Source organism: Enterobacter hormaechei ATCC 49162 (genome assembly GCF_001875655.1).
GTDB lineage: Bacteria > Pseudomonadota > Gammaproteobacteria > Enterobacterales > Enterobacteriaceae > Enterobacter > Enterobacter hormaechei.
The window spans coordinates 797,919-855,589 of sequence record NZ_MKEQ01000002.1; the positions used below are offsets into that span (position 1 = coordinate 797,919).

General features: G+C 57.9%; 44 protein-coding genes and 2 pseudogenes (2 of these 46 cut by a window edge). 19 read left to right on the forward strand and 27 right to left on the reverse strand.

Annotated features, from left to right (window positions below):
• Together nrdH and BH712_RS22930 are read right to left on the reverse strand one after the other, a co-directional pair.
• Positions 1 to 202 carry the 5' portion of a glutaredoxin-like protein NrdH gene (gene nrdH, locus BH712_RS22925; protein WP_032674020.1) on the reverse strand. It extends 38 nt beyond the left edge of the window, so 202 of the gene's 240 nt are visible here — the first part of the coding sequence; its start codon is at positions 200 to 202; its stop codon lies beyond the left edge, outside the window.
• A 243-nt stretch (positions 203 to 445) separates the two neighbouring features.
• The gene (locus tag BH712_RS22930; protein WP_032674019.1) at positions 446 to 772 is read right to left on the reverse strand and encodes an ElaB/YgaM/YqjD family protein; all 327 of its coding nucleotides are present in this window, start codon (positions 770 to 772) and stop codon (positions 446 to 448) included.
• Positions 773 to 930: 158 nt separating this feature from the next.
• Here BH712_RS22930 and BH712_RS22935 point away from each other — a divergent pair, with 158 nt between their 5' ends.
• Positions 931 to 1,275, forward strand: a complete 345-nt coding sequence (locus BH712_RS22935; protein ID WP_006811693.1) for a DUF2002 family protein — start codon at positions 931 to 933, stop codon at positions 1,273 to 1,275.
• 32 nt (positions 1,276 to 1,307) lie between these two features.
• Here BH712_RS22935 and alaE read toward each other — a convergent pair whose 3' ends face one another.
• A complete protein-coding gene (gene alaE / locus BH712_RS22940; RefSeq protein ID WP_006811692.1) occupies positions 1,308 to 1,757 on the reverse strand; it encodes an L-alanine exporter AlaE in 450 nt (149 codons plus the stop codon).
• 496 nt (positions 1,758 to 2,253) lie between these two features.
• On the opposite strand from alaE, the gene stpA reads away from it, so the two are divergent.
• Positions 2,254 to 2,658, forward strand: coding sequence for a DNA-binding protein StpA (gene stpA / locus BH712_RS22945; RefSeq protein ID WP_006811691.1), 405 nt, complete (start codon positions 2,254 to 2,256; stop codon positions 2,656 to 2,658).
• A gap of 37 nt (positions 2,659 to 2,695) precedes the next feature.
• Here stpA and BH712_RS22950 read toward each other — a convergent pair whose 3' ends face one another.
• Together BH712_RS22950 and BH712_RS22955 are read right to left on the reverse strand one after the other, a co-directional pair.
• Positions 2,696 to 2,875 (reverse strand): YodC family protein, encoded by a 180-nt coding sequence (locus BH712_RS22950; RefSeq protein ID WP_006811690.1) that lies wholly within the window; start codon positions 2,873 to 2,875, stop codon positions 2,696 to 2,698.
• Between the two features lie 82 nt (positions 2,876 to 2,957).
• Positions 2,958 to 3,476: a rhodanese family protein gene (locus BH712_RS22955; protein ID WP_006811689.1), complete on the reverse strand. Its 519-nt coding sequence runs from the start codon at positions 3,474 to 3,476 to the stop codon at positions 2,958 to 2,960.
• A gap of 178 nt (positions 3,477 to 3,654) precedes the next feature.
• On the opposite strand from BH712_RS22955, the gene BH712_RS22960 reads away from it, so the two are divergent.
• Positions 3,655 to 3,813 carry a YqaE/Pmp3 family membrane protein gene (locus BH712_RS22960; RefSeq protein WP_006811688.1) on the forward strand — a complete coding sequence of 53 codons (159 nt, stop codon included), beginning with the start codon at positions 3,655 to 3,657 and terminating at the stop codon, positions 3,811 to 3,813.
• On the opposite strand, the gene BH712_RS22965 is transcribed toward BH712_RS22960, so the two are convergent.
• On the reverse strand, positions 3,810 to 4,739 hold the full coding sequence (locus tag BH712_RS22965; RefSeq protein WP_032674018.1) for a LysR substrate-binding domain-containing protein: 930 nt from the start codon (positions 4,737 to 4,739) through the stop codon (positions 3,810 to 3,812). The two genes, BH712_RS22960 and BH712_RS22965, sit on opposite strands and share 4 nt — an antisense overlap.
• 320 nt (positions 4,740 to 5,059) lie before the next feature.
• Between BH712_RS22965 and BH712_RS22970 the strand changes: the two genes are divergently transcribed.
• The 6 genes from BH712_RS22970 to BH712_RS22995 all read left to right on the forward strand — a co-directional run bounded on the left by BH712_RS22970 (position 5,060) and on the right by BH712_RS22995 (position 12,745).
• Positions 5,060 to 5,665: an ankyrin repeat domain-containing protein gene (locus BH712_RS22970; protein WP_006811686.1), complete on the forward strand. Its 606-nt coding sequence runs from the start codon at positions 5,060 to 5,062 to the stop codon at positions 5,663 to 5,665.
• Between the two features lie 109 nt (positions 5,666 to 5,774).
• Positions 5,775 to 7,316 (forward strand): acyl-CoA synthetase FdrA, encoded by a 1,542-nt coding sequence (fdrA, locus tag BH712_RS22975; protein ID WP_006811685.1) that lies wholly within the window; start codon positions 5,775 to 5,777, stop codon positions 7,314 to 7,316.
• On the forward strand, positions 7,316 to 8,731 hold the full coding sequence (locus BH712_RS22980) for a YlbE family protein (RefSeq protein ID WP_006811684.1): 1,416 nt from the start codon (positions 7,316 to 7,318) through the stop codon (positions 8,729 to 8,731). The genes fdrA and BH712_RS22980 overlap by 1 nt, the downstream gene beginning before the upstream one ends.
• 11 nt (positions 8,732 to 8,742) lie before the next feature.
• Positions 8,743 to 10,287, forward strand: coding sequence for a hypothetical protein (locus tag BH712_RS22985; protein WP_006811683.1), 1,545 nt, complete (start codon positions 8,743 to 8,745; stop codon positions 10,285 to 10,287).
• 120 nt (positions 10,288 to 10,407) lie between these two features.
• Positions 10,408 to 11,364, forward strand: a complete 957-nt coding sequence (locus tag BH712_RS22990) for a carbamate kinase family protein (protein ID WP_006811682.1) — start codon at positions 10,408 to 10,410, stop codon at positions 11,362 to 11,364.
• A gap of 1 nt (position 11,365) precedes the next feature.
• Positions 11,366 to 12,745, forward strand: coding sequence for an amidohydrolase family protein (locus BH712_RS22995; protein WP_032674017.1), 1,380 nt, complete (start codon positions 11,366 to 11,368; stop codon positions 12,743 to 12,745).
• 111 nt (positions 12,746 to 12,856) lie between these two features.
• On the opposite strand, the gene BH712_RS23000 is transcribed toward BH712_RS22995, so the two are convergent.
• On the reverse strand, positions 12,857 to 13,459 hold the full coding sequence (locus BH712_RS23000) for a short chain dehydrogenase (RefSeq protein WP_006811680.1): 603 nt from the start codon (positions 13,457 to 13,459) through the stop codon (positions 12,857 to 12,859).
• 97 nt (positions 13,460 to 13,556) lie between these two features.
• On the opposite strand from BH712_RS23000, the gene BH712_RS23005 reads away from it, so the two are divergent.
• Together BH712_RS23005 and BH712_RS23010 are read left to right on the forward strand one after the other, a co-directional pair.
• Entirely contained in the window at positions 13,557 to 14,444 is an 888-nt protein-coding gene (locus tag BH712_RS23005) for a LysR substrate-binding domain-containing protein (protein ID WP_006811679.1), read from the forward strand.
• Positions 14,445 to 14,464: 20 nt separating this feature from the next.
• Positions 14,465 to 15,646 (forward strand): aminotransferase-like domain-containing protein, encoded by a 1,182-nt coding sequence (locus BH712_RS23010; protein WP_006811678.1) that lies wholly within the window; start codon positions 14,465 to 14,467, stop codon positions 15,644 to 15,646.
• A 66-nt stretch (positions 15,647 to 15,712) separates the two neighbouring features.
• Here the strand turns inward: BH712_RS23010 and BH712_RS23015 are convergent, their stop codons facing one another.
• From BH712_RS23015 to BH712_RS23060, 11 genes and pseudogenes are all read right to left on the reverse strand, one after another.
• On the reverse strand, positions 15,713 to 16,912 hold the full coding sequence (locus BH712_RS23015; protein ID WP_006811677.1) for a beta-barrel domain-containing protein: 1,200 nt from the start codon (positions 16,910 to 16,912) through the stop codon (positions 15,713 to 15,715).
• Positions 16,893 to 19,085: a type I secretion system permease/ATPase gene (locus BH712_RS23020; RefSeq protein WP_006811676.1), complete on the reverse strand. Its 2,193-nt coding sequence runs from the start codon at positions 19,083 to 19,085 to the stop codon at positions 16,893 to 16,895. Before BH712_RS23020 ends, BH712_RS23015 begins: the two co-directional genes overlap by 20 nt.
• Entirely contained in the window at positions 19,082 to 20,485 is a 1,404-nt protein-coding gene (locus BH712_RS23025) for a TolC family outer membrane protein (RefSeq protein WP_006811675.1), read from the reverse strand. The genes BH712_RS23020 and BH712_RS23025 overlap by 4 nt, the downstream gene beginning before the upstream one ends.
• Before the next feature lie 82 nt (positions 20,486 to 20,567).
• The gene (locus tag BH712_RS23030) at positions 20,568 to 30,041 is read right to left on the reverse strand and encodes a BapA/Bap/LapF family large adhesin (protein ID WP_481623434.1); all 9,474 of its coding nucleotides are present in this window, start codon (positions 30,039 to 30,041) and stop codon (positions 20,568 to 20,570) included.
• 113 nt (positions 30,042 to 30,154) lie between these two features.
• Positions 30,155 to 31,990, reverse strand: a pseudogene (locus BH712_RS25425) (Ig-like domain-containing protein); the annotation flags it as partial.
• Between the two features lie 866 nt (positions 31,991 to 32,856).
• On the reverse strand, positions 32,857 to 34,032 hold the full coding sequence (locus BH712_RS23035) for a cupin domain-containing protein (RefSeq protein WP_032674016.1): 1,176 nt from the start codon (positions 34,030 to 34,032) through the stop codon (positions 32,857 to 32,859).
• 11 nt (positions 34,033 to 34,043) lie between these two features.
• Complete coding sequence (locus BH712_RS23040; RefSeq protein ID WP_006811670.1) at positions 34,044 to 34,835, reverse strand: HpcH/HpaI aldolase family protein; 792 nt, start codon at positions 34,833 to 34,835, stop codon at positions 34,044 to 34,046.
• Positions 34,817 to 35,560 carry an alpha/beta fold hydrolase gene (locus tag BH712_RS23045; RefSeq protein ID WP_006811669.1) on the reverse strand — a complete coding sequence of 248 codons (744 nt, stop codon included), beginning with the start codon at positions 35,558 to 35,560 and terminating at the stop codon, positions 34,817 to 34,819. Before BH712_RS23045 ends, BH712_RS23040 begins: the two co-directional genes overlap by 19 nt.
• A gap of 8 nt (positions 35,561 to 35,568) precedes the next feature.
• A complete protein-coding gene (locus BH712_RS23050) occupies positions 35,569 to 36,333 on the reverse strand; it encodes an SDR family NAD(P)-dependent oxidoreductase (RefSeq protein WP_006811668.1) in 765 nt (254 codons plus the stop codon).
• Between the two features lie 3 nt (positions 36,334 to 36,336).
• Positions 36,337 to 37,659, reverse strand: a complete 1,323-nt coding sequence (gene hisD, locus BH712_RS23055) for a histidinol dehydrogenase (protein ID WP_006811667.1) — start codon at positions 37,657 to 37,659, stop codon at positions 36,337 to 36,339.
• Positions 37,660 to 37,734: 75 nt separating this feature from the next.
• Entirely contained in the window at positions 37,735 to 38,973 is a 1,239-nt protein-coding gene (locus BH712_RS23060; RefSeq protein WP_006811666.1) for an MFS transporter, read from the reverse strand.
• 308 nt (positions 38,974 to 39,281) lie between these two features.
• Here BH712_RS23060 and BH712_RS23065 point away from each other — a divergent pair, with 308 nt between their 5' ends.
• The 5 genes from BH712_RS23065 (at position 39,282) to BH712_RS23085 (ending at position 45,234) form a co-directional block, all read left to right on the forward strand.
• A complete protein-coding gene (locus BH712_RS23065; RefSeq protein WP_032674015.1) occupies positions 39,282 to 40,352 on the forward strand; it encodes a LacI family DNA-binding transcriptional regulator in 1,071 nt (356 codons plus the stop codon).
• A complete protein-coding gene (locus BH712_RS23070; protein WP_006811664.1) occupies positions 40,349 to 41,320 on the forward strand; it encodes a nuclear transport factor 2 family protein in 972 nt (323 codons plus the stop codon). The genes BH712_RS23065 and BH712_RS23070 overlap by 4 nt, the downstream gene beginning before the upstream one ends.
• 106 nt (positions 41,321 to 41,426) lie before the next feature.
• Positions 41,427 to 42,569 carry a nuclear transport factor 2 family protein gene (locus tag BH712_RS23075; protein WP_006811663.1) on the forward strand — a complete coding sequence of 381 codons (1,143 nt, stop codon included), beginning with the start codon at positions 41,427 to 41,429 and terminating at the stop codon, positions 42,567 to 42,569.
• The gene (gene hisD, locus BH712_RS23080; RefSeq protein ID WP_006811662.1) at positions 42,570 to 43,865 is read left to right on the forward strand and encodes a histidinol dehydrogenase; all 1,296 of its coding nucleotides are present in this window, start codon (positions 42,570 to 42,572) and stop codon (positions 43,863 to 43,865) included.
• Positions 43,866 to 43,917: 52 nt separating this feature from the next.
• Entirely contained in the window at positions 43,918 to 45,234 is a 1,317-nt protein-coding gene (locus tag BH712_RS23085; protein ID WP_006811661.1) for an amidase family protein, read from the forward strand.
• A 97-nt stretch (positions 45,235 to 45,331) separates the two neighbouring features.
• Here BH712_RS23085 and BH712_RS23090 read toward each other — a convergent pair whose 3' ends face one another.
• The 7 genes from BH712_RS23090 to rbsK all read right to left on the reverse strand — a co-directional run bounded on the left by BH712_RS23090 (position 45,332) and on the right by rbsK (position 52,194).
• Positions 45,332 to 46,387: an ABC transporter ATP-binding protein gene (locus BH712_RS23090; protein WP_006811660.1), complete on the reverse strand. Its 1,056-nt coding sequence runs from the start codon at positions 46,385 to 46,387 to the stop codon at positions 45,332 to 45,334.
• 1 nt (position 46,388) lies between these two features.
• Positions 46,389 to 47,600 carry an ADP-ribosylglycohydrolase family protein gene (locus BH712_RS23095; RefSeq protein ID WP_006811659.1) on the reverse strand — a complete coding sequence of 404 codons (1,212 nt, stop codon included), beginning with the start codon at positions 47,598 to 47,600 and terminating at the stop codon, positions 46,389 to 46,391.
• The gene (locus BH712_RS23100) at positions 47,597 to 48,571 is read right to left on the reverse strand and encodes an extracellular solute-binding protein (protein WP_006811658.1); all 975 of its coding nucleotides are present in this window, start codon (positions 48,569 to 48,571) and stop codon (positions 47,597 to 47,599) included. Before BH712_RS23100 ends, BH712_RS23095 begins: the two co-directional genes overlap by 4 nt.
• 72 nt (positions 48,572 to 48,643) lie before the next feature.
• Positions 48,644 to 48,997, reverse strand: a complete 354-nt coding sequence (locus tag BH712_RS25235) for a type 2 periplasmic-binding domain-containing protein (RefSeq protein WP_242431999.1) — start codon at positions 48,995 to 48,997, stop codon at positions 48,644 to 48,646.
• A 14-nt stretch (positions 48,998 to 49,011) separates the two neighbouring features.
• Complete coding sequence (locus tag BH712_RS23105) at positions 49,012 to 49,911, reverse strand: carbohydrate ABC transporter permease (RefSeq protein ID WP_006811656.1); 900 nt, start codon at positions 49,909 to 49,911, stop codon at positions 49,012 to 49,014.
• Positions 49,911 to 50,888, reverse strand: a complete 978-nt coding sequence (locus BH712_RS23110; protein WP_006811655.1) for an ABC transporter permease — start codon at positions 50,886 to 50,888, stop codon at positions 49,911 to 49,913. Before BH712_RS23110 ends, BH712_RS23105 begins: the two co-directional genes overlap by 1 nt.
• Positions 50,889 to 50,955: 67 nt before the next feature.
• The gene (gene rbsK, locus BH712_RS23115) at positions 50,956 to 52,194 is read right to left on the reverse strand and encodes a ribokinase (RefSeq protein ID WP_006811654.1); all 1,239 of its coding nucleotides are present in this window, start codon (positions 52,192 to 52,194) and stop codon (positions 50,956 to 50,958) included.
• Positions 52,195 to 52,971: 777 nt separating this feature from the next.
• Here rbsK and BH712_RS23120 point away from each other — a divergent pair.
• Complete coding sequence (locus BH712_RS23120; RefSeq protein WP_006811652.1) at positions 52,972 to 53,199, forward strand: DUF1272 domain-containing protein; 228 nt, start codon at positions 52,972 to 52,974, stop codon at positions 53,197 to 53,199.
• Between the two features lie 211 nt (positions 53,200 to 53,410).
• Positions 53,411 to 53,671: pseudogene (locus tag BH712_RS23125) on the forward strand (LEM-3-like GIY-YIG domain-containing protein); the annotation flags it as partial.
• A gap of 8 nt (positions 53,672 to 53,679) precedes the next feature.
• Here the strand turns inward: BH712_RS23125 and BH712_RS23130 are convergent.
• Together BH712_RS23130 and BH712_RS23145 are read right to left on the reverse strand one after the other, a co-directional pair.
• A protein-coding gene (locus tag BH712_RS23130; protein WP_108454466.1) for an IS3-like element ISEc52 family transposase occupies positions 53,680 to 54,848 on the reverse strand; the annotation gives its coding sequence in 2 pieces (ribosomal slippage) (positions 53,680 to 54,599 and positions 54,599 to 54,848; 1,170 coding nt in all).
• A 570-nt stretch (positions 54,849 to 55,418) separates the two neighbouring features.
• A complete protein-coding gene (locus tag BH712_RS23145) occupies positions 55,419 to 57,098 on the reverse strand; it encodes an SgrR family transcriptional regulator (protein ID WP_006811651.1) in 1,680 nt (559 codons plus the stop codon).
• Between the two features lie 221 nt (positions 57,099 to 57,319).
• On the opposite strand from BH712_RS23145, the gene ptsG reads away from it, so the two are divergent.
• Positions 57,320 to 57,671 carry the 5' portion of a glucose-specific PTS transporter subunit IIBC gene (ptsG, locus tag BH712_RS23150; RefSeq protein ID WP_006811650.1) on the forward strand. It continues 1,175 nt past the right edge of the window, so the window shows 352 of its 1,527 coding nt (coding positions 1-352); it begins with the start codon at positions 57,320 to 57,322; the stop codon falls past the right edge of the window.

Genomic DNA, 57,671 nt, shown 5'->3' on the forward strand with positions numbered 1-57,671 from the left:
TGTCCGGGCGAAAGCCCGACCAGCTGGTCTCACCGGCAACCACCACCGGAAGCTGACGGAAACCCTGCGCGCGCAGGAGGTCTGCCGCGTCGGGCACGTGATCAATATTGACCATCTCAAATGCCACGCCGCGGCTCTCCATCGCCCGTTTCGTGGCGTGGCACTGAACACAATCGTTACGAGTGTAAATAATAATGCTCATGATTCGTATTTCCATTTAGAATGAGGGAACGGCGCGAGTAAACGCGTCATGTTGTGTGTGTCTTGCTAAAGGGAATACTAGATGTAGTTGCGATAAGTTTCAACCACACAAGATATGGGAAATTCAGATTAATAAGGCCCCAATGATGAGCCTGGCGGGGCAAGGCGGGCTGTGCGGGTTTTTCAGGCTTTCAGGCAAAGAAAAGCCCCGGCGCCTGAGGCTACCGGGGCTGAGAACGTGTGCTTACTTACGCAGGCTAAGCAGGGCGCCGACAAAAATGCCGACCGCCGCGACCGTTCCCAGTGTACAGAGCGGTTTTTCACGCACGAAGGTGGTGGCGCAGCTGGCCATGTCGCAGGCCGCCTGAGTGGTACGTGAGCGCCCATTCATTCTTGCCCGCGTTTCACGCAGCAGAGACTGAGCCTTACGTTTCGCGGCATCTGCTTCGTCCTTCGCATCAGAGCCCCAGGATTTCAATACGGCTTCCAGCGTGTCCGCTAATTGGCTGACATCGTTACGAATATCCTGTGTGTCGTCATTCATATCGTTTCGGTTCGGTCTGTTAAACATACGATCCTCCATAATTTGCGTTCCCGTTTAGTTTAGTTCAGAAATGTAATATCTGAAGCGAGTCACGGCTTATCGGGCAGTTTATGGAATATTCTGAAAGCCCTGCTAATGCTGAATACTGTAAGGTTGCCGGGCAGGAATGATAATGAGGAAAAGATATGTATTTACGACCCGATGAGGTGGCGCGCGTTCTTGAAAAAGAAGGGTTCACCATGGATGAGGTAACATCAAAAGCGTACGGATATCGCCGTGGTGAGAATTATGTTTACGTCAACCGTGAAGCAAGAATGGGGCGTACGGCTCTCATTATTCACCCGACACTTAAAGACAGAAGCCTGTCATTTGCTGAGCCAGCCTCGGATATTAAAACCTGCGATCATTATCAGCAATTTCCGCTCTATTTAGGCGGCGAGACGCATGAGCATTATGGTATTCCGCACGGTTTCAGCTCGCGTATGGCGCTGGAGCGGTTCCTGAAAGGGCTGTTTGGCGACGTACAATAACTCCGCGACTGGCACAGGCCAGTCGCCTTACCTTACGCTTTTGCCTGAGCATAAGGACTGACTTTAAACAGGCGGCGGCAGTAGTCAAGAAAGTACCCATACACCGCACCCATCAGCATAGATACCACGATATTTGAACTTACCGCGGCGGCGATTTGATGCCAGTCTGCGCCCACCGTCAGCAAAATAACCACATACACCGGCGACTGGAATGTCACGTAGGCCAGCACATCCGCCAGGTTTTTTGCCCAACCCGCCGGGCTAATACGCCGTGCTACACGCATCACTGCATCGCGGTACAGTCCGTACGGCCAGGCAATCATGATATTCACCGGAATGGCCACCAGACGCGACGAGAGGGATTGCTCAAAGGACATTCCCGACAGGAAAATTTCAATCAGCATATTCACGACGGAACAGTAAACGACCATCGCGAACGTATCCGCTACCGCATGGCGCAGGCGAGACTGCGGTGAGAACATGTCTGAACTCCTCGAACAGGACAAAAAAGTGGCGTTTTACCTGCGGCCTTTAGTGCTTTAGGTTGGTTTGTTTTGAGTGTATAGCGTATCTCTCTGGCTTTTATCTAACAAGTAGTGATTAATTTTTATTTACAGGCGCTTTAGCCATAAAATTCTCTAAAGTTGTGTGGTTTTTGCGCGCTTCGTTATTTTCTCTCCCCGACGCTATTTTGTTAATAGAAATCAATCCATTAGTTAACCCGTGCGTGCGTGGATTGTCTGTTGCATGGGGGATTGGAGACTATTTCTTGAACAGTTTTAAACAGGGATTTTTGGCCAGGCAACGGGCGGTATATTACGCCTTAAAACAGGCAGATATTTCGGGGTTATATTAACGGGATATTCTAAAACATTTACAATAATGTCAAAACGACAGGGTGGGTAGATATCAGAACCAAAATCAATTATTCTGTTGCCTGATTCAGGTTATACACACGAAGAAAGGTTTTTCATTATTATGGCTTTAACGTTACAGAATCTTAATAATATTCGTACCCTCCGGGCGCTGGCTCGTGAATTATCCATGGACGTTCTGGAAGAAGTGCTGGAAAAATTCCGGATGGTCACTGAAGAAAAACGCAGCGAGCAGGCTGAATTAGAGCGTCAACGCGCTGAACAGCAGGATAAAATTAATGCTCTGCTGGAACTGATGAAAGCTGACGGTATTTCTCCGAGCGATCTGTTAGGTAGTGACCTGGCGCAGGCGGGTCAGCCGACGAAAAAACGTAAAGCGCGTGCGGCGAAGTATCGTTTTATTGACGCGAACGGTGAAGAGAAAACGTGGACCGGTCAGGGACGTACGCCAAAGCCAATTGCGACCGCACTGGCAAACGGTAAATCTCTGGATGATTTCCTGATCTGATGATTATTCGGGCGGTGTATTCCGCCCGATTATTGCCTTAGCAGACGCCAAAGTCACCTTCTTCGGAGTACAGCACCACGTCCGCCGCTTTCAGGTGATATTTCTCACCCTGCTCATTGCTGGCCTGTACAGCCACAATGTTTTCACCATTCACTTCGAGCACTTTCAGTTTCGGACCGCCCTGACGCGGTTGGACATAATCACCGACAGAAAACATAGCACCTCCTCATCGTTTTAACGATCTTCACCATAGCCCACGTCCGGAACGGGGTACAGCCTAATCTTTCAGATACTCCTTATCAGGTACGACGGTTCCACGGCATCACTTTCAGCAGTCGCGCCATACCGCAAAAGCCCGTCACACCGGCAAACACCAGCCCGGCGCCCACAAAACCGCTCAGCAGGAAAAAGCCGCTGGAGACGCTATAACCGAGCACCACGCCGCAAAGGATTAACAGCCCGGCGGCGATCTGCACCTGACGCATCAGCGGAAGCGGCTGCGATCGATCTTCCAAGGTCAGCAGCCCGGCCTGTTTCCAGCCCTGAATGCCTCCCTCCACCACGAAGGCGTGCGCAGGGGACGCCGCCTGCGCCAGACGCGCATCATTGTTTGAAGTTCGTGCGCCGGACTGACAGTGGAAAATCACCGTTTCTCCCGGCGCTGCGTTAAGCCCACCGGGTAACGAATCCAGCGGAATGGAGTGCGCCGCCGGAATATGTTCGCGGGCATACTCGTCGGGGTCGCGAATATCGATAAGTTTGGCGCCTTCAGCAATCAGCGCGTCTGCCTGTTGCGGCGAAATAAGAGGAAGAGACATTGTGTTTCCTTACGGTTATGTTCCGCACAGTAGAGCATTTAAGGCAGGGTTTAAGCCAGTGTAAAGAGGGTAAAGGCTGGTAAAAGCGCGAGAGAGGAATGGCAGTTACCCGTAAACTGGCTACGCTTAGAGAAGTGTCTTTTATAATTTTCAATTGGTTAGCTTGCACGGAGTCTTTATGGATTTTTGGCGTGTTGTCTTTACGATTATTCTCCCGCCGCTGGGCGTGCTGCTTGGCAAGGGGCTGGGCTGGGCATTTATCCTGAACATTCTTCTGACCATCCTGGGCTACTTCCCGGGTCTTATCCACGCGTTTTGGGTTCAGACGAAGAGCTAGGTACGCCACAGTAAGTCGCTGTAGATCCGGGTCAGCACGCCCTCAGGGCCAAACTGCTGTTTGATCCAGCGCGTGACCTGACCGGTCGCCGCATGCTGCGTGGCGAGCAGCATGCGCGAATCCTGACGCGGATTATTGATCCGCCGCGTTACCAACAGCCCGTCCTCTACCGCCTCACGCGTCATATATTCCGGTAAAAAGCCAATACCTTCCCCCAGGATCTGACACTGGCATTTCGTGTTGAAGTCCGGCACCAGAATCGCCTCCTGACCGTGAAGCAGCCAGCCGACTTTCTTGTTGATGGTATGCGCGGTGTCCTCCACCATGATATTGGGATACAGACGCAGCTGACTTTCTGAAATGGGCTGCGGGGCGAACGCCAGCGGATGGGTGGGTGCGATGGCAAAAACCCAGCGGATCGCGCCTATTTCGGTGTAATCGATGCCGCCGCCGTCCAGCAGCGTATCCGGCGCGCCAATGGCGATATTGGCCTGATTATTAATGATGGAATCCCAGACGCCGTTATACACCTCGGTCGTCACCGTGATCTGGCAGGTGGGAAACTGTTTTTTCAGCACCTGGAGCAAACGCGCGGTATGGCGTGGCGTATACAAAAGCTGATTTATGCAGATGCGCACCCGCGTCTCAATGCCCTGCGAAATGGTATCAATCCCGCGCTTGATGGCATGGAAGTCATTCAGCAGGTCGGTCGCTTTACGATAAAAATAAAAACCGGATTCGGTCAGCTCAATGCTGCGCGTGTTGCGCACAAACAGCACCACGTCCAGCCCGGTCTCCATGCGTTTGATGGTGTAACTGATGGCGGAGGTGGTCACGCCCAGCTCGGCAGCCGCTTTGCTAAAACTGCCAAAACGTGCCGCGGTGGTGAAGGCCAGCAAATTCTCTTCGGTAAAGATGGAATTCATATTACGCCTCCTGGCCATCATCAGTTTTGAACATATTTTAACAGCGACGTTACATCATAGTTGATGCCGATCACAGTTCTGTCTTTTTGCGTAGACCCGCGCTGTGCAAGGCTTTTTCAGCCATAAGGATAATGCAGCCTGAGGCGCGTAAAAGCGGTAAACCATAAGAAAAAGGTTGCACAGACGCACGTTTTTGCCGGACCGTTGAATTTAACTCAACAATCAATTGCGTGTCGATGAATCATTTTTAAGCGGATTCTTTTATGACCAGGCTGTTGCTATTCTCAGCTCATCAGAAGTGAAATAGAGGGAGTCTGAATATGTCTGCAACTGCACTGGTTACAGAATTTCTGCTGGCGGCAGAAGAGGGCAATATCGACGCGCTAAAAGCCTGCCTGGAGAAAGGCGTGGATATTAACGCGACCAACCGCCAGAAAAGAACCGCCATTATTATTGCCAGCCTGAAAAAGCATTACGCCTGTGTGGAATTTTTAATTGCCGCCGGGGCGGATATTGATAAACAGGACCAGACCTGTTTTAACCCCTTCCTGATCAGTTGCCTGACCAATGATTTAACCTTGCTGCGCATTGTCCTTCCGGCAAATCCAGATCTCGACCGCCTGACGCGCTTTGGTGGCGTGGGCATTACACCTGCCAGTGAAAAAGGGCACGTTGAAATCGTGCGTGAGCTGCTGGAAAAAACCGACATCAACGTCAACCACACCAATTTTGTCGGCTGGACGCCGCTGCTGGAAGCCATCGTATTAAACGACGGCGGCGCAACGCAGCAGGAAATTGTGAAGCTGCTACTGGATCACGGCGCGAACCCGCACATGACCGATAAATACGGCAAAACCCCGCTCGAACTGGCGCGGGAAAAAGGCTTCAACGCGATCGCAGACCTGCTGCTGGCGGCAGGCGCATAGCGCATTCGGCCAGCCTGCCCCTGGCTGGCCGTTAATCAAAAAACGCATTGTTACCGACGTGCATTTAGCACGACGGCGGCCCCCTTTTTATCGTAAACAGGTGAAAATAATGCCAACCAAAATCGTCATAAAAAAGAATACGTATTTCGATTCGGTTTCCTTAATGTCGGTTTCCACCAAAGCCAATAAATTGCCGGGCGTCGAGCAGGCATTTGTGGCGATGGCGACGGAAATGAACAAAGGCGTATTAAAAAATCTCGGGCTGCTTACGCCGGAATTAGCGGACGCGAAAAACGGCGACCTGATGATCGTGATTAAAGGCGACGCGGCGAATGAGGAAACCCTTGCCGCCATTGAAGCGTTATTCACGCGTAAAGAGCGCGCGGGGTCCCATGAAGCACGCTACGCGACGCTTGCCAGCGCCAAAGCCCATCGCCCGGACAGCAACCTTGCGGTGATATCCGTCAACGGCACTTTTGCCGCCCGGGAAGCGCGTCAGGCGCTGGAAAACGATCTAAACGTCATGCTCTTTTCCGATAACGTGTCGCTGGACGATGAACTGGCGCTGAAGCAGCTGGCGCATGAGAAAGGGTTGCTGATGATGGGGCCGGACTGCGGGACCGCCATCATCAACGGTGCGGGCTTGTGCTTCGCCAACGCGGTGCGTCGCGGGCCGATTGGCATCGTTGGCGCCTCCGGCACCGGCAGCCAGGAGCTGAGCGTGCGCATTCACGAGTTCGGCGGCGGCGTGTCGCAGCTGATTGGCACTGGCGGGCGCGATCTCAGCGAAAAGATTGGTGGCCTGATGATGCTCGATGCCATCGACATGCTGGAAGCGGACGACGCGACCCAGGTGATAGCGCTCATCTCCAAACCGCCTGCACCCGCGGTGGCAGAGAACGTGCTGGCCCGGGCGCGCGCCTGCCGCAAGCCTGTTGTCGTCTGTTTCCTGGGCCGCAACGAACCGCCTGCCGATGAAGACGGCTTGCAGTTTGCTCGCGGTACCAAAGAGGCGGCGCTGAAAGCGGTGCTGCTTACCGGCATTAAAAAAGAGTCGCTGGATTTGCACCCGCTCAACTGGCCGCTGATTGAAGAGGTGCGCGCCCGCCTGACGCCGCAGCAGAAGTACATTCGCGGCCTGTTCTGCGGCGGCACCCTATGCGACGAAGCGATGTTTGCCGCGCTGGAGAAGTTTGACGATGTTTACAGCAACATCCAGCCGGATCCGGCCAGGCGTCTGAAGGACATCAGCGTCAGCCAGGCCCACACCTTCCTTGATTTCGGTGACGACGATTTCACCAACGGCAAACCACACCCGATGATTGACCCAACCAACCGCATCAGCCGCCTGCTACAGGAAGCGCGCGACCCGCAGGTGGGCGTCATCGTCATGGACTTCGTGCTCGGCTTTGGCGCGCACGACGATCCGGTGGGAGTGATGATCGAGGCGATCAAAGAGGCGCAGGCCATCGCGAAGGCCGATAACCGTCCGCTGGAGATCCTCGGCTACGTGCTCGGCACCGACCTGGATCCGCAGTCGCTGGCGCAGCAATGCCAGTTGCTGACTGACGCAGGCGTCATCTGGGCCAGCAGCAGCACCAATACCGGATTACTGGCACGCGAATTTGTCTGCAAAGGGGAGAGAGCATAATGACCACCTTATTCAACCAGCCGCTGAACGTGATTAACGTCGGCATTGCGATGTTCAGCGACGACCTCAAAAAACAGCACGTTCCCGTGACCCAGCTCGACTGGACGCCGCCGGGGCAGGGCAATATGCAGGTGGTGGAGGCGCTCGACCAGCTGGCGGAAAAACCGCTGGCAGAGAAGATCGCTGCCGCCAACCAAATTGCCCTTGAGCGGATTATTCAGTCCCATCCGGTGCTGGTGGGCTATGACCAGGCCATTAACGTGGTGCCGGGCATGACCCGTACGACCATTCTGCATGCCGGTCCGCCGGTCACCTGGGAAAACATGTGCGGGGCGATGAAAGGCGCGGTGACTGGCGCGCTGGTGTTTGAAGGGCTGGCGACGGATCTGGAGGACGCGGCAAGGCTGGCGGCTTCCGGCGACATCACCTTCTCGCCGTGCCACGAGCACGACTGCGTCGGCTCCATGGCGGGCGTTACCTCTGCCTCAATGTTTATGCACATCGTTGAGAACAAAACGTACGGCAACCGCGCCTTCACCAACCTCAGCGAGCAGATGGCGAAGATCCTGCGCATGGGCGCGAACGACCAGAGCGTGATTGACCGTCTGAACTGGATGCGTGACGTGCTCGGCCCGATGCTGCGCGACGCCATGAACATCATCGGCGAAATCGACCTGCGCCTGATGCTGGCCCAGGCGCTGCATATGGGCGACGAGTGCCACAACCGCAACAACGCGGGCACCACGCTGCTGATCCAGGCGCTGACGCCGGGGCTGATCCAGGCGGGCTATCCGGTGGCGCAGCAGCGTGAGGTGTTCGAGTTTGTCGCCAGCAGCGACTACTTCTCCGGTCCGACGTGGATGGCGATGTGTAAGGCCGCGCTGGATGCCGCGCACGACATTGAGTACAGCACCGTGGTCACCACCATGGCGCGCAACGGCTACGAATTCGGCCTGCGCGTCTCCGGCCTGCCGGGGCAGTGGTTCACCGGCCCGGCGCAGCAGGTGATTGGTCCGATGTTCGCGGGCTATAAGCCGGAAGATTCCGGGCTGGATATTGGCGACAGCGCCATCACCGAAACCTACGGTATCGGCGGCTTTGCGATGGCGACGGCCCCGGCCATCGTTGCGCTGGTGGGCGGCACGGTGGAGGAAGCCATCGATTTTTCTCGCCAGATGCGCGAAATCACCCTCGGCGAAAACCCGAACGTCACCATTCCGCTGCTGTCGTTTATGGGCATCCCGACCGCGATCGACATCACCCGAGTGGCGGGCAGCGGCATCCTGCCAGTCATCAATACCGCCATTGCCCATAAAGATGCGGGCATCGGCATGATTGGGGCGGGCATCGTTCACCCGCCGTTTAGCTGTTTTGAAAAGGCGCTGTTGACCTTCCGCGATCGCTACTTTTTATAAGGCTTGCATCCATGAAAAACATGAAACTGGAGTGGAAAAGAGGTGACTGGGCGGCGTATTTCGGGTTGATGACCAACAACCTGACCAATTTGCTGACCATGATGGGGTTGCTCATTTTTGTCGTCGGCATCCCGAAGGAGATTGTTTATGGACGCATCGCGCCAGCCTTCGGGCTGGCGGTGCTGGTGGCGAGCGTATGCTACGCCTGGTTTGGCCTGCAAATGGCGCGCGCCACCGGACGAACGGACGTCACCGCGCTGCCGTCCGGCCCGAGCGCGCCGTCGATTTTTACCGTGACCTTCCTGGTCTTAATGCCCGTCTACCAGCAAACCGGCGATGCGGATTTCGCGATTCAGATTGGCCTGGTGTGGTGTTTTGTGGAAGCGATGATCCTCGCGGGCGGTTCCTTCCTCGGGGAGACCATCCGCAAGATGATCCCGCGCACCGTGCTGCTGTCGTGCCTGTCCGGTCTTGGCCTGCTATTGCTGGCGATGAACCCGATGTTGCAGGCGTTCGAAGCGCCCACCGTGTCGTTCATTGTTCTGCTGCTGATTTTTATCAACTGGTTCGGTAAAAAGCCGATTTTCGCCCGTATCCCGACCGGCCTGCTGCTGCTGATTGCCGGTACTCTGCTGGCCTGGATTTCCGGCCTGCAAAGCCCGGAGGCGATTAAAGCGTCCATGTCCTCCTTCGGCTTTAACCCGCCGGAAGTGCACGTGGACAGCTTTATGCAGGGGCTGCCGCACGCGCTGCCGTACCTGGCGTCCGCCGTTCCGCTGGGGCTGGCGAACTACATCTTTGACCTGGAGAACATCGAAAGCGCCCACGCGGCGGGGGATGAGTACCCGACCCGCAAGGTAATGCTGGCGAACGGTCTGGCCTCCATGCTCGGCTGTCTGATGGGCAATCCGTTCCCGGTCACGGTTTACGTGGGCCATCCCGGCTGGAAAGCGATGGGGGCCAGCATCGGCTACACGCTGGCGTCCGGCGTGACCATGTTCATCGTGCCGCTGTTCGGGCTGGGGGCCTTTATGCTCGCCATCATTCCGATGACCGCCATCGTGCCGATTCTGGTGTTCATCGGCGTTGTCACTGCCAACCAGGTGGTGCGGGAGACCCCCAAAGTGGAGGTGCCCGTCATCTTCATCTGCCTGTTCCCGTGGATCGCCAACTGGGCGCTGACCATGATGAACAGCGTGATGAGCGCGGCGGGCACCAGCGCGGCGAAAATCGGCACCGACGTGCTGCACAGCAAAGGGATCTACTACGAAGGCCTGATGCATCTCGGCAACGGCGCGCCGCTCGCCAGCATGCTCTGGGGCTGTATCGCCATCTTCGCCATCATCAACAAACCGCTGCGCGGGGCTGTCGCCGCCGCCGGTGGAGCGCTGCTGGCGCTGTTTGGCGTGATCCACGCCCCGGTGGTGGGTTTTGCCGAAGGCAGTTCCCTGATGTTCGTCACGGCCTACCTGATGATGGGCGGGATGTTTGTGGTGAAGCATTTCCTCGACAGCCGGGAAGCGGCGAGCGCTGCTGCACCGGTATCTGAAGCTTAAGGCATTGCCCCCTCACCCCAGCCCTCTCCCCAAAGGGGAGAGGGTGTAATCGTCCCCTCTCCCCTTTGGGGAGAGGGTTAGGGTGAGGGGAACATACCGCACCGTTGCGAAGGAAAATGTATGAAAGAGCTTATGGTCGTCGCCATCGGCGGCAACAGCATTATCAAAGACAACGCCAGCCAGTCGGTTGAACATCAGGCGCAGGCGGTGAAAGCGGTGGCAGAGTCAGTGCTCGAAATGCTGGCCTCCGACTATGACATCGTGCTTACTCACGGTAACGGCCCACAGGTGGGGCTGGATCTGCGCCGCGCCGAGATCGCCCACGAGCGGGAAGGGCTGCCGCTGACCCCGCTGGCAAACTGCGTGGCGGACACCCAGGGCGGCATCGGCTACCTGATCCAGCAGGCGCTTAACAACCGTCTGGCGGCGCGCGGGGAGCAGAAAGCGGTCACGGTCGTCACCCAGGTGGAGGTGGATAAAAACGATCCTGGCTTTACGCACCCGACAAAACCGATCGGCGCGTTCTTCAGCGAGGCGCAGCGCGATGAACTGCAACTCGCACACCCGGACTGGCATTTTGTTGAGGATTCAGGCCGGGGCTATCGTCGCGTGGTGGCCTCACCGCAGCCGCGGCGCATCGTTGAGGCGGATGCAATCAAGGCGCTGACGCAGAAAGGGTTTGTGGTGATCGGCGCGGGCGGCGGAGGCATTCCCGTGGTGCGCAGTGAACAGGGGGATTATCAGAGCGTGGACGCGGTGATTGATAAAGATCTCTCCACCGCGCTGCTGGCGCGTGAGATCGGCGCCGACGTGCTGGTGATCACCACCGGCGTGGAGAAAGTGTGCATTAACTTCGGCAAGCCAAACCAGCAGGCGCTGGACACCGTGAACGTGGCGCAAATGACGCGCTATATGGACGAAGGCCACTTCCCGGCGGGCAGCATGTTGCCCAAAATCGTCGCCTCGCTGGAGTTTTTACACCACGGCGGCAAGCGCGTGATCATCACCGCGCCGGACTGCCTGCCCGCCGCGCTGCGTGGCGAAAACGGCACCCACATTGTTAATGAAGGAAGATAAGATGAGTGAGAATAAAAGCCGCCGCGAGTTTATCAGCCAGAGCGGCAAAATGGTTACCGCCTGCGCGCTGTTTGGCGCCACGGGTTCCGTCGCGTATGCTGCGGATACCGCAAAGGCAACCTGCGAGACGGGTAAACCGATGAACATCACCGCAAAACATTACTATCTCGACAACGTGCTGCTGGAGGCCGGGTTCAACGTCGACGGCAGCGTGGCGACGAGTACCCGCACCGAGCTGAAAACGCTGGAGATCAAAGACGGAAAGATCGTCGCCCTGCGCGATAACAACAGCCATGCTGACGCGACTCTGCCGCACTTCGATGCGGGCAAAAAGCTGATGCTCCCGGCGATGCGCGACATGCACATCCATCTGGACAAAACCTTCTACGGTGGCCCGTGGCGGTCGCTCAACCGCCCGGCGGGCACCACCATTCAGGACATGATCCGCCTGGAGCAGAAGCTGCTGCCGGAATTACAGCCCTACACGCAAGAACGCGCCGAAAAGCTGATCGACCTGATCCAGTCGAAAGGCTCCACCATCGCCCGCAGCCACTGCAACATAGAGCCGGTTTCCGGCCTGAAAAACCTGGAAAATTTACAGGCGGTACTGGCGCGCCGTAAGCCAGGTTTTGACTGCGAAATCGTTGCCTTCCCGCAGCATGGCCTGCTGCTGTCCAACGCTGAAAAGCTGATGCGCGAGGCGATGCAGGCCGGGGCGCACTACGTGGGCGGGCTGGACCCGACCAGCGTCGACGGCGCGATGGAGAAATCCCTCGACACCATGTTCCAGATTGCACTGGATTACGACAAAGGGGTGGATATTCACCTGCACGAAACCAGCCCGGCGGGCGTGGCGGCGGTGAACTACATGGTGGAAACCGTGGAGAAAACCCCGGCGCTGAAGGGCAAGCTGACCATCAGCCACGCCTTCGCCCTGGCAACACTCAACGAACAGCAGGTGGATGAGATCGCCACCCGCATGGCGGCGCAGCAGGTGACGATCGCTTCCACCGTGCCGATTGGTACCCTGCATATGCCGCTGAAGCAACTCCGTGAAAAGGGCGTGTTTGTGATGACGGGCACCGACAGCGTGATCGACCACTGGTCGCCGTACGGTTTAGGGGACATGCTGGAGAAAGCCAATCTTTACGCCCAGCTCTATATTCGCCCGAACGAGCAGACGCTTTCGCGCGCGCTGGGCATCGCCACCGGCGACGTACTGCCGCTGAACGATAAAGGTGAACGCGTGTGGCCGAAAGCGCAGGACGACGCCAGCTTTGTGCTGGTAGACGCCTCCTGTTCCGCCGAGGCCGTGGCGCGTATTTCACCGCGCACCGCGACGTTCCATAAGGGAAATCTGGTCTGGGGTACGGTGGGGTAAAAGCGAGCCGGGTGGCGGCTTCGCCTTACCCGGCCTACAAAAAACCTCAAATCGTAGGCCGGGTAAGCGCAGCGCCACCCGGCAATGCCATATACTCGCCGCCCGTAAGGTTTAATAACCCACCTTATACACCCGCCCGCTCTGCACCCCTTCCACGCTGCGGCGGTAGGCCTGCGCAACGGTCGCGGCGGGGACGCTTTCAAAGCCGGGGAAGAAACCATCGTAGGCGTCGACGGATTCCGTCAGCACCGTCGGGCTGATCAGATTAATGCGAATACCGCGCGGCAGTTCACAGGCCGCGGCGCGCACAAACCCTTCCAGCGCCGCATTCACCGTAGTGGCATTAACCCCCTGAGCAATCGGCTCGTGCGCCACAATGCCGCTTATCAGCGTAATCGAGCCGCCTTCGTTCAGGTAGCGCTGGCCGGTCAGCGCCAGACGCACCTGCCCCAGTAGCTTATCCTGCAAGCCCTGGTTGAACTCGCTGTCGGTCATGGTTGCAAGCGGGCCAAAGTGCACACCTCCGCTGGCGGAGACGATCGCATCTACCGGGCCGATCTTTTCGAACAACGCCTGCACGCTCGCCTGTGAGGTGATATCCACCTGATAGTCACCCTGCGTGCGACCCACGCGGATCACCTCGTGGCGACGGCTTAGCTCTTCCGTTACTGCACGACCGACCGTACCGCTGGCACCAATAATCACGATTTTCATAGCAGACTCCTTATGTTGTGAGCCTTCATTCTTTAATAAATAAAAATTCAGATAAACTGGGCTAATGTTAGATGATTGCTAACCAGAGGTTTGTAATATGGATAAGCTTCGCGGGATGGAGACGTTCATCGCGGTGGTGGAAAGCGGCAGCTTTACCGGCGCGGCGGCCCGGCTGGAGATGTCGGCGGTGATGGTCGGAAAGTATATTGCGCTGCTGGAGTCGCAGCTTGGCACGCGGCTGCTGGAGCGCAATACCCGTCGCCAGAGCCTGACGGATGCCGGGCGCGTTTATTTCGAAGAGGCAAGGCGCGTGCTGGAGCAGGTCTCGATTGCGGAACGCGCGGTGGAGCGCCTGCGCGCCACGCCTGCTGGCACCCTGCGCGTGACGGCGCCCACCTCGTTTGGCGGCTGCGTTATCGCGCCTCTGACAGCCACGTTTTTGCAGCGCTACCCGGAAGTGCGCATCGAACTGGATCTCACCAACCGGATGGTCGATCTGGTGGAAGAGGGGGTTGATCTGGCCATTCGCATCGGTGAGATCCGTCATGAGGATCTGGTGGCGAAATACCTGTGCCCCTACAACATGGTGATCTGCGCCGCGCCGGATTATCTGGCGCGTCACGGTACGCCGCAAACGCCAGCCGACCTGGTGGATCACCTGTGTCTGTCGCACACGGTATGGACGGCGCGTAACGAGTGGCGGCTGCCGGGAGTGGAAGGCGAGGTGCGCTGGAAGCGTGATGCCGTCTTACGATGCAATGACGGCTACGGCTTACGCATGGCGGCGCGCGCAGGGGCAGGGCTCTTGCTGCAACCGGAAGTGCTGGTGGCGGAAGAGCTGGCAAGCGGCAGGCTGATACGGGTGCTGGAGCCGTTCACCCCGGCACCGAGGCCGGTACATTTATTGTGGCGTCAGGATTTGCGTCCGCTGCCTAAGCTAACGGAATTTATTGCCCATATTCTGCTAAGATTGGGCACAATATAAAAAAAGAAGGTAAGTAAAGAATGTCTGCAAACAAACTCGCCAGCAGCGCGCAGGGCCTGCAATCGTCTGCCATCCGTGAATTATTAAAACATAGCAAAATGGCGGGCGTGATTTCGCTGGGTGGCGGTATTCCAAACCCGGACCTGTTCGATCACGAAGGATTAAAAATCGCCGCTGATGCCGTGCTGTCTCAGCATTTTGGCGAAGCGTTCCAGTACGGCCTGACGGAAGGCGTGCCGGGGCTGCGCGAAGAGATCCAACGCATCTGTGAAGGTCGCGGCATCGCCTGTAAAGCCGATGACGTGGTCATTACTTCCGGCTCTCAACAGTCTCTGGACGTGCTGGCGCGGGCATTAATTAACCCGGGTGATACGGTCGTCGTTGAGCGTCCTACCTATCTCGCAGCGTTGCAGGTCTTTGGCCTGGCGCAGGCGAATTTTGAATCCGTCGGCACCGACGGCGACGGCATGAAGGTGGATGAACTTGAAGCGCTGGTAGCCACCAAAACCATCAAAGCGGTTTATATCGTGCCAACCTTTGGTAACCCGGGCGGCGTGACGCTCTCCGAAGCGCGTCGTAAACAGCTGGTGGAATTATCGAAGCGCTATGACTTTGTGATTATCGAAGACGACCCGTACAGCGAAATTAACTACACCGATGAAGTGTTCCGCCCGCTGATTGCCCATGCCAAAGATATCGGCAATGAGGATAACGTGGTGTACACCTCCACCTTCTCTAAAATTCTTGCGCCGGGCACCCGCGTGGGCTGGGTGCTGGTGCCGGAGTGGCTGAAGCGCGCGGTGGTGAACCTCAAGCAAACCACCGATCTGCACACCAGCACGCTGTCGCAGTTAATGACGTACGAGTATCTGAAAACCGGTCGTCTGGCGAATCAGATTAAAATGATCCGCGAAGCCTATCGCCAGAAATACCAGACGTTCGCAACGGAACTGGAAGCCGAGCTGGGCGATGTGATGTCGTTCCACAAGCCAAAGGGCGGCATGTTCCTGTGGGCGAAAATGAACAACGGCATCAATACGACAAAATGGCTGGAAAAAACGTTGAGCAACGGCGTGGTGTTTGTGCCGGGTGAGTTCTTCTACTGCAACGAGCCGGACCACACCACGCTGCGCATGTCTTTCGTTACCCCAACGGATGAGCAGCTTAAAGAAGCGGTTCGACGTTTGAAGATATCGCTGTAACCTGATACAGCAGCGTCAGCTCTCAGAAGTAGGCCGGGTAAGGCGCAGCCGCCACCCGGCGTTTGACTACCGCTCCCGCAGCGCCTCCTTCGCCCGGTTAAACGGCTTGATCATATAATCCAGCACCGTTTTCTCTCCGGTCTTGATATCTACCGTCGCAATCATCCCCGGCACGATCGAAAAGTGTCTGCCCGCCTTATTCACCAGATAATCCTGGCTGGTACGGATAAACACCCGGTAATAGAACACCTCCGGCTTCGCTTCGTCCTGAATGGTGTCCGGCGAAATGGTCTCCACCACCCCGTGCAGGCCACCGTAAATCGCGTAATCGTAGGCGGTGATCTTCACCAGCGCCTCCTGATTAGGGTGGATAAAGGCGATATCCCGCGGCGAGAGGCGGGTTTCAATCAGCAGGTGATCGTCCACCGGCACAATTTCCATCAGTTCACCGTTGGGGGGGATCACCCCGCCAATCGTCGTCACTTTGATGTTTTTCACGATCCCGCGCACCGGGGATTTTACCGTCAGACGGGTGACGGAGTCCTGGCGGCCCTTAAGGATTGCCGAAACCATATCCACTTCCGCGTTAGCCTTCGATAACGCCTCGCGCGCCTGGACGTAATACTGGGAACGCACGTCGGTGAGCTTCAGCTCCAGGTCGCTTTTCTGCCGTTGCAGGCGCAGCACTTCCACGTGGCTGGCGGCGCCGGTTTTCACCAGCCGCTGGGTGATTGCCAGCTCCTTATTGGCGAGATCTAACGCGGCGCGCAACTCCCGTTGGGTATCCTCCAGCTGGGCGCGGCGCGAGTTGTAGAGCCGCGTTTCAGCGGCGGTCAGGTCGGTCCATTTCGCCAGGGACGGCGGGAACTTGAGCGGCAGATCGTTCACCTCGGCATACAGACGCGCGCTGGAGGCCAATGACGCGCGGTAACGCGCCGCGCTTTCGCCGACGTTAGATTCCGAGCGGGTAGGATCCAGCCTCGCCAGCACCTGTCCGGCCTGCACTTGGTCCCCTTCGTGCACGTTCAGCTCGGTGAGGATCCCCCCATCCAGCGACTGCAATACCTGCTCGCGCGAGCTGGGGATCACTTTCCCGGTGCCGGTCGAGACTTCGTCCAGCACCCCGAACCACGCCCAGACCCCGAGCACCACAAACATCAGCAGGGAGAAGAAAACAATGCGTCGGGCACCGGTATAACCGCTTTCGGAGTCGAGGGCGTTATCCAGATCTTCTACTGCGGCAACGTCACGCTGACTGATTTTCATTTTTCCACTCCCGTCCGGTTGCCTGCTGCTGTTGCTGCATACGGCTGTTGTTCAGCGCCTGGGCTTTTGGCGCGTCCATGACCAGCATGCCATCTTTGAGTACGACCACGCGCTCCACCAGCTCCAGCACCGGTACGCGGTGGGTCGCAACCACCAGCGTGCGGTTGCCAAGCCACGCCCCGAGACGTTGAATAAATTCCCGCTCGGTATGCTCATCAAGGGAAGCGGTCGGTTCATCCATCAGCACGATATTCGGATCGCGCAGCAGCATCCGCGCCAGCAGGATGGACTGCCGCTGCCCGCCGGACAGCCCGACACCGTTCTCCATAATCGGGTAGTCCAGCCCCTTCGGCAGTTTCTGCACAAAGCTGGCCGCGCCGCACATCTCCAGCACTTCGAAAATCTCTTCATCGGTGGCGCGCGGCATGCCGAGCGTGATGTTCTCGCGCAGGGTGCCGTAAAACAGCCGGGCGTTCTGGGTCATAAAGCCGACGTTTCGGCGCACGTCAGCCACGTCCAGATGCGGCAGGCTGAGGTTGTCGAGCCGCAGTTCACCGCCCGCCAGATCCATCCCGCCCGCCATCGCCTGCAACAGGGTTGATTTGCCCGCGCCGTTGCGCCCGAGGATCGCCACTTTTTCGCCCGCTTTGATCTCCAGACGGTTAATGCGCAACGCCATGCGCGGATCTTCCGGGTGATAGCGGAACTGCGCCTGCTCGAACAGGTAATGTCCACGCAGCACGTCCTGACGGATCGGCGTCTCTTCCCGCTGATTCTCGGTCGGCAGCTGCATAATGCTGTCCAGCCCCTCTTTGGCCGCCTTCACCTGCTGCCAGCGGGCCAGCACGCCGCACAGCGTCGCCATCGGGGCGATCATCCGCGAGGCCAGCATGGAGGCGGCCACCACTGAACCGGTGGTTAAGGTGCCGTCGATCACCATCGGCGCGCCCACTACGATCACCCCGGCATACACCAGGCTCTGAATGGTCATCCCCCAGCTGATCAGGTTCTGCGTCAGCTCGCGGGTGCGCAGGCCGGATTCGGCGGTGATCTGGATATAGCTGTTCCACTGCTGCAAAAAGCGGTTCTCCGCCTGCATTAGCTTGATGTCCTCCAGCCCCTGCACGCTCTCCACCAGCACCGCGTTGCGCAGGGTGGATTCATGCGCCGACTGCTTCGCCAGCTCCGCCAGCTTCTTTTGCAGCAGCAGGCCAGGCAGGACCATGATCACCGCCGCCACCGGGGCGATCCACGCCAGCTGCGGGGCGATGATCGCCAGCACAATCACAAACAGGATAAAGAACGGCAGATCGACGATGGTGGAGATGGTGGAGGAGGTGACCATCTCGCGGATCTGCTCCAGCTCGCGCAGCTGGGAGATAAAGCTGCCGGTGGAGCGCGGAATGGCGCTGTGGCGCAGCCGCAGCGCGTGGCCGAACACCCGATCCGAGACGCGCAGATCCGAGCGTTTACCCAGCAGATCCATAATGTGTCCGCGCGCCACGCGCAGCACAAAGCCAAACAGGGTGGCGATCAGCACCCCGATGGTCAGCACATAGAGCGTCGGATAGGACTGGGCGGGGATCACCCGGTCATACACCTGCATGGAAAAGACGATGCCGGAGAGGGAGAGCACGTTGATAAACAGTGCCGCCAGCATCACCCAGCTGTAAGGACGCAGGTCGCGCATCACCAGCCGGTAGAGCCAGTCCGGGCGATATTTTGAGATATAGGCATCCACGCGGCTGTCTTTCAGCGCCGCCAGCGGACGCAGGGCGATGACGTGGCGGATAGCGGGTAGCATCGCGCTCATCGACAGGCGGTTGGTGTGTGTATTGTCGTCGAAAAAGCTGACCTCAAGCGTATCCTCGCCGTCGAAATTGTCGATCACGCCGATTTTGCCATCGTTCAGCTCCACCACCACCGGCAGACGCCAGCTATTAATAGAGTGCTGATTGGCCGTCAGCAGCTGAAACGTCAGCCCGGCTTCACGGGCGAGCTGCGTCAGCGCGGGCACCATCGGTTTGCCTTTCAGCCACGGCGCGCCTGCGACGAGCGAGCCTGGCGAGCAGGCAACGCGATAGCGCGTCGCCACATAGCCAAACGCCTGCGCCCACTGCTCCAGCGCCTCATCCGTCATGTTTTCACCCTGCGGAATATCACGTTGCTTCATGGCTGGATCTCCACGGTCTGGATGGTGCGGTTTTCAAGGTCGAACGCGTGACGCAGGCGCCCGGTGTTGTACAGACAGTTCAACTGAAGCTGGTGCAGCTGTCCGGCGGTTTGCTGTTGGGTAAAGCGCGCCTGATACACCTCCTGCTCGGCGTTGAGCACGTCGAGCAGCGGGCGGGAACCGAGATCGAGATACTGCTGCTGATACAGCTCACGGGTGCGGGCGCTGAGCGCTTCCTGGCGGCCCTGGATCTGAAGCGTGCTCATCAGGCTCATCACCTGGCTGCGCGCTTCCAGCAGTTTTTGCCGCACCTCAAGACGGGTGCGCTGAATGGTGGACTGGGCTGATTCCACCGCGTGTCCGGCGGCGTTACGCCGTGCGGTAAGGCCGCCGCCCTGATAGAGCGGCATCTGCACTTTGACCCACGCGGAGTACTGGGTGCGGTCCCGCGTTTCGTTGCCGGAGTAGCGGTCGTTCAGGTAGTGGCGGACTTCTGGCTCCAGCGAGACGGTAGGGGTCATCTGCGCGTTGGCATAGTCGAGATTAGCCTGCGCGACGTTGGCCTGCGCCCAGGCCGCTAATACCGAGGGCACCAGACGATCGTCCGGCTCGGCGATATCGCAGCTGCGGGCCAGGCTCTGCGGAAAGTCATTGCTGACCGCATTCAGGCTGTCCCAGCCCAGCAGGCTCATCAGCGTGGCGCGCGAGCTGTCGAGGCTGGCCTGATACTGCATCAGCTGCGCACGCGCCCCTTCGATACGGGCATCGGTCTGCACCACGTCAGAGAGGGACGTTGCGCCTTCATCATTACGTTGTTTCGTCAGGGTGCCGATAGAGGTCAGGGCATCCAGCTGTTCTTTCGCGGTCTCGACCATCTGCTGCCAGGTCTGCACCTGCACCATGGCGATGGCGGTATCGTGGGCGATGGTGTCGATGCTCACCAGCACGTTGGCCTGCTGCTGGGCGACGCCCGCGTTTTCGGCGCGTACCTGGCTGGCGACTTTGCCGAAGTCGTACAGCATTTGCGAAAGAGAGAGCACCAGCGAGGGGGTAAAGCCGTTATCGTCGCCGTCGTGGCTATAGCCGTTATCCATGCCAGCGTTGATTTGCGGATAATATTTTGATTTGGCGACGTCCACATTTTCGCTTTGCTGATAGAGTTTGCCGACGGCTTCACTGATGGCCGGATGCCAGGTCACGGCGCGGTTTACGGCTTCATTCAGCTCAAGTGTGCCGGGGGCGGCTTTGCTGGCTACGGGCGCCACGCGGCCATTTAAAGAGGGGAGTTCCTGCGTTTCGCTCAATTGTCCGGTATTAATCATCGCCGCAGGGTTTGCCGCGATAGCGGGCACAGATATCAGGCAGCACGAGAGCCACCAGTAAGGCATCTTCTTTCCCATGTCTTGTCCCTAATAAAAAAGTACTGCTTTTTTGTTTATGCCCGGGCGCTGTACGCGCCCGGGTCATTTCTTGCAGGTGCTATCAGGTAATGATGTGTTGCTGGTTTACAAGCTCGTCGTAGGTGGTCTGAACATTGTCCAGCGTAACGAGCGTAGATTTAGTGTAGGCGGCTCCCGTGCCGTCACGGTCGATGGAGATCACAGTATTGTTACCGCTTTGTGAAACAGAGACATAGTTCCCCAGCGTCGACGCGCTACCGTTCCACCCCACCAGCAGATCGCCAATGTCGATCTTGTCTCCCTGCGTGAGGGAGAAGTTCGTCCAGTGGTCGCCGGTGCTGTTACCTGCGGTGGCGTTACCCGCCGTATTGTTCAACACCTGATAAATCAGCGTGTCGCCGTAGGCTGTGCCGCTAATCACATCGTTATGCTCCGAACTGACAAATTTCGGCGCCATGTCAATGGTCAGCGACGCGGTATCTTTAACACCGTTGGCATCGGTCAGGGTGTAGTTAAAGACCTCCTTACTGGTAATGGTAGAGAGCGAGATCCCCGGGTTGAGGGTATAGGTGTAACTGCCGTCAGCGGCAATCGCCAGCGTCCCGTAGTGGCCCGTGATGTTGGACATCGTGCTGCCGGTGTACGGATCCAGCGTAGTGATAACGCCGTCGAAGCCGGTAATGCTCACGCGGGTATCCACCGAGTGCAGCTGGTCCATCGCCCCTGCGGAACCGGTGCCGTCGAAGATATTGCCGTCAACGGTGTGGGTGCCCGTGGCGTCGAACTGCGACAGGGAGTAGGTCGTGCCGTTTACGCTTGGGGTAATGGTGATGTTCCCCACGCTCAGCCCCGGTACGCTGCCGGTAAAGTTCAGCGTATAGGTCCCGGCGTTGAGATCCAGCCCGGTCAGCGGAACGTCGATGCTGCCGCCCAGCAGTGAGCCTCCGCTGAAGGAGCCGCTGCGAATCACATTCGTCCCGTCAGTGATTGACCAGTTCACCGTCAGCCCGCCCAGTGCCAGCAGCGAGGCCACGTTAAAGTGCAGCGAGGCGTTATGCAGCGCGGTGTTTGCATCCACCACGAAGGTCCCGCTTCCGCTGCCCTGCGTTGACCCCAACAGGGCGGTAGTCCAGCTGGCGGTGCCGACGGAGGTATCCGTATAGGTTGACGTATGGTGAACCGACGTTACGTCCATCGCGGTGCTGACATCGTTTACCGCATCCATTGGGCGTGCGGTTGGGGTGATGTTCAGCGATGCCGTGTCCTTCGAGCCGTCAGGCGCGGTGATGGTGTAGACGAAGGTATCCGGCGTGCTGATATGGTCCGCGCCGACCCCGCTGTCCAGGGTGTAGGTGTACTCCCCGGCCGCGTTGATCCGCAGCGTACCGTACTCGCCGGTGATCTCCGTCAGGCCGCTGCTGTTCACCGCCACGCCGTTAACGTCAGAGACCACGGTACCCGCTGGCGCAATATCATCCGCCAGCACATCCCCGGTGGTGCTCTCGCTCACGCTTGCCACGCTGTAGACATGATCCTGCAAGACGTTCAGCGTGTAGGCCGTCAGCGCGGTGATCCCCGCCGCCGTATTGAGCAGGAACAGGTACTCACCGGCAGGCAGATTCAGCGTCAGCTGCGAGGAGGTGCCCCCCAGCAGCGGCGCGCGCAGCCAGCCGGGTTCAACGCGCATCTGCTCGAAGGTCTGCGTCGCGTTGTTGAACTTATAGATGTAGAGGTCGAACACCGAGGCCAGCGCCACGCCGCCCACGGACGCCTGAACGGTCATGGTGCGGGTGGTGCCCTCTTCTACGGAGTAGATGATTGGGTTGGCCAGATCGTCCAGCAGGTTCAGCCCCAGCGTATTGCCAAGGTTGATCCCCACCAGGGTAAAGCCGCCCTGTGACGACGTGCCGTTGTTGATCGCCTCCACGGTGGTATCGAAGGTCAGCGAGGCGGTATCGTCCACGGCCACGATACCGCTGCTGCTGGTGCCTTCGCCCAGCGACAGGACCAGATTTGCCGAGGCGCTGGTGCCGTTGTGGGTGATGGTGTAGGTGAAGCTCTCCGTGCGGCCAATGACGGCGGCGCTGGTGTTGGTCAGGTTATAGGTATAGCTGCCGTCCAGGTTGATGGTCAGCGTGCCGTACTGCCCCTGAATCACCGTGCCGTCAGCCGTCACGCTGGTGGTGGTGCCCTGGGTGTTAGTGACCGCGGTGACGGTGGTGCCCACCGGGGCGTTGTCGCTACCTGCGGTTGGGTCCACGTCGGTGATCACGTTCCCGACAACGTTGGTTTCGCCGGACACGGTGCCTGCGCTGGTCTCTTTCACCGCAACATCGAGGCTGGTGTAAGAGCCGGTTGCCAGCAGGTTAGTGTTGTAGCTCAGGACGCGATACTGACCATCCGCCAGCCCGGTCAGGTTCAGCGACACCCCTGTTGCGCCGAGGGTCAGCAGGTCAGCGAACTGCGGCTGTCCGGTATCGACCACGGTGGTCCAGGTGTTGTTGGCGGCATCGAAGCGCTGTACCACCAGCTCAAGGGTATTGAGCAGGGAGAGTACGGCACCCGTGGCGTTGGCGTTCACGGCTATATCCGCACTGCCGCCGCTGCCGACGGTGAAGCCCACCTGTGCGGTGTCGTTACCGAGCAGGGTCAGCACGTTACCCACCGCACCCACCAGCAGGAAACCATAGTCGCTGTACTGCGAGTTGGTCACCGTTGCGGTGGTTGTCAGCGCCAGCTCTTCAACGTTGGTGCTGGCAGAGAGCGGCACCACCGGCGCAAGGGCTGAGCCGGGCAGCGAGACGTTGCCTGCCGCATCGGTGGCGGTGATTTGCAGCGTCTGACCTTCCGTCTGTTTATTGAGGAAGGTATAGCTCCAGGAGCCGTTGCTGTCTGCCGTGGCGGTGACCGTTGAGTTGTCCGCCAGACGGATGGTGACGGTGCTGCCCGCTTCGGCGCTACCGGTCAGTACACTGCCGTCTGCGTTGAAGGTCCCGGTTGGCGCCGTTGGCGCAGTAAGATCGACAATGACGGTGGTCGACGTGGAAATCGGGCTGGTGCCCGAGCCGTTGCTCGCCGTGGCGGTGAAGGCATGTGGCCCTTCGCTTAGCACTGGCGTGGTGAAGCTCCAGTTGCCGCTGGCATTCGCCGTGACCGTGCCCATCGACACCCCGTTGTTATACAGGGTGATGGTCGCGTTCGGCTGCGCCGTGCCGCTCAGGGTTGGCGTGGTGTCATCGGTGGTTTTTCCGTTGGTCAGGTTGCCCGTGACCGTGCCGACGTTATCGTCGATGCTGGTGATAACCGGCGCGTTCGGGATCGTCGTGATCGGGGCAATCACGGAAGTGGTGATACCCGCGTTACCGGCCTTATCGGTAGCAAAGACAATCAGTGACTCCCCGCCTGTCTGTGGAGGGGTGAGGGTGGCGCTGAAGTTCCCACTGCCATCCGCAACGGCTGTGCCAAGCACGGTTCCGGTGCTGGAGGTGATGGTGACGGTACTTCCCGCTTCTGCCGTACCGGTAACCTGCGTCCCGTTGGTGATCACCGCCAGTCCTGTTGGGGCTGGTGGCGGCGTCAGGTCCACGTTGATCGTGATAATCGGCGATGGCGCGCTGGTATTACCCGCGGCGTCGGTGGCGGTGGCGGTGAAGTTATGCGCGCCTTCCGTCAGCGTGGTGCTGGTTTGCGGCAGCGTCCAGTTGCCGTTGGCATCGGCAGTGACGGTCCCCACCAGCGTCGTGCCGTCGTAAATGCGTACGGTGGCATTGGCTTCCGCCGTACCGTTTAAGGTCGGACGGGTGTCGTTGGTTGGGTTGGTGCCGGTGACAGGGCCGGTAACGGTTCCCACATCATCCACAATCGAGGTGATTGCCGGTGCGACAGGGGCGGTGGCATCCACATTGATGGTGTAACCGCCGGTCTGCGCGCTGGCGTTGCCCACGGCGTCGGTGGCGGAGAAGGTCAGGTTATGCGGTCCGTCAGCCAGCGGCGTGGACGGCGTAAAGCTCCACGCGCCGCCGGTGGCGACAGCGGTGCCAATCTGTACTCCATTGTCAAAGATGGTTACCGTCGCGCCAGCTTCTGCCGTACCGGTGAGCGTTGGTCGGGCATCATTGGTTAACCCACCGTTGGCGACAGGCGTCGCAGCGTTACCGACGTCGTCGGTGATGCTGGTCAGCACCGGTAGCGCTGGTGGCGTGGTGTCAATGGTCAGGCTGAAGTCGGTGGACGGCGCACCGGTGTTCCCCGCCTGATCCGTTGCTTCTGCGGTAAAGGTGTGTGAGCCGGTGTCCAGCGGCACGGTGATATCGACGGTCCAGTTGCCGTTAGCATCGGCAGTACCGGTGCCCACCAGCGTGGTGCCCTCGTAGATATTCACGGTCGCCAGCGGCTCGCTGGTCCCCACCAGACGCGGGAGAGGATCGTTCGTGGTCTGGCCGGAGCCAATCGCCCCGGTGAGGGTGCCAACATCGTCAATCGCCTGGGTGATAACAGGCGCGGCGGGCACGGTCGTATCCACAACCAGCGTGAAGCCCGGTGAAGCAGGGCTGACGTTGCCCGCGGCGTCGGTTGCCGTGGCGGTCCAGGTGTGGCTGCCGTTTGCCAGCGTGCCGGTAGTAAAGCTCCATACGCCGTTGGCATCTGCCACGGCGGTGCCCACCTGCTGACCATTCTCATAAATGGTGATGGTCGCGTTGGCCGCCGCGGTACCGTTCAGCGTTGGCGTGGTGTCGTCTGTGCTTTGCCCCGAGGCGACCGGGCCGAGTACGGTACCCACATTATCGGTGGCTGGCGTAAAGACCGGCGCAACGGGCACCGAGGTATCCACCGTCAGGTTGAACGGCGGCGAGGTGTCGCCGGTATTGCCTGCGGCGTCGGTGGCGTTGAAGGTAATGGTATGCGGGCCTTCACTCAGCGCGGTGGTCGGCGTGAAGCTCCATGTACCCTGGGCGTTGACGACCGCCGTGCCGATTTCCACATCATCGACAATAACGTGCACCGTTGCGCCCACTTCCCCCGTACCGTTGAAGGTTGGACGGGTGTCGTTCGTGGCGCCGTTGCTGGCGATGGTTCCCGTTCCCGGGCCGACATCGTCGATCACCGTCGTGACGACCGGGGCCGCAGGGCCTGTTGTATCCACCGTAAAGGCGAACACTGGCGAGTTGGCGGAGACGTTCCCGACGTCATCGCTGGCGTTAACGCGCAGGTTATACGTCCCGTCCGTCAGGACCGGATCCGGCGTAAAGGTCCAGTTACCGCTGCCGTCGACCGTGGTGGTACCAATCTCCACGCCGTTATTCAGCACGTGAATGGTGGTGCCCGCCTGGCCGGTGCCGCTCAGGGTTGGCGTGGTGTCATTGGTGACCTGCCCGGCGGTAAGTGGACCGGTTACGCCTCCCGGGACGTTGTCGCTGACCGTATCGATCGTCGGCACCTGTGGCGCCGTCAGATCGATATTGATGCTCCAGACGCCGGACGGCTGGCTGATGTTGCCCTGCGGATCCGTCGCTCTGACGGTGAAGTCATGCGTTCCTTCCCCGAGGGCGGTTTCAGGGGTAAATGTCCAGGCTCCGGTGCCGTCTGCCGCCACGGTACCAATCTGCGTGGCGCCATCAAAAATGGCGACAACGCTGTTCGGCTCGGCGGTACCGGTCAGGGTTGGCGTGGTGTCGTTGGTTGGATCGCCGCTTGGGACAGGCGTTGCCGCGTTGCCCGCGTTATCCGTCACGCTGGTAATGACTGGCGTGGTGGAGACGGTATCGACCACAATGGTGATCCCGGTCGATGGGGTACTTTCATTGCCTGCCGGGTCGGTGGCGGTGACGGTCAGGGTATGGCTGCCGTCGTCCAGCGCAGGTGGCGTGTAGCTCCAGGTGCCGGTCGGACCGACAACAACGGTGCCCAGCGGGGCGCCGTTATTGTACACCGTAATGGTGTCCCCGGCCGTGCCTGTCCCGGTGAGGGTAGGACGGTTGTCGTTGGTGCTCTGCCCGTCGGCGATTGGGCCGGTGATCGGACCGACGTCATCGGTCACCGCACCGATGGCTGGCGCTGTCGGGGCGGTAAGATCGACGGTGACGGTCGCAATCGGCGACTGCCCGCTGGTCGCGCCGGTGTCGATATCCGTGGCGGTGACGGCGAAGGTGTGCGGCCCTTCCGTCAGCGGCAACGGCGGCGTGTAGCTCCAGTTGCCGTTTACATCCGCAACAACGTTGGTCAGCGGAACCAGCACCCCATCCTGATAAATGGCGATCACGCTGCCCGGCTCGGCGGTGCCGGTAAGGGTTGGCGTGGTGTCATTGGTGGTTTTATCTTTCACATCGCCAGTGACGGGATCGGCGTCATCGTTGATCGCCGTAATCACCGGCACCGCAGGCAGATCGAGCGGGGAGTCCGGCACGACAAAGGTGGTTGACGGGCTGGCATTGCCTGCGGCGTCCGTGGCGGTGAGCGTCAGCGTCGCAGGATCCAGCTGCGCCGGGGAGAGGGCGATGGAGAAGCTGCCTCCCGTCGCGACCCCGGTCCCGATGACATTGCCGTTGGCGTCACGAACCGTCACCGTGGTTCCGTCATCCGCCGTACCGGTCAGCGGCGTACCCTCTGCGGCAATGGCGATATCAGTTGGCGTTGCAGGCGGCAGCGTATCCACCGTCACGCTGAGATCGCCGGAGCTGGCGGAGGTATTCCCCGCTGCGTCACTCGCAGTAACCGAGAAGGTGTGCGGCCCTTCGGTGAGCGCAGGGTTGGCGGTCCAGGACCATGTCCCGTTCGGCTGAACCTCCACGACCACCGGCGAGGCGACACCATCAACGGAGACGGTGACGCTTGAACCCGGCTCACCGATCCCGGTGAGGGTTGGCGTACCGTCGCGGGTGTAAAGCACGCTGTTGGTCAGCTGGCTGTCAGAGACGGCGTCAATTTGCGGCACGGTTGGCGCCTGGGTATCAACCTCCACCGTAAAGACCGGGCTTACCTGGCTCACGTTCCCGGCCTCGTCCACCGCCGCGACGGTGATATTCAGCGGGCCATCGGTTTGCGTCGGCAGGGTATAAGACCATTCACCGTTGACGACATCAACCCTCGCCACTTCCACGCCGTTGTTGTAGATGATCACCGTCTCGCCGGTGGTGCCAGCGCCAGTGATGCCAGGCGTGGTTTCGTTAGTCGAACCGCCGTTCTGTGCGCCGCCGATGGCGCTGATGGTTGGGGTATCTGGCGCGAGGGTATCGACCGTGATCGTAATCCCCGTGGATGGCACAGATTCATTGCCCGCTTCATCGGTGGCGGTCGCCGTGTATTCGTGCGTCCCTTCGCCAATGTTGCTCTCAGGGCGCCAGCTCCAGTTACCGTTACCGTCCACCGTCACGCTGCCCACGGCCTGCGGCTCGCCTGTACCTACCTGGTCATAAATGGTAATGACGTCATTCGGCGTACCGGTGCCGCTCAGGACCGGACGCGGATCGTTGGTGGATTCGCCATCCAGTACGGGGCCGGTGATCTGGCTTACGCTGTCTGTCACCGTCGGGGTTCCCGGCTGGGCAGGCGCGTCGGTATCAATGGTGATGGTCACCGGCGTGGACGGTGCGCTCTCGTTCCCGGCGCTGTCCTGGTTAGTGACCGTCAGGGAGAGATCGTAGGTGCCGTCAGGGAGTGGATCTTCCGGCGTCCAGCTCCAGGTACCGTCTTCACCCACGTCGGCTTCACCAATTTTGGTGGCGCCATCGTAAATGTTGACGGTATCGCCCGGCGTGCCCGAGCCGCTCAGGGTTGGCGTAGTATCCCGGGTGGTCTCACCTGGATTCAGGGCCGTCCCCGGCGTGCCGCCGTCCGGATTGACGGTGATCTCAGGAATATCCGGTGTCGCAGGCGCGGTGGTATCGATCGCCAGTTCAAACGGCGGCGAGATGGTGGTGTTCCCCGCGTTATCCGTCGCGTGGACCGTCAGCGAGTGCGGGCCGTCCGTCAGCGGCGTGGTTGGCGTAAAGCTCCAGCCGCCGTTGCCGTCCAGCACCGCCGTGCCGAGCAGGGTGGTACCGTCATAGATTGTGATGGTGGTGCCGTCCGGCGCGGTGCCCTGCAACTGCGGCAGCGTGTCGTCGGTGGTGTCCCCGCTGTTTAGCGGAAGCTGCACAGGGCCGATGTTATCGGAGACGGTGTCAATGGTGGCCGCCGGTGGCGGGGTGGTATCGACGGTAAGGGTAAAGCCCGCAGATGTTGCGCTGGCGTTACCGGCCGCATCGATCGCGACGACGGTAAACGTATGCTCCCCGTTCACTAATGGGGTGGTGGGCGTGAAGGTCCATGCGCCACCGCTGTTAACAAGGGCAGTACCAACAGGCTGTCCGTCCAGGCGGATCGTCACGGTGGAGCCTGGCTCGCCGGTACCGTTCAGCGTCGGGAGCGTGTCGTTGGTGGTTTCATTGGTGTCGAGCGCACCCGTGCGGCCAGGCACGTCATCAATGACCTGCGTAATGGCTGGGGCGCCCGGCGCGGCGGTATCCACCGTGATACTCCAGGTGTTGGATGTCCCGCTGAGGTTATTGTTGGCATCAACCGCTGTCGCCGTCAGCACGTGCCCGCCGTCCGGTAGCGCGGTTGTCAGCGTGATGGACCACTGACCGTCAGGCCCAACCGTACCGGTGCCAATTTCGGTAGTACCGCTGTAGAGAGTGATGGTGGTGCCAGGCTCGCCCGTTCCGTTGATGGTTGGCGTGCTGTCGTTGGTGAGACCGTTCTGGCTGACGGGACCGGTGACGTCGGGCGCATCATCCACCACGCCCGTGATGACCGGGGTTTGTGCCGCAGTGATGTCCGGCGCGTCAAACGGCGCGGTCGGGCCGGTGTTTCCGGCGGTATCCGTGGCATCGGCGGTCAGGGCTTCGCCGTTGGCTTTCGGTGGGATCAGATCAACGCTGAAATTACCCTGATCGTCGGCGACCGCTTCCCCGACCTTCACGCCATTTTCGCGGATGGTGACGGTGCTGCCCGGCTCGGCTGTACCGGTTACCGTGGTGCCGTCGGCAGAGATCACCACATTTTCCGGTGCCAGCGGTGGCGTGCTGTCTGGCGCGTCGGCAAAGCCAGACGGACTGGTGTTGCCGCTGCCGTCAGTGGCCGTCACTTCAAGGGCTTCACCGTTGGTCTGGGCGGGCGAAATCGGGATGGTAAAGGTGCCGTCCGGGCCAGCGGTGTCCTGGCCGATGATCGTACCGTCCGGCGCTTTAATGATAATCGTGCTGTTTGGCTCGGCGGTTCCGCTGACGCTTGCCCCGTCGTCCGCCACCACCAGGTTGCCCGGTGCGGCAGGCGGGGTGATATCCGCGGCGTTAACCAGCGCCGGTGAACTCTGGTTGCCTGCGGCATCGGAGGCGACCACGGAGATAATCTCGCCGTTGGTCTGCGCAGGGTTCAGGTTGGCGACATAGTTGCCGTTGCTGTCGGCAGTCGCGGTGCCGATTTGCAGCCCGGCATTGTTGGTGATGACGATTGTGCTGCCCGGCTCGGCGGTACCGGTGATCTGGGTGCCTGTGGAGTTGAGCGTCGCCTCCGGCATGTCTGGCGGCGTAAGATCGACGGTAAAGTTGATCGGCTGAGACAGGCCGCTCTGGTTGCCGCCGCATCGGTTTCCCGCAGGGTAATCGAGTGTGCGCCTTCTGCCAGCGGCGATGTCGGCGTGATGCTCCAGGTGCCGTTCGGCAGAACGGTGGTCGTCCCGATAACAGCGCCGTTATCGTAAACCGTGATCGTACTGCCCGGTTCGCCTCTGCCCGTCAGACGCGGCTCGGAGGCATCGGTAAACTGCCCGGCACCGATCGCCCCTTTCAGTACGCCCGTATCGTCGTTAATGATAAACCCGGCAGGCGTTTGCGGCGCGGTGACATCTACCGTGACGGTAAAGACCGGCGAGGCCGGGCCGGTGTTACCGGCGACGTCGGTAGCGCGCACGGTAAGCTGGTGGCTGCCTTCGCTCAGGTTCACCGACGGCGTAAAGCTCCAGCTACCGTTACTGCCCACAACTGCGGTGCCAATGGCAATGCCGTTATCATAGATTGTGACCGTCGAGCCTGCTTCCGCCGTGCCGGTGAGCTGTGGCCGCGGATCGTTGGTGCTGCTTCCGTTTCCGAGCGTGCCGGTGCCAGGCGCAACATCATCATTGATGCTGACGATCGCTGGCGCGCCGGGCGCGACGGTATCAACCACAAAGGTTACCGCCGTGGACGCCGGGCTGGTATTGCCTGCGGCATCGGTCGCGGTGGTGGTAATGGCGTGGTTGCCTTCAGACAGGTTGGTCGACGGTGTAAAGCTCCATTTCCCGGTGGCATCGGCTGTGGTGGTGCCAATCGGTTTCCCGTTGTCATAGAAGGTAATGACGGTGCCAGCTTCACTGATGCCGCTGAACGTCGGGCGGGCATCGTCCGTGCGTTGTCCGTTGCTCAGCGGGCCTGTTTCGGTGCCCACGTTATCATTGACGGTGACAATCTCGGGTGCATCCGGCGAGGTTGAATCGGGTGCCGTGACCTGAACGCCCGGGCTGGTATTGCCGGACGGATCGGTGGCGGTCGCGGTGATCTGTTCCCCGTTGGTGAGCGGCGTACCCAAATCAATGGTAAATTTCCCGTCGCTGTCCGCCTTGCCCGTTCCGATGGTGTTGCCATCGGCATCTTTCAGGGTCACGGTGCTGCCCGGCTCAGCGGTACCGGTGACGGTTTTGCCGTCAGGTGAAACTTCCAGATTGGCGGGTGCATCCGGCGCGGTTAAATCCGGTGCCGTGACCTGACCGCCCTGGCTGGTATTGCCGGACGGATCGGTGGCGGTCGCGGTGATCTGTTCCCCGTTGGTGAGCGGCGTACCCAGATCAATGGTAAATTTCCCGTCGTTGCCCGCCTTGCCCGTTCCGATGGTGTTGCCATCGGCATCTTTCAGGGTAATCGTGCTGCCCGGCTCAGCCGTACCGGTGACGGTTTTGCCGTCAGGCGAGACCTGTAAATTAGTCGGGGCATCCGGAGGCGTGGTATCAGGCCCGGAAGGATTTCCCGGGTTGCCGGGATTCGGGCTGTTGTTATCGTCATCTCCGCCACCTCCACCGCCGGTTCCCGCCGCGATGGCAATCCCACCGGCGACGGCCAGGCCACCCAGCACCCAGGGCCATGCTGCGGCACCGCCGGTATCGCTCCCTGACGCCGCCAGTAATGCATCCGTGGAGGCGATGGATTCATAGGTGGCGGCACCGGTTGGATCTTCAATCCACCACAGCGCTCCGTCACTCTCCTCAAGCACCAGCTGGCTTACGCCCTGCGCATCAGTGACGTAGAAATTCTTGAGGGTAATCACTTCGCCCGAGTGGAGGGTAATCACCAGATCGTTTCCGCTGCGGGAGTAATCTGAGATGTCGGCGCGATCCACGTTAAGTTTAACGATGGAGGAGTGATCGAGAGTTATCTGTGTCCCTTCCGTGGTTGTTTCCACGCCAGTTAATTTAGATATAACAGATATTTGGCTCATACAGTTATTACTCCAGCAGAGTTATTGTTTACGGCGTGTAAGACAAGGCCATCGTTTCTGAAGGGATGAGCGCGCTCCCGGCGAAAATACTGTTTAATAAACAGAATTTACCGTCACTTTCTTTAGCGCGTCCGATGCCCGCCAGGATTAAAAGTGGCAACCTCAGGGCAAAGCTAATTATTTACACAGGAAACAGTTGTTTATTTATATATTTGCGATTTGTAAACCTTATTATTTGTGCAGGTATTAATTTATTTCGTGATGAAAATGATATAGCTATAAATATCTGAATATGCAAATTAAGTGTCTGTAAACCCTGCGCGGGGATTGCAGAGAAAATTAATTGATAGCGTGAATATATTTCGATAGCTATGAGCGCCGCGCCACAGGCGCGTTGGCGCAACGGCGGTACGGCCAGGCTAGCGGGAAAAGAGAGAGGAAAATAATACTGAAAACAGAGGTTTTATTAATAATTCCAGAAAGGGTTAATGGCTGCTTAATTGCGATTTAAGTTAGGGTAAAGTATCTGCTGTATGATATATTACAAAATATCTCATTAATAAAATATATTTTCAGATCCGGTTTATAGTCTGCTACGCATAAAAATAAACTGTCGACTTCACACATTTAATAAATAAAAAAGGCCGCAATTGTGGCCTTTCTGAGAGGGTAGGTTTAGCCGAAGGAGATAATGCCCGTTTCAATCAGTGCGGCGAGCGTCAGAAGAATAAAGAGGATAACAACTATGGGTCTGTACATTTGATTTTCCATCCCTGTTTATCTTGCAATCCGTTTTACGTGCATCATTAATGATGAGGGTGCAGGCGATCCCTGCACCTCTATTTTGCGCCACTTTGCGCTAAAAATCAGTTAGCTGCTGGCACTTTTTCTATTTTTTCTCCGGCCCGACGAGCCGTGGCGGGCAGGATATCGGCATCCGCCACGTAGCCATCGGGATCGAGACAGCGATTGTATTCTCTCGCCTCGTGCAGAATCGTCTCGTCCCAGTAGAGGCGCTTACGCTGATCGCCACGGGTCGTCAGAATAAACTCCACATTGCCGTCAACCGCACGGTAGCTGCGCCAGCTGTTTGCCGGAATGGAGATCACCGAACGTTCCGGGGCGATAATACGCACTTCCTTGCCCGCTTCGTTCCAGGTTACCTCCAGCTGGCCTTTAAAGACCATGATCACCTGAATATCCGGGCAGAGATGGCGACCGACAATGTGGTTATCGGCAAGACGCAGCCATTCGACGGAAAAACCGTGCGGGGCGGTGATGGCAGGGGCGGAATTCCGATCCTGTGAAATGCCGAAACCGATGACCGGCGCAATTTCGCCGCCGTGTCCCGGCAGCACCGAATCCAGCAGACCCTGTGCTGACCAGCGGCGGTCATCGCCGGTTATCGCGCGCTGGCGCATCTCCTCAACGCTGTAGTCGCGCAGACCGGCAATGTATTCCTCTGACAACGGCGTCAGCAGCGTAGCGGGATCGGGCGTGGGTTCCCCCACCTCCTGCGCAATCAGCATATTATCCTTGCTGAGATACATACCGTACTCGCTGGCGGCCGCGAGCACGGATGGGTGCCAGATGATGCCGCCCGTGTTGTCCCCGCCGAGCACGGTAAACACCATGCCGCAGGTATCTTCTTTGCTGACGTTGGTGAAGCCGCGGAAGATCCAGGTCGGTATTGAGAGGATGGCAGGGGCGCTAAACTCCGCTTCATGCTCGCCGTGAGCACCCCAGCGAAAACGCCACGTCCCTTCGTGGATCAGGAACACTTCCGCCGTAAAATGCAGATGCAGGTTATTGGTCACCCCTTTTGGCATTGCCGCCGCGCCGATATTAAAGCCGTGCGGCTCGGGAATATTCACCACCTGCTCGGTAGATTGCGTGACGCCAGGGCCGATAAAGGAATAGTTTTGTTTGAGATGCGAACCGGGCAGCCTGCAATCAATAAACGCAAGATTGCAGGACACCATGTCCTCGGGGGCGATTAAGCGTGTCCGTGCCTGGCTCTGGGTAAGATGGATGGCTTTCATCATTTCTCCTTTTAATAACCGGACGCACCGGTGGAAGGGATGGCGGTGCCGCGGGCGAGGGCGATGGCTTCACGCGAGGCGCGGCCCAGCTGCATAACGTCGTTAGCGGGCGTGACAAACTGGAACCCCTGCGCAATACGCGCCGCGGCCGCCGCGCCGGAGGTACAGAAAATCCCGGCAATCTTCTGCTGCTGGCGGCAGCGGACAATCACCCGTTCGATGGCGGCAACCATTTCCGGATGCTGGGATTCGGCGCTGGCGCTGCCCGTCAGCGTCAGGGAGAGATCGTTGGGACCAATAAACACGCCGTCCAGTCCGTCGGTATCAAGGATGGCGTCAAGATTTTCCAGCCCCTCGCGGGTTTCGATCATCGCCAGCGTCAGGATCGCGTCGTTAGCGTGCTGCGGGTAATCGCTGCCGCCGTAGAGTAGACCTCTCGCCGGACCAAAGGAGCGAATACCCAGCGGCGGATAGCGACAGGCAGCGACAAAGCGACGGGCTTCTTCCGCGCTGGAGATCATCGGGCAGATGACGCCATAGGCTCCGGCGTCTAATACGCGCATGATGTGCGCCGGATCGTTATCGGCCACGCGGACCAGCGGCACGGCAGGCGTGGCCGATAGCGCCTGGAGCATCGTCAGCGCGCTGGCAAAATCAATCATGCCGTGCTGCAAATCGATGGTGACGGCGTCGTAACCCTGATGGCCCATAATTTCCGCGCTATAGCCAGACGGGATCGCCAGCCAGCCGTTAACGATCGGGGTATTTTCCCGACATGCGGTCTTTAGTGTGTTATTGCGCACTGTATGCACTCCGTTATCCACTGACGCAGCAGCGGCGCGACCTCATCCGGGGTTTCCAGCGGAATAAAATGTCCGCCCGTCTCCACCGTATGCCAGGTCACGTTCGCGTTGCCTGCTGCCAGCACGTGGTGATGATGGGGCGTGCAGATAACGTCCTGCGCGCCGTTAAGAAGTAATGTGGGGCAGGCGAGGGCGTTAAACGCTGCCCGGTTATCCTGCCGGTGAATGGCCATCTCCGTTTGCTCCGCAAAGGTCTCGATGCCGCACGCCTGCGCCATTCGGCAAATAATCTCTTGCAGGAACCGATCGGAGAGACGTGACGGGGCGACATAGCGTTGCCACAGCGAGGAGACCAGCCAGTCGGCCAGGCCCCGCGCCTGTGCGGTGCGTACCGCTTCCCGGCGTGAAGCCAGGGTATCTGGCGCAACGGGCAACGGATTAACGGAAATCAGCGTCAGCCCGTTCACTCTTTCTGGCGCGTCGGCGGCGATTTGCAGCGCGACAATCGCGCCGAGCGAAAAGCCCGCCAGCAGAAAGCGCGGTGGCAGCATGCTCAGCAGCCGCTGCGACGCCTGCGGCGCGGACTCTGCCCCCGTCAGCGTGATGCACAGCACCGCCGAGACGTTCAGCCGTTCAATGACGGGCTGCCAGAGCCGGGCGTTACAGAGCGTGCCACCAAGCAGCACCAGCGGCAGGTCGGTATTGTCCAGAAGCGGATATTCCATCGTACCCCTCACGTTGCCGTCCAGCCGCCGTCAACCATCAGGGCGCTGCCGGTGATCAGCCCGGCGGCATCCGAGGCGAGGAACACCACCGGCCCCATAATGTCCTCCAGCGTGCCTGGCCGGCGCAGTTTGATGTTGTCCAGCACGTAGCGGCGAAATGCCGGGTCGGCAAGCGACGCGCGCGTCAGGTCGGTTTCAATGAAGGTCGGGCACAGCGTATTGACGCGGATCCCCGCGTCGCCCAGCTCCAGCGCCATCGTTCGGGTTAACCCTTCAAGCGCGAATTTGGAGGCACAGTACACGCTACGCTCGGGGCCACCAACGTGTCCCATTTGCGATGAGATGTGAATAATCGATCCCTCCTTACCGCCCGCGCGCATGTTGCGCGCCACGCGCTGGCTGATAAAAAAGGTGGCGCGCAGATTGAGCGCCATCACCGCATCAAAATTTTCCTCACTGACCTCAAGGAAAGGCTGGTGGCGGGCCAGCCCGGCGCTGTTAACCAGAATGTCGAATTCCGGCAAGGTGGCCAGCACACGCTCCACATCATCGGTGAGGGTAATATCCAGTACCACCGGATGGAGAGAGAGCTGGTGCGCCGCAGCCAGCGCCACCGCGCCGTCCAGCGCGTCACGGTGCCGGGCGGCAATCCATACCTCTGCGCCCGCCTGTGCGAGGGCGACGGCGGCAGCAAAGCCAATTCCTTTTGACCCGCCGGTCACCAGCGCGCGTTTGCCGTGCAGGGTGAAAGACGGCGTTTGCAAAAGCGTCATGGCTTACACCTTTTCCCTGACCGGGGCAGGTGTCGCGTAAGGAACCTCCGTCTTGCCATAACGACGCACGCGAATATTGGCCTGCTCGGCGTGTCCGGCGAACCCTTCCAGCAGCGACAGGCGCGAACAATAGCTGCCGATTTCGGCGGTCGCCTCGTCGCTAAGGACTTTCTGGAAGGTGCAGGTTTTCATGAATTTGCCAACCCACAGCCCGCCGGTATAGCGCGCGGCTTTTTGCGTGGGCAGCGTGTGGTTGGTGCCGATCACCTTATCGCCATAGGCCACGTTGGTACGCGGGCCAAGGAACAGCGCGCCGTAGTTGGTCAGGTTAGCCAGGAACCAGTCGTCCCGGTCGGTCATCACCTGAACGTGCTCGGAAGCAATGCGATCCGCCTCCAGCAGCATCTCTTCGTAGCTGTCGCAGACGATGATTTCGCCATAGTCCCGCCAGGACTGGCGGGCGATGTCGGCGGTAGGGAGTTTTTCCAGCAGTCGCTCCACTTCGCTAAGCGTCTCGTTGGCAAGCGAAAGCGAGTTCGTCAGCAGGATAGCGGGCGTAGTGACGCCGTGTTCGGCCTGGCCCAGCAGATCCGTGGCGCATATTTCCGCGTCAACGGTGTCATCGGCAATCACCAGCGTTTCCGTTGGTCCGGCAAACAAGTCGATACCTACGCGGCCAAACAGCTGACGTTTAGCCTCTGCGACAAACGCGTTACCGGGGCCGACGAGCATGTCCACCGGGGCCAGTGAGTCGGTGCCCAGCGCCATGGCGCCTATTGCCTGAATGCCGCCGAGGGCATAGATTTCCGTTGCGCCAGCCATTTTTTGCGCCGCGACAATCGCCGGGGCGGGCTGACCGTTAAACGGCGGGGCACAGCTGATAATTCTTGAACACCCCGCCACGCTGGCGGTAATGATCGACATATGTGCGGAGGCGAGCAGGGGATATTTTCCGCCCGGGACATAGCACCCGACGGCGTTAATCGGAATATTTTTATGCCCGAGGATCACGCCGGGGCGCGTTTCAATTTCCAGATCCCGCAGACACGCTTTTTGCGCGCGGGCAAAATTCGCCACCTGCTGCTGGGCGAATTCAATATCCTGAATATCCTGGCGGCTTAACTGTTTAATACAGCGGTCGATCTCTGCGGGCGAAAGGCGATAATCCTGCCGGTCATAGCGATCGAATTTAATGGATAATTCCCGGATGGCTTTATTGCCGCGCTTTTCAATATCCGCAAGTATGTGCTCAACCGTTTCTCTTATTTGCTGGTTGGCCTGCTGGCGTTCTTCGGTAGATTTACCGGTTTTTAATTTAAACGACACACGCTTCTCCTTACCTTTTTCAGATGTCAGATGCCCTCCCGGCGAGCCGGGAAAGATTATTCACTTCAGACCGGGTTATTGATCCGGCGCGGCGGCGTACGCACCGTTTTTTAATAATTGGGAAGAGGTTTGCGCCTTGCGGGCATAGATCCAGCGCGCGGACAGCGGCGTGGCAATGGCGGCTACAACCGACAGGGCGGCAATTAAGAGATAACCGGACGACAGGTTAATATGTTGCATCATCACGCCCATCATCACCGGCCCGGCAAACATGCCGCAGGAATAGATGGTCTGGAATAATCCCATCCGCGTGGATTGCTCGTCGGCGGTGGTATTGACCACGCTGAGCGACATAAACGCGGCAAACGCCATACCGAACGAAAAGCCTGCCAGCGCCTGCCACAGATAAATGACATACATATTGCTGGTGAAGGGGATGCCGAAGGTGGAGATCACCTGTAAGGCGATGCCGAGTACGGCGGTTTTGACCAGCCCAAGGCGCTGATAAAACACCGAGCTGCACAGGGCGATGGCCAGCCCGTAAAACAGAAGATGAATGTTACCCAGCACCGCGAGGATCCCCGCCCGGGCGCCAAGCTGCTCCGCATAGACCGGCGTCAGCGTGTCGCGGGTGGCAAAGGGCACCAGAATCACGACGGTTGCCAGAATGCCAATCAGCCAGACGGAACGGTCGGCCAGCTGCTGGCGTGCCCCGGTAATGCAAGCTTTCAGCGTGGGGGCCTGCACCGGATCGTGCACGTCCTTAATGCGGGTCGTCAGGAATAACGCCACCAGCGCAGAGATGCACGAGACAAAAAAGGCGATGTTGTTGGCGAAATAGTGAATCAGCACCGCGCCAATGCAATTGCCGAGAAAAACGCCGATGGGGCCAGCCAGCGCCAGCAGTGCGACGGCGGCCGGGGCTTCGCTGCGATCGAAGTAACGCATGAACAGAATGTTATACAGCACCCAGGTCGCCGCCGTGACGCCGTCAGCCGCTTTTGCCAGATACAGCGTAAGGGCGTTGGGTTCAAGCCAGGCAATCGGCCAGGCGATAATTGGCAGCAGCAGACCAATCTGGATAAAGATCCTGCGACTTTTCACCACGTCGGAAATAATGCCCAGCGGGAAGCGTATCAGAAGGGTTGCCAGCCCGGACGCGCCCATGATGATCCCCATGATCTGCGGCTCAATGCCCTGGTTGATCATCATGGGGGCCAGGAAGGCATCAATGCTGTGGATGCAGATGAAGAACAGGATGCTGATGATAAAAAAGAGCCGGGCTTCCCGACGGCGTAACAGTGCTCGAAACATGGTTTTGAACCTCTTGAGAAGTAATGGGTTATAACCAGCCAAGTACGACGTTTACCGGTTCAATCCTTTGGGCGACTCCTGTTCTCTCCGGTACCATGACGGTATGAAAACGTTCTTGCATACGTATTCAAGAATTGAAGTTACGAAAAGGTTTCATGTTTGTAAAGTGATCTCGATCTTGTTGTGAGAATATTAATTTTTTGTGTTGCATACGCATGCAAAGGTGGTGTAAGTATAAAAAACACCCACTCGCTGAGGCAGGTAAACACCTCGGAACGGGGTGGGGCGTTGATAAGGAATCAGGGGTAATGAAACGTAAGACTTTTGCAGCAGTCACATCCCAGCAGGTCGCACAGCTGGCGGGCGTATCGCAATCCGCCGTGTCGCGAACCTTCACGCCGGGCGCCAGTATCTCACCGGCGACGCGTGAAAAAGTGCTGAAGGCGGCGCGGGAGCTGGGCTATCGTCCGAACGCGATTGCCCGTTCGCTCAATACGGCCCGCTCGCGCATTATCGGCGTGGTGATCTCTTATTTTGATAATCCCTTTTATTCGCAGGTGCTGGAGGCGCTGGCACAAAAACTGGACACGCTGAACTATCACCTGCTGCTGTTCGTTGGCGACCGTGAAGGTAACGTTGACCGTATTTTTGACCAGATTATGCAGTACCGGGTGGATGGCATTGTGCTGGCCTCGGTGACGCTGTCGCTGGAGTTATCTGAAGAGTGCCTCGCCGCCGGGATACCGGTGGTGCTGTTTAACCGCAGCGAAGAGAGCGGCATGGCCTCCAGCGTAAACAGTAATAACGAAGCGGCGGCGCGGCAGATTGCCGAGTTTCTGCTGGCGGGGGAGCATCAGCGTTTCGCTTATGTGGGCGGCGTGGCCGACTCGCCGGTCAATATCGCCCGCCAGCGCGGGTTCATTTCCACGCTGGAAGAGCACGGCATTACCGACGTGCGGGTAGTGCACGGCAACTACGACGTTCAGCAAACTACCCGCGCGGCTTATGCCCTGTTTTCAGCGTCGCCCGCGCCGGATGCGGTCTTTGTCGCCAACGACCATATGGCCGTCACGGTGATGGATGTGGCGCGCTATGAATTTGGTTTGCGCGTTCCGGAGGAGGTCTCCGTGGTCGGGTATGACGACATCGGCCCTTCCGGCTGGCCCTCCTACGCGCTCACCTCGGCATCGCAGCCGGTTGGCGCGATGGTGGATGCCACGGTGGAGCTGTTAATGAAGCAAATTGACAGCGGAACCATCGAGCCTGAACAGATTACGGTGCCCGGTACGCTGGTGATACGCCACTCGGCGCGTCGCCCACGCAGCGGCGTTATCGAAACCAATGGTTTAACGCTATTTCAGTCCAGGGAGCGCAAATGACAAGATTGCGGGGCTTCAGCCCACAATTCGACTCCATCCAGCAGTTCATTTTGACGCTGACGCACGTGGTGTGGGAGCAGAAAGATATCGGCCAGCTGGCGGATTTTTACGCTATGCCGGTGGTTTTCACCACCCCGGAAAAACAGCTGCATGAACTTTCTCAGTTTATGCGCCTGACGCTTGAGGCGATGCACAGTTTTCCCCAGCGTGCGGTGCTGACGGAGGATATTCTGTGCAGCCAGAATCCGGGTGATGAATATTACGCGGCGCAGCGCACGGTTGCGCGAATTCAGCACCAGGGAGAGGGCTTTTTTGGTCCACCCACCGGGAAAAATGTCTGGGTCCGCACCTGGGCCGATCGCATCTGTGTTGACGGTGCCGTGCGTCAGGAGTGGCTGCTTCAGGATCGCGCGGCGATTGTGGCGCAGCTGGGGCTGGATGTTCGTGAATTTGCCGTTAACCTGGCGACCATGCGCCAGCAGCTCGGGGTGGAGATGGTTTCAGCCGAGACGCTGGACGCCCGCTGGGCGGGCGGGCCGGAGGGCGACGACGTGGAAGGGGCGCTGGCCGGGGTCGTTGAGCGCTACTTAACGATGTGGGCGGGCGGCAACAGCGGCGTGGTGCCTGGTCTTTATCATCCGGCGGCGACGCTGTACGCGCCGGGACACTGCATCTGTACCGGCGAACAGGACATTGGCGCACAGCTTTCCGGCTACCGCGCCTCGTTTGCCGACAGCGAAACGCAGCTCCATCACCTGATTGTGCGTAAAGATCCTCATGAGCCGATTCGACTTTCATTGCGCTGGTCGTTATTAACCTGGCATGACGGTTACGGCAAATTTGGTGCGCCGACCCGTAAACCGATATCCATTACCGGTATTAGCCAGCTTGAATTACGTGACGGTTTAATTTTCCGTGAATATCTGGGGATCGATGAATTAGCGATCTGGTCGCAAATAGTGAATTAACAGAGGCGGCAGCCCTCTTATTCTGGCTGCCAAAAATAATCGTGCTTAATTCACCCTCACTTGCGGGTGCGGGTTTTTATTGTCTGAAAACAGAGCAGGAGTTTATATGTCTTCAACTGAAGCAACAAATAAAGCACCAGCCGTACCCGAAAGAAGCAGCGTGAAAGCGCTGAAAGAGGAGCCTGTATTACAGGTGGAGCGTCGTGATTTTGTCGATCTGGTACCGGAAAAAAGACCGCGCGTGCAATCCTTACGCGGCTTTGATGACTGCTATACCGATATTGTCGATTACATTGTTCGCTGCACCCATAAAATATGGGACGAGCGCGACGTTGGCTTAATTTATTCCCACTATACCCATAATTGTGTGCTTTATAACGCGCTGGGCACATTATATAACCGCGAGCAGGTGGTGCAGGACACGCTGCAACGCTTAATTGCCTTCCCGGAACGACGCGGAATGGCCACCCAGGTTATCTGGAACGGGAATGACGTTGACGGTTTTTATACCTCTCACCTGGTGACGGGAAGCGGGCGGCATACCCAGCACAGTCATTTAGGTAAGCCGACAAACCGCACCTTTGTAACCCGTACCGTGGCGGATTGCATGATCCACGAGAATAAAATTTACCGGGAGTGGGTGGTCAGCGACAACATGTCGTTGATGAAACAGCTCGGCCTGAATACCGATCAGATCGCGTTTAACATGGCAAAAGAGCAGTTTGATAAAGGCTTCCGCGTGATGGACATTGGTGAAAATGGCCGCATGCTGGGGCAATATCCGCCGGAGATGGAATGCGATGTGTCTATTGCGCACACCGATACGGAGGAGCAGTGCCTGCGCTGGCTGCATGAGATCTACAACCGCCGGATGTTCGGCAAAATCAAAGAGGTTTACGCGCCGAACGTGCAGTGGCACGGACCGCTGATGAAAGAGCTGTACGGCACCGCGGCGGTAACCCATCAGACGCTGGCGCTGGTAGGCATGATCCCTGACGGCGCGTGGCTGCCGCAGCATATCTGCTCCAACCCGTGCGATGAAGGCGGCGTAAAAGTCGCGGTTCGCTGGATCATTGAAGGGCATCACCTGGGGTATGGCGAGCTGGGCAAACCGACCGGGGAACGACTCTTCGTGATGGGCATGTCGCACTACCACATCGTCAACGGAAAAATTGTTGATGAATGGGTCGTTTATGACCACCTGGCGCTGCTGGCGCAAATCAAACTCGGCCAGATGGAGGACGCGTAAATGTTGAATCAGGTGAGCTGGATCAAGCATCCGCAGGGGCAGGATGTTCAGGCCGATCGTTCGTTAACGGAGACGGTCCGCGCCATCATCGAACGCGTGAAAAGCGAAGGTGACGCCGCGCTAAGAGCCTTTTCGCAGCAGTTTGATAAGGTCGTGCCCGCGCAGTTTGAGGTGAGCGAGCAGGAGATTGCCGACGCGCTGGAGGGGATGGATGCTCAGACGCGTCGCGACAGTGAGTTTGCGATTAATCAGGTGCGCCGTTTCGCGCAGGCGCAGCTGGCGACCATGCAGCCGCTGGAGACAGAGACGCTGCCGGGCGTACATCTCGGCCACCGGATCATCCCGGTGCAGACGGTGGGCTGCTACGTGCCGGGCGGACGGTATCCGATTCTTTCCGCCCCCGTGATGTCGATTGTCCCTGCGACGGTGGCGGGCTGCGAACAGATTATCGCCTGCCTGCCGCCGGGCGCGCATCCGGCGATGATCGCGGTATGCCATCTGGCGGGTGCGCACCGCATATTCAAAGTTGGCGGCGCACAGGCTATTGCGGCCATGGCCTGGGGCACGGAGAGCATTCCGTCGGTAGATAAAATTGTTGGGCCAGGCAACGCCTTTGTTAACGAAGCGAAGCGCCAGGTGTTCGGTAAAGTCGGCATTGACGCGCTCGCCGGGCCAAGCGAAATATTCACCATCGCGGACGACAGCGCCGACCCGCGCATTCTGGCCGCCGATATGCTGGCCCAGGCAGAGCACGATATTCACACCCGCGTCGGGCTGGCGACGACCAGCCGGGATATCGCGGAGCGTACTCTGGCGGAAGTGGAGCGTCAGCTCGCCAGCCTGCCAACGGCGGCAACGGCGGGGGAGGCGTGGCGTCGGCAGGGTGAGATTGTGCTCTGCGAAGATGAAGCGCAGCTGATTGCGTTTGCTGACCATATGGCGACGGAGCATTTGCAGGTGCATACCCGCGATCCGCACGCGACGGCGGCGAAGATCCGCAATTACGGTTCGCTGTTTATTGGTCAGAACGCCAGCGTGGTGTTCTCCGATAAATGCTGTGGTACTAACCACACGTTACCGACCATGGCGGCGGCACGCTATACCGGCGGTCTGTGGGTAGGGGCGTACGTTAAAATCTGTACCCATCAGTGGATTGATGAGCAGGGTATCCCGGCAATCGCAGAACCGGCGATCCGCCAGAGCCGTACCGAGGGGATGCAGGGGCACCGACAGGCGGCGGAAATTCGCCTGCGTCCGCAGGACATCGACGCCATTACTACCGGCCTGCGTGACTAAATCCTGCCCGGGCAGCCTCCTGCCCGGCTTTCTGCACAGGAAACCAGAGACGATGATGCGCCTGATACCGTCCGAGGACTGCCCGGAAGAGATCGCCCGACGACTCGACGCCATACAGCAACATCGCGCGCTGAACGCGATCCTCGGGGTTAACCCGGATGCCCTCTCTCTGGCGAAACAGTATCAACAGCTGGCCCGGCAAGGGGTACAGATCGGCCCTTTGCACGGCGTACCGGTGATCGTAAAAGATAATATCGCCTGCGCGCCGATGCCCGTCACCCTTGGCTGCCGTGCGCTGGCCTCACTCGCAGCAACTTCAGACGCCCGCGTTGTACAGCGGCTGCGCGGGGCCGGGGCGATTATCCTCGCCAGAGCGAATATGTCCGAGTTTGCCTTCGACGTGCGCTCGCGAAGCTCGCTGGGGGGCGATGTGGCGAATCCCCTTTGCCCGTCGGTGACTGCCGGAGGCTCCAGCGGAGGATGCGCCGCTGCGGTTGCAGCCGGAATGGCGGATGGCGCGCTGGGAACCGATACCGGTGGCTCTGTGCGCATTCCCTGTAGTTATACCGGGCTGGTAGGACTCCGGCCCACGTTTCGCCGGGCACAGTTAGACGGCGTTGCGCCGCTGTCACCCAGCAAAGACACCGTCGGACCCATGGTGCATAGCGTTGAAGATGCCGCCCTTCTGCATGCCGTTATCCACGGTTTGCCGCCGGTTGCACTTCCTGCGCGTTCGCTGAAAGGCGTTCGCTTTGGCGTGGTGACCGCGTTACAGGGTGAGGATGAGGTACAGCTGGAGGTCTGGCAGTCGGCGCTGGACACGTTGCGCCGTGCCGGGGCGACGCTGGTGGCGGTTTCACTCCCCTTTCTGGAAGAGGTGAGGCAGGCCACCTGCCTCAGTCTGTATGAATTTCGCGTGGCGATTGACGGCTGGCTTAGCAAACAGCCTGGTGCCCCGTCAGGATTAACGGACATTGTGGCTTCCGGCGCTTTCCTGCCGGAGTTTGCGCCGTTTCTACGCCAGATGCTGACGTGTGACACGCTGAAAACCCCGCTCTGGCTGGCGGGGCGACGTTTTCAGCGTCTGCTGCGGCAGAACCTGCGCCGGGTGGCGGAGGCGCAGCGCATCGACGGATTTCTGTATCCCACCGTACAACGATTACCGGATAGCCTGGCGAAAATGCCGCCCGGTTGCGCGCCGGAGCTTGCCGCCATCAGCGGCCTGCCTGCCATTACGTTGCCCTGTGGCGTAAGCCGTATCGGGCTGCCGGTGGGGATGGAAATGTTATCGGTGCAGGAGGATGAAACGGTGCTGATGACGCTGGCGCTGGCGTGTGAGAGGGCGTTGGGCGGGGAGTGTAAGATATAAAAAGCCCGCAGGGCTTGCGCCGTGCGGGTTCTGATGACTTCACAGGATGGTAACGCTAAAACCCCCCTGCGATGGCAGGAGGGATTGGGAACGCATTCTATGACCGCAGGCGCTTACCGGTTCTGGCATCAAACAAGAATATTTTTGCTGTATCTACGGTAAGGAAAACCTGCTGCCCCACGTTGATATCCAGCTTTTCATGAGACACCACGATCAGCTCCTGATCGTGAATACGCACCCGGATCTCCTGTCCTTCCCCGGTCATCTCAATCAGCACGATTTCCGCTGGCATCCCTGAATCGCCGATCCGGATATAGTGCGGTCGGGTGGCACAGATGATCTCCATCCCTTCAATGTGTGCGCTAAGGGGGCAGGGGAAACGGTAGCCGTTGTTGAGCACAATCTCGCCGTGCTGAATCACGCCCTTGAGGGTGTTAATTTCCGGCGTGCCGATAAAGCCCGCGACAAAGAGGTTATCCGGGTCACGGTACAGCTCTTCCGGGGTGCCGACCTGCTCAATATGCCCGGCATTCAGCACCACAATCCTGTCCGCCATGGTCATCGCTTCCGTCTGATCGTGCGTCACGTAGATGGTCGTGCGCCCCATCCGCTGGTGGATCTTACGGATTTCACCGCGCATTTTATGGCGCAGTTTGGCGTCCAGGTTGGAGAGCGGTTCATCAAACAAAAAGGCCTTCGGGTCACGCACCAGCGCGCGCCCCATCGCCACGCGCTGACGCTGGCCGCCGGAGAGATCCCGCGGGAGGCGATCGAGCAAATGCGTCAGGCCGAGGATTTCCGCCGCCTCTTCCACCCGGGCCATCCGTTCCGCTTTTGACACGCTGGCAAGCTTCAGGGCAAAGCTCATATTGTCCCGCACCTTCATGTGCGGGTAGAGCGCATAGCTCTGGAACACCATGGCGATATCGCGTTTTTTGGCGGGCAGGGTGTTGACCACCTCGCCGTGCATCAGCAGTTCACCGGAGGTGATGTCTTCCAGACCCGCAATCATGCGCAGCAGGGTAGATTTCCCACACCCGGACGGGCCGACCAGCACGATAAATTCGCCTTCATGAATGCTCAGCGAGATCCCTTTAATGATGCTGACGTTGCCGTAGGATTTGCCGAGATTATTTAAAACGATTTGGCTCATGTTACTCTCCTCGCCCGGCGGTGTGGCCTGGCTGCAATAATGGCATGACGTGCTGGCGGTAAAGCGCCGCCGCAGCAAGATCCGTCTGGATAATGCGGTGTGCTGATTCGCTGAAGCGCAGCGCGGCCGTGCGCAGATCCAGGCGGTTGGCGCTATCAATGCCCGCCAGCACCTCAGGTTCGATAATGGCTTCCCCGTGCAGCGCGCCTAAAATCGCCCCGCTCATCACCCCGATAGAATCGGTATCACGGCCAGAGTTGATAGAATCTTCCACCGCGCCGCGAAACTCCCCTTCGCGCAGCAGGCAGAAGGCCAGCGCCATCGGCAGCTCCTCAATCGACATCAGGCGCGAGGGCTGGTAGGCCATGGTCGGGACGCCCGCTTTTTCCGGGCCGTGCATCAGGTCATCACCCATCGGTGAGAAGGGCAAAAGCGCTTCATGCAGGGCGTCAACGACCTGTTGATAATCCCATGCGGCTCCACGATAGCGACGCGCGACGTCAAGCGTTGCGGCGATGGCCTGGCGGGTGCCGTCTTTCGCCAGTTTCAACGCGATGTCGGTGATAGTCTCAACGGTGATGCCCGGAATAAATGCCGCCGCAACGCAGGCGGCGAAGACCCCCGCGGCCTCCAGGCCATAACTCTGCTGATGCCCCTGGGTGAAGTTGATGGCTTCCTGGTAAGCCGCTTCAGGATTGCAGGCATTGATGGCGCCGATGGGGGCGGCATACATGGCTGCGCCGCAGTTCACCATATTGCCCACGCCGCCCTGGCGCGGATCGCAGGCGGCCAGTTGCAGACGATGGAAGATCCATTTTTCCGGATAAAACAGGCGCTCAATAACCAGCGCTTCCCGGTCCAGTTCCGGCACCCAGCGCGGCTCCCAGGCAATCTTCCGTACAAAAGACTCCCCCATATCCCACGCATCGACGTGGCGGCCCAGCTCGCTGTAAACCTCCATCAGGCAGAGCGTCATCAGCGTATCGTCGGTGATGATACCGTTGCCGCGCACGCGGTTATTGCGCCGTGCGGACGGTTCGTCCATCCGGTGCCAGCGCTGGTGGATGGAGGTAACGCGGCCATATTTCTCGGCGATTTGCCGGGCGGAGAGTTTCTCAACCGGTCCGCCCAGGGCATCGCCGAACGCCACGCCATACAGCATGCCCAGAATGCGGGACGTGAACGATAAATCAGCGGTTTGAGTTACGGTCATTTTAGTTTTTCCTCTGCATATTCGGTCATGGCGTTTCCACCTGCGGCTTTCCAGGCGCTGACGTACTGATCCCACTTGTCAAATGACGCTTTGCCAGAGACAAACTGGTACGCCCACTGATTGTAAATACTGCTGGTTGAGTCGATGGCGGCGGCAAACGACGCCGGGAAGATAAAGGCGTTATCCGCCCTAAAATAACGTTGTGAATTGTCGATATAGCGCAGCATCGCGGGCGTACGCCACTCCACCGGCGGCTTCCAGTTGGCGGCCTGGATAAACCGGGGATACCAGGCGTTAATTTTCGGCGTCACGCTTATCGTGTCGCCTTGACGAACGTAGTGCGTGTTTTCGAAGCCCATCTGCTCCATCATTTGCCCTTCCGGGCTTGCCAGAAAGTCGAGCAGGATCATCACCTCTTTTTTATGTTTCGAGAGTGAGGACATCGCAAAGCCGCGGGTTTCCATGGAAACATCTGTCGCCGCCAGCCCTTTACCTGCCGGACCTTCGGGTGGGTCGAGCAGGGTGAGGGTGGCGTCAGGATGGATCTGGCGCATCTTTTCCTGATACACGCCGACGTTGCCCGGGGAAGAGACGGAGACCACGCCAACCTTGCCGGTATAAAACTCGTCCTCTTTTAGCTCCCAGTTGGTGGTGATGTACTGGGAGGAGAGCAAGCCTTTCTGATACAGCGAATGGTAGAACTCCAGCTTGCTCCGCTCCTGGGGGCTTATCTGGGCGTTGATCAGCTTGCCCTGGTCATCCTTGAGCCAGGTGGCGTGAATGCCAAACGCCGGGTTCATAAAACCGTCGAGATCGCGCAGGTCTTTCTCGGAGGTGATCCCCCAGCTATCCGTTTTACCGTCGCCGTTGTAGTCACCGGCGTGGATCGCATTGAACAGCGTAACGTACTCCGCCAGCGTTTTGGGAGATGCGCTGAATCCGCTCTTCTGTAACCAGTCCTCGCGGATCACCGGCTGGCGCGCGCGCAGGGGAAAGACATACAGCAGGGTCGGATGGTTTTGCAGGCGAAGCCGGTTGTGCGGCTACAGCGCCTCTTTCAGATAGCGGGTTTGCGCAATCCACGGACGCCAGTCTTCAAGAATGCCCTGTTCAACCATCTTCTGGTCGCTGCCGTTGAAGTAGATCAGGTCAGGGATGGTGCCGGAGAGCAGCATCACGTTCAGCACGTCGGAGTAGCCGGAAGACGACAGGTTGACGATCTCAATGTGGATATCGTGCCCCTGACGCGCCAGCGCCTGTTCTATCCGCCGGATATGCGCGACATCTTCGCGGTTGGTGGTCAGCAGATCTTTTTCCACAATGCGGATAGTGACCGGCTCGGCCAGCGCGGTCTGACATAACAGCAGGCCGCAGGCGATTGCTGTGAATAATTTCATCGTCATCGCTCCTGTTAGCCCTTCACCGCGCCGGACATGGTCCCTTTGGTGAAGAAGCGCAAAATAATCGGGTAGATGGCAATCAGCGGGGCGATGGTTAAGGTAATCATCCCGGCTTTCAGCGCCTTGATGCTGATCTGGCTGGCATCGGTGTAGTTCGACATGCTTTCGACGCCGACCATCGCCAGCTTATCGCCCTCGACGACAAACTGACGCAGCACCACCTGCAACGGCCATTTGTCCGGGTCGTTCAGGTACACCATGGCGCGGAAAAACTCGTTCCAGTGCAGCACCATGTAAAACAGGGTAATCATGGCAATGGACGATTTGGCGACCGGCATAATGACGTACCACAGCGTCTGGAACGGGTTTGCGCCATCGAGTTCGGCGGCTTCCAGCAGCTCCTCCGGGATCTCTTCGAACAGGCGAACCAGAATAATCAGGTACCAGGCGAAAACGGCGCGATACAGGATGACGGACCAGTAGCTGTTCAGCAGCCCCAGCTTTTTCATCACCAGAAAATCGGGGATGATGCCTGGCTCAAAGACGATGGTGAACAGGACAAACATAAACAGCCAGCGGCGTCCCGGCAGGCGTTTTTGCGCCAGCGCCCAGGCCAGCAGCACGGTGAAAACCACGTTGATGACGGTGCCCACCACGGTAATCAGCATCGCATTGCCAAACCCGCGCAGCACCGCTTCGTTGGTCAGCAGCAGCTTCCAGACGTCCAGCGAAAAGCCCTGTGGAATAATGTCCAGGCCGCTCATGTCGGGCACGTTTGCCGGGCTGGAGAAAGATATCGCCACCAGGTTGAGGATCGGTTGTAGCGTCACAACAACCAGCAGCATCAGGACCGAGAGAATGAGCACGTATTCGATGCGCTCAAAAGGGGTGCTTCGTGATGAGATGCGCATTACCAGACTCCTTTACCCGTCAGGCGTTTTGAAACGTTATGTGCCAGCACAATAAGGATCATGCCGATCACGCCTTTGAATAACCCAGCGGCGGTCGCCAGCGAGAACTCCCCGGTGCGCAGGCCCATGCGGTAGACGTAGGTGTCGATGATGTCTATCTGACCGTTCACCACGTCGTTGGTCATGTTGAAGACCTGATCAAAGCCCTGGCTCAGGAACAGCCCGACGTTGAGGATGAACAGCGTGGCGATGGTGGGGGTAATAGCGGGCAGGGTGATGTGCCAGATTTTGCGCCAGCGCCCGGCACCGTCCATTTCTGCCGCTTCATACAGCTGTGGGTCGATAGCGAGGATCGCCGCGATATAAAGTAATGAATCCCAGCCCGCGCTGCGCCACATTTCAGTGAACACCAGCACCCAGCGGATAGAGCCGCTGTCGGTCATAAAGGGGATGGGATCGTAGCCCATCGATTTAATGATGTCGTTAACCGCGCCATCAACCGGGGAGAGCGTGGCGATCGCGATGCTGGCGATCACCACCCAGGAGAGATAGTGCGGCAGGTAAATCACCGACTGGACAAATTTACGGTAGCCGGATGAGCGCACTTCATTAAGCAAGAGCGCCACGATAATGGGGACCGGGAAAATAAAAATCAGTTTCATTGCGCCGATAATGACGGTGTTTTGTATCACCTGCCAGAAAACGGGGGACGACATCAGCGTGGCAAAATACTGCATTCCGACCCAGATATTGGGCGGGATAATACGGTACTGCTCAAACGCAATTTTGGTTTCCCAAATCGGTAAATAGTGCCAGATAAAAAAATAGATAACCCCAGGCAGGGCCATCATATAGAACGGCCACCACCGGCGTAACTTTTGGCGGCAGCGCGCCATGCGGGATAGTGTCTGCGGGTGAGGCAGGTTATTTGCCTGCGGTATCACGCCGCCGGGTTTTGACTCTGTAAGGGCTTTCATCGGACATACTCCCATTACTGAAATGGTTGTCGTGAATATAATCTGTGTTTGCAGAGATATGTGTGCGTTAAAGTTTCTCGGTCAGAATATTTTTATCGTTATATTGCGCGAGACGGGTCAGAACATCTTTATATTCGGGCATATTTGATGCACCCTCTTTTTCTACGGCCAGAGAGGCGAAAGCACAGGCGAATTTTGCTGCCTGAATAATAGATTCCCCTTTCGCCATTGCGGCAGCGAATGCGCCGTTGAAGGCATCGCCAGCACCGGTGGTATCCACACATACGGCTTTCAGCGCCGGGATATGAATGAATTGCTCACCGTCATAAATAAGCGCGCCTTTCGCTCCCATGGTGATGATGACGTGGCCTACTCCCATCGCTTTGATGGCTCTGGCAGCGTCCTTTGCGCTGGCAAGGTCCATGATATGAATGCCAGAAAGCAGTGAGGCCTCAGTCTCGTTTGGGGTCAGAAAGTCCACGTTTTTCAGGCAGCTAACCACATCAGAAGACCAGGGGGCCGGGTTTAACACCACCTTGATCCCGTTACGGCGGGCAATTTCAATGGCCCGAAAGGTTGCGGGTAGATTATTTTCCAGCTGGGTTAAAAAAATATCCGAGTTTTTCACTTCCGGGGTAATGGCTTCCACCTCATCGGCAGTAATGGACCGATTAGCCCCAGGGCTGATGGCAATCATATTTTCACCATCACTTTGACAGACATAAATAAGCGCGGTACCGGTTTTCTGATCTTTATCCTGATAAAGCGTGAAGCTGTCGATAGCCGAAGATGAAAGATGTTCAAACGCCATCTGACTAAACTGATCGTTACCCACCTTACCAACAAAATGGGTTTTAACATTGCATTTGCTGACGGCCAGCGCCTGATTTGCGCCTTTGCCGCCGGGGCCAATAATTGTATTTTCAGAGAAAATAGATTCTCCGCTTTGTGGGAAGCGATCGACATTAGCAATAATATCAACGTTGAATGAACCCAGAATACAGACTTTACCTTTCATCTTTCGCCCTTTATGTCGGGATTTGATTGTTTTTTTTGACTGCGCCGAGTCAAAAAAATGAATGATATTGCTATCTAAATTATTGACGGATTGGGTATGAAAAATACGGCGTTTGATGATTGCTCCACCGTGGCATCGCTCAATGCCGCCTTCCTGCGCTAATAAGTTCAGGTCACTGCGAATCGTTTCCCTGGTGACGTTAAATACTTTCGCAAGCTGATTCACCGTCGCCCGTTCGTACCTGTTAAGCCAGGTCAAAATTGCATAATGCCGTTCTTTATTGAGCATATGGTCACCTCTATAGTTATATTATTGTTTCCTTATTGTTAATGTTTTGGTGTCGTTCACAGATCGTTCGATAAAACAAAAGGAAACGGAAATAGTTGAGGTGATAGTTGTTTGATATCAGTTGGTTATGTTGTTTGAAGGGAAGGGGGTTTGGGCTTTGATTTGCAGTTTAGGGAATTCAACGATGGCAGGGGTCATTACGCAACGTTAGATCTTTCTCGGGCGCTTTAGCACGCAGAACGTTGGTGTTGGTCTGGGGGCTGTGGCTGATCCGGCATGAACTGGAATACCTGAACGTATAGCGATAATCGCTGGATTTCTCGGACAACGACAGACACAAAAAATCCCGCAGGGCTTGTACCGTGCAGGCTTTCAGGACTTCATCGGATGACTCTGGTAATCACCGATGGAGAATTTTGCTGGCGTCCTTGTAATTTGTGGGGAAGCGGTTGAGTTTGTTGGAAATTTTGGTTTTTTACGGGGAAGGGAAGGCGCAAAAAGAGTGGCGATGAAGTTGATATGCAAGAGATTTTTTTATCAGTTTGATTTTTAAGTTGATTGTTGGGAGCGGGATTTTCCGTACTGGTTTAAGCTCTGGCGGACGCTATAGGCTTGTCGTTCGTTTCCGGAAGTGAGCGTTTCTGTCGGATAATTCACTCTCTTGAATTTTCCAGACTGTAGACCATGCTCATCTAATACACCCTAACAACCGAAGGCGATACAGGTAGTTGGCCTTTGGTATATCCAATGATGTCCCTCTAACAGTAAGAGAGCACCATGCTTGAACTCCGTCCTAACTGCGAATGCTGTGATAAAGATCTGCCACCTGAATCAAAAGAGGCATTCATCTGTTCATTTGAATGCACATTCTGCGTCGATTGCGTGACTCAACGACTCAATGGCCGGTGTCCGAACTGCGGAGGGGAGCTGGTGCGACGTCCAATACGCCTAGAAGCATCCCTCCTGCGACACCCTGCATCCAGTCAGCGTCACTATAAACAGTAGAGATGAAAACTATTTTCGCTTCTTGCTTATAACGCTCTTCATGATCTTGCTAACCGTCCGCTGAATGCCACACGCGAACGTTGCTAACTTTGGCCCTTATTTATCAATGGGGGCAGATCAGTCAATCTATATGCTATTTGTTTTGCTCTTAAGTTCTGAACTATAGTGCCGATAGGGAAATTAAGTACTTTTGTCCTAAGGAAGCAAGGTTGTGAAAGATTTTTCAAAATACTCGAAAGCGTTAGGGATGGCTAAGTTCTATGTTTATGCATTTTATGACACTGAAGATGTATCAAAAAAACCGTTTTATATAGGCAAAGGCAAGTCAGAACGCTGTCTTGATCATATAAAGTGTAATGATGGCTCTCCGAAATCAGAACGAATTAATCATCTGTTAAAAACAGGAAATCTGGGAATCGACATACTACGCCATGGCATGGATGAGGCAACCGCGAAGCTTGTTGAAGCAACATGAAGTGGTCAACAAAAACTGGCCACCGCGTTAGAGTTTTTCCAGTATCGGTTTTCTGATTCGTTTGGCGTTAACCCACCATTATATTCGTGCGGTCTTAGTGCGCTGTAATATCCAACGATATAGTCCGTTATTGCGTGAGCTGCATCGCTGAAGCTTACATAGCCCGTCGCCGGCACCCATTCGTTCTTCAGACTCCTGAAGAAGCGCTCCATTGGGCTGTTATCCCAGCAGTTTCCACGCCGACTCATACTCTGCCTGATCCGGTATCGCCACAGTAACTGCCGGAACTGCCTGCTCGTATAATGGCTGCCTTGATCGCTGTGGAACATCACCCCGACGGGCTTACCACGGGTTTCCCATGCCATTTCCAGTGCTTTCATGGTGAGCCTGCTGTCCGGCGAGAACGACATGGCCCAGCCCACTGGCTTTCTTGCGAACAGGTCGAGAACAACGGCGAGGTACGCCCAGCGCTTACCCGTCCAGATATAGGTCACATCACCGCACCACACCTGATTTGGTTCCGTTACGGCGAACTGTCGCTCAAGATGATTCGGGATAGCAACGTGCTCATGACCGCCACGCTTATACCGGTGAGTCGGCTGCTGGCAACTGACCAGCCCCAGCTCTTTCATGAGTCTGCCAGCAAGCCAGCGCCCCATTTGGTAACCTCTCTGGGTTGCCATTGTGGCGATGCTTCTTGCTCCGGCAGAGCCGTGGCTGATGCCATGCAGTTCAAGTACCTGACTGCGTAATACAGCCCGTCTGCCGTCTGGCTTTTCAGGACGGTTTTTCCAGTATTTGTAGCTGCTGCGATGAACCCCGAACACATGGCAGAGAGTGGCCACAGGATAACGCGCCCTGAGTTTCCCGATTATCGAGAACTGTTCAGGGAGTCTGACATCAAGAGCGCGGTAGCCTTTTTTAATATTTCATTTTCCATTTCAATACGTTGTAGCTTTTTCCTGAGCTCACGGATTTCAATTTGTTCCGGGGTAATGGGGGAGGCTTTTGGTGTTTTGCCCTGCCGTTCATCACGTAATTGTTTCACCCATCGCGTCATTGTGGAAAGGCCGACATCCATAGCGCTGGCTGCATCTGCCACGGTGTAGTTCTGGTCAACGACCAGTTGAGCGGATTCGCGTTTAAACTCTGCGCTGAAATTTCTTTTTTTCATTATGACACCTGTGTTGTTCTGAGGTGAGCATATCACCTCTGTTCAGGTGGCCAAATTCAGTAAACCACTTCATACAGATTGCCAATACTATTAATCTTCCGTGCTGATTGTCTCGCTTGCGGGGCGAAGAGTTTGACCAACCTGACATAGCAGACAGGCATCATCCTGGAATGTCATGGTCCATCAGGAGTGCAGCCCAAGCGCTGTGTCGCTTACCGTAAACATAGCACTATGGATGCCTCGGTCAAGGTATGTTTTTCCATAATTTATTGATAAGAAACAATAATAGTTATTATGTAATGAGTTGAACCTTTATGAGCCTTTTAATAAATCGCCATGTCCAAAGCTATGTAGCTGCTGAAGGTACAGGCATTGAGCATGGGCATTTTAGCTTCGTCTACCGGACGTTCTGAATGTAGGTATCGGTAGACCGTAAAGGGTGCTGCTGATGGATTTGATGGAATTGCCCATACAGATGACCAAATGTTCCTCCACCCCAAATCTCACAATTCTCTCCCTTACCCTTAAAGGCCTTTAAAGGCCCTTTAGCGAGCTTTTGCGGGCGTAGCATTATTCGAGCCAAAGTTGGCTAAAATCCGGCCATCCCAGCGTATTTAAATCCCGCCAGGTAAATGACTTCTCGGTCGCAAATTCCATCCAGTGATGCAGCAAAGGAATGACATATCGCTGGTGGGTAATCTCATGGAAAAAGTCGGCAATGCTGGCGAATGCCTGTTCATCGTCGCTGTTCAGAATGGTCGGCAGCAGGGCGTTCAGGTTTCGTCGCTGGGCTTCAGGCAAGCGCGTAAACAGCGCGGTGGAAGCCAGCCATTCCAGAAACGCCGGAACCGAAAGGGTATCGAGCATAAAGTTGCTGAGCCAGATGTCCGCAGGGGGGCACGGCTGGCTGTTAAAGTGGTCAAATGCGTCGATCCGTATTTCGGCGCGAATATGCCAGCGCTCAAGCAGGCGGCGAATCGCTCCAGCAAGCTCCACCAGTTCCGGTTGCTGAAAGGTGCTGATGATAACCGGCTGACGCAGGTTAAACGGCGCGGTGACCCCGCCAAAATCCACCGGGCGGTGATTCCACTGCGGCAGCATGCCCTGAGCCACGGAGAGGATGCGTGCGTATTCATCGGGAAGCTGCGTCTGGCTGAGGAGTTCGACAGGTTGCAGCAGGTAATTGATAAACCGCCTTCCGGTCTCATCTGCAAAGACCCCGTCACTGTCGGGCAGCACAAAGCAGCACCCCTGCTCCAGACTGCGCTCGCTGAGCGGTCGGTCATCCTGCGCCTCCTCGCCCCGCAGCAGGGGAATAAAGCTCATGCTGATATGTTCCGGCGCCCAGGTAAAAATGGTGATCTCATCCAGTCCGGGTCGTGCCTGGTGCCAGTGCTGATTGCGCCGCAAAACCATAAAGTTGTCGCTGTGCTGATGCAGGTAGAAAGCGCCGGTACAGCGGATGCGTCCATGATGATAATCAAACAGCATCGTCGGCTGGGTGGCGAGCAGGCAGTCGAGACGCCTGACAGGATGGTGCGTTTCAATCACCAGATGCCAGGGGGCGTCAGCGGTGATGGTTTTGATTGGGCTGAAAAGCGGCGCGAACTGCGGGCTATGGCTGGCGGCGAGCAGGCAGCGCTGAACGGCACTGGCATCCAGTTCGCTGCCATCGGCAAAGCGGGCGGTGGATTTCAGCCAGAACTCCCAGCGGGTAAAGTCGTCGTTGTGGGTCCAGTAGTGGGCAATATCAGGGACGATCCTGCCCTGAACGGCGTCATAGCGCGTCAGCCCGCTCAGGCACTGGCGCAGGAGGTGGCGTTCGGTCCGCCGCAGGGGGACGAGCGGGTTAAGCGGATCCAGATTGCGATAGTAGGGGATGCGTACCCGCGTTTCGCTGCTTTTATCCTGCACACCAAAGCGCCACAGGCTCAGGCGATCCAGCAGATACTTGTCGTTGCCGATAAACCGCAGCACGTTGCCGTAATCCTGCTTCTCCAGCAGCTTATTGACGTTCTGGCTGAACAGCTTTTCCGGCGAGGTTAACAGGTGGAGCCGTGAGCGCTTGCCGCGTCCGCGCTGGGGCTGCCAGTCGAGCCATTTTTCCTGGTGCATCTTTTTCAGCGCAATCCGGCAGTTACGTACCGAACATCCGAAGATGGCGGCGATCTCCTGCATCTGTAATTCGTGCGTCTGATCTACGCCGTAGCGGGCGTGCAGCCTGCGAAAATGCGCCTCGAAGATACTCATGTGATGGCCTCCCGCCGAACGCGATTTCCTCTTTTATCCCTTTCTGACGGTTTCCGGCGTGATTGCCCTCATAAATTTTCCGGTTTTAAGCGAAAACCGGAAATAACTTTCGTCTTTGGTTGCTGTTTTTTAAGCATCCCGGGTTCGGATACTGAAGGTGTTCGGAGCAGAACATGCTGTTGTGCGAATCCCTGTCATAAAGACGCGCTCAGGAGATCGAGATGAAAAGATTCAACCTTCTGCAAATGTTACAAAGCATCGGGCGATCGCTCATGATCCCCATTGCCATGCTGCCTGCCGCCGGTATTTTGCTGGCCTTCGGCGTCAGCTTTCAGGATCCCAATATTGTCGCCAGCCTGCCGTTTCTCGGCGCGGACTGGCTGGTTCACGTTCTGAAGCTGATGGCGGAAGCGGGCAGCGCGATTTTCGCTAACCTGCCGCTGCTGTTTGCGGTCGGCGTGGCGGTGGGGCTTAGTGACGATCAGGGCATTGCCGGACTGTCGGCGATCGCCGGGTTTCTGATTATGAACGTCACCATCGGCCAGTTTCTGGGGATCACGCCCGAGTCGGTGG

Coding starts and splice junctions, on each gene's coding strand:
- rbsK (WP_006811654.1), bottom strand. CDS start 52,194: ATGCTCAATAAAGAACGGCATTATGCAATTTTGACCTGGCTTAACAGG.
- BH712_RS22950 (WP_006811690.1), bottom strand. CDS start 2,875: ATGTTTTCTGTCGGTGATTATGTCCAACCGCGTCAGGGCGGTCCGAAA.
- BH712_RS22965 (WP_032674018.1), bottom strand. CDS start 4,739: ATGAATTCCATCTTTACCGAAGAGAATTTGCTGGCCTTCACCACCGCG.
- BH712_RS22930 (WP_032674019.1), bottom strand. CDS start 772: ATGTTTAACAGACCGAACCGAAACGATATGAATGACGACACACAGGAT.
- BH712_RS23030 (WP_481623434.1), bottom strand. CDS start 30,041: ATGCCGGAGGCGACGCTCAACTCCACAGGCACCCAGATCACCGGTACC.
- BH712_RS23035 (WP_032674016.1), bottom strand. CDS start 34,032: ATGAAAGCCATCCATCTTACCCAGAGCCAGGCACGGACACGCTTAATC.
- BH712_RS23090 (WP_006811660.1), bottom strand. CDS start 46,387: ATGAGCCAAATCGTTTTAAATAATCTCGGCAAATCCTACGGCAACGTC.
- BH712_RS25235 (WP_242431999.1), bottom strand. CDS start 48,997: ATGAAATTATTCACAGCAATCGCCTGCGGCCTGCTGTTATGTCAGACC.
- BH712_RS23045 (WP_006811669.1), bottom strand. CDS start 35,560: ATGGAATATCCGCTTCTGGACAATACCGACCTGCCGCTGGTGCTGCTT.
- BH712_RS23010 (WP_006811678.1), top strand. CDS start 14,465: ATGTCTGCAAACAAACTCGCCAGCAGCGCGCAGGGCCTGCAATCGTCT.
- BH712_RS22985 (WP_006811683.1), top strand. CDS start 8,743: ATGAAAAACATGAAACTGGAGTGGAAAAGAGGTGACTGGGCGGCGTAT.
- BH712_RS22995 (WP_032674017.1), top strand. CDS start 11,366: ATGAGTGAGAATAAAAGCCGCCGCGAGTTTATCAGCCAGAGCGGCAAA.
- BH712_RS23050 (WP_006811668.1), bottom strand. CDS start 36,333: ATGACGCTTTTGCAAACGCCGTCTTTCACCCTGCACGGCAAACGCGCG.
- BH712_RS23025 (WP_006811675.1), bottom strand. CDS start 20,485: ATGGGAAAGAAGATGCCTTACTGGTGGCTCTCGTGCTGCCTGATATCT.
- BH712_RS23060 (WP_006811666.1), bottom strand. CDS start 38,973: ATGTTTCGAGCACTGTTACGCCGTCGGGAAGCCCGGCTCTTTTTTATC.
- hisD (WP_006811662.1), top strand. CDS start 42,570: ATGTTGAATCAGGTGAGCTGGATCAAGCATCCGCAGGGGCAGGATGTT.
- alaE (WP_006811692.1), bottom strand. CDS start 1,757: ATGTTCTCACCGCAGTCTCGCCTGCGCCATGCGGTAGCGGATACGTTC.
- BH712_RS23095 (WP_006811659.1), bottom strand. CDS start 47,600: ATGACCGTAACTCAAACCGCTGATTTATCGTTCACGTCCCGCATTCTG.
- BH712_RS23005 (WP_006811679.1), top strand. CDS start 13,557: ATGGATAAGCTTCGCGGGATGGAGACGTTCATCGCGGTGGTGGAAAGC.
- BH712_RS22980 (WP_006811684.1), top strand. CDS start 7,316: ATGACCACCTTATTCAACCAGCCGCTGAACGTGATTAACGTCGGCATT.
- BH712_RS22955 (WP_006811689.1), bottom strand. CDS start 3,476: ATGTCTCTTCCTCTTATTTCGCCGCAACAGGCAGACGCGCTGATTGCT.
- BH712_RS22970 (WP_006811686.1), top strand. CDS start 5,060: ATGTCTGCAACTGCACTGGTTACAGAATTTCTGCTGGCGGCAGAAGAG.
- BH712_RS23120 (WP_006811652.1), top strand. CDS start 52,972: ATGCTTGAACTCCGTCCTAACTGCGAATGCTGTGATAAAGATCTGCCA.
- BH712_RS23070 (WP_006811664.1), top strand. CDS start 40,349: ATGACAAGATTGCGGGGCTTCAGCCCACAATTCGACTCCATCCAGCAG.
- BH712_RS23020 (WP_006811676.1), bottom strand. CDS start 19,085: ATGAAGCAACGTGATATTCCGCAGGGTGAAAACATGACGGATGAGGCG.
- BH712_RS23105 (WP_006811656.1), bottom strand. CDS start 49,911: ATGCGCATCTCATCACGAAGCACCCCTTTTGAGCGCATCGAATACGTG.
- BH712_RS23065 (WP_032674015.1), top strand. CDS start 39,282: ATGAAACGTAAGACTTTTGCAGCAGTCACATCCCAGCAGGTCGCACAG.
- BH712_RS23110 (WP_006811655.1), bottom strand. CDS start 50,888: ATGAAAGCCCTTACAGAGTCAAAACCCGGCGGCGTGATACCGCAGGCA.
- BH712_RS22960 (WP_006811688.1), top strand. CDS start 3,655: ATGGATTTTTGGCGTGTTGTCTTTACGATTATTCTCCCGCCGCTGGGC.
- fdrA (WP_006811685.1), top strand. CDS start 5,775: ATGCCAACCAAAATCGTCATAAAAAAGAATACGTATTTCGATTCGGTT.
- BH712_RS22935 (WP_006811693.1), top strand. CDS start 931: ATGTATTTACGACCCGATGAGGTGGCGCGCGTTCTTGAAAAAGAAGGG.
- BH712_RS22990 (WP_006811682.1), top strand. CDS start 10,408: ATGAAAGAGCTTATGGTCGTCGCCATCGGCGGCAACAGCATTATCAAA.
- stpA (WP_006811691.1), top strand. CDS start 2,254: ATGGCTTTAACGTTACAGAATCTTAATAATATTCGTACCCTCCGGGCG.
- BH712_RS23085 (WP_006811661.1), top strand. CDS start 43,918: ATGATGCGCCTGATACCGTCCGAGGACTGCCCGGAAGAGATCGCCCGA.
- BH712_RS23000 (WP_006811680.1), bottom strand. CDS start 13,459: ATGAAAATCGTGATTATTGGTGCCAGCGGTACGGTCGGTCGTGCAGTA.
- BH712_RS23145 (WP_006811651.1), bottom strand. CDS start 57,098: ATGAGTATCTTCGAGGCGCATTTTCGCAGGCTGCACGCCCGCTACGGC.
- BH712_RS23015 (WP_006811677.1), bottom strand. CDS start 16,912: ATGAAAATCAGTCAGCGTGACGTTGCCGCAGTAGAAGATCTGGATAAC.
- BH712_RS23075 (WP_006811663.1), top strand. CDS start 41,427: ATGTCTTCAACTGAAGCAACAAATAAAGCACCAGCCGTACCCGAAAGA.